Source organism: Frankia sp. Allo2 (genome assembly GCF_000733325.1).
GTDB classification, from domain to species: Bacteria; Actinomycetota; Actinomycetes; order Frankiales; family Frankiaceae; genus Frankia; species Frankia casuarinae.
Window position 1 is genome coordinate 28,843 of record NZ_JPHT01000016.1, and the last position, 57,671, is coordinate 86,513.

41 protein-coding genes and 7 pseudogenes (1 of these 48 running past the window's edge) are annotated in these 57,671 nt (G+C 69.3%); 17 read left to right on the forward strand and 31 right to left on the reverse strand.

The window, feature by feature from the left end:
- Nucleotides 1-275: transposase (locus ALLO2_RS12725; RefSeq protein WP_232235068.1), on the reverse strand; the 275-nt coding region annotated here is incomplete at its 3' end.
- A 245-nt stretch (nucleotides 276-520) separates the two neighbouring features.
- Here ALLO2_RS12725 and ALLO2_RS28245 point away from each other — a divergent pair.
- Nucleotides 521-685: pseudogene (locus ALLO2_RS28245) on the forward strand (IS5/IS1182 family transposase); the annotation flags it as partial.
- A gap of 118 nt (nucleotides 686-803) precedes the next feature.
- On the opposite strand, the gene ALLO2_RS12735 reads toward ALLO2_RS28245, so the two are convergent.
- Nucleotides 804-2,207: a DUF2786 domain-containing protein gene (locus tag ALLO2_RS12735; protein ID WP_035732327.1), complete on the reverse strand. Its 1,404-nt coding sequence runs from the start codon at nucleotides 2,205-2,207 to the stop codon at nucleotides 804-806.
- 463 nt (nucleotides 2,208-2,670) lie between these two features.
- Between ALLO2_RS12735 and ALLO2_RS28250 the strand changes: the two are divergent.
- Nucleotides 2,671-3,957: pseudogene (locus ALLO2_RS28250) on the forward strand (BTAD domain-containing putative transcriptional regulator); the annotation flags it as partial.
- A gap of 1,851 nt (nucleotides 3,958-5,808) precedes the next feature.
- Here ALLO2_RS28250 and ALLO2_RS24465 read toward each other — a convergent pair.
- From ALLO2_RS24465 to ALLO2_RS12760, 3 genes are all read right to left on the reverse strand, one after another.
- Entirely contained in the window at nucleotides 5,809-6,678 is an 870-nt protein-coding gene (locus ALLO2_RS24465) for an ABC transporter permease (RefSeq protein WP_011436452.1), read from the reverse strand.
- A complete protein-coding gene (locus ALLO2_RS12750; protein WP_011436451.1) occupies nucleotides 6,675-7,754 on the reverse strand; it encodes a daunorubicin resistance protein DrrA family ABC transporter ATP-binding protein in 1,080 nt (359 codons plus the stop codon). The genes ALLO2_RS24465 and ALLO2_RS12750 overlap by 4 nt, the downstream gene beginning before the upstream one ends.
- 510 nt (nucleotides 7,755-8,264) lie before the next feature.
- Nucleotides 8,265-8,654 (reverse strand): helix-turn-helix domain-containing protein, encoded by a 390-nt coding sequence (locus ALLO2_RS12760; RefSeq protein WP_011436450.1) that lies wholly within the window; start codon nucleotides 8,652-8,654, stop codon nucleotides 8,265-8,267.
- Between the two features lie 108 nt (nucleotides 8,655-8,762).
- On the opposite strand from ALLO2_RS12760, the gene ALLO2_RS12765 reads away from it, so the two are divergent.
- From ALLO2_RS12765 to ALLO2_RS12775, 4 genes and pseudogenes are all read left to right on the forward strand, one after another.
- Nucleotides 8,763-9,383: an NAD(P)-dependent oxidoreductase gene (locus ALLO2_RS12765; RefSeq protein ID WP_011436449.1), complete on the forward strand. Its 621-nt coding sequence runs from the start codon at nucleotides 8,763-8,765 to the stop codon at nucleotides 9,381-9,383.
- Between the two features lie 17 nt (nucleotides 9,384-9,400).
- Nucleotides 9,401-9,493, forward strand: a pseudogene (locus ALLO2_RS28255) (oxidoreductase); the annotation flags it as partial.
- Between the two features lie 702 nt (nucleotides 9,494-10,195).
- Entirely contained in the window at nucleotides 10,196-11,323 is a 1,128-nt protein-coding gene (locus ALLO2_RS12770) for a sulfotransferase (protein WP_011436448.1), read from the forward strand.
- 168 nt (nucleotides 11,324-11,491) lie between these two features.
- Nucleotides 11,492-12,724, forward strand: coding sequence for a pyridoxal phosphate-dependent aminotransferase family protein (locus ALLO2_RS12775; RefSeq protein ID WP_011436447.1), 1,233 nt, complete (start codon nucleotides 11,492-11,494; stop codon nucleotides 12,722-12,724).
- Between the two features lie 196 nt (nucleotides 12,725-12,920).
- Here the strand turns inward: ALLO2_RS12775 and ALLO2_RS12780 are convergent, their stop codons facing one another.
- Nucleotides 12,921-13,478 (reverse strand): MarR family winged helix-turn-helix transcriptional regulator, encoded by a 558-nt coding sequence (locus tag ALLO2_RS12780; protein ID WP_035732334.1) that lies wholly within the window; start codon nucleotides 13,476-13,478, stop codon nucleotides 12,921-12,923.
- Between the two features lie 175 nt (nucleotides 13,479-13,653).
- Here ALLO2_RS12780 and ALLO2_RS12785 point away from each other — a divergent pair, with 175 nt between their 5' ends.
- Nucleotides 13,654-15,225: a DHA2 family efflux MFS transporter permease subunit gene (locus ALLO2_RS12785; RefSeq protein ID WP_011436445.1), complete on the forward strand. Its 1,572-nt coding sequence runs from the start codon at nucleotides 13,654-13,656 to the stop codon at nucleotides 15,223-15,225.
- 279 nt (nucleotides 15,226-15,504) lie between these two features.
- On the opposite strand, the pseudogene ALLO2_RS28260 reads toward ALLO2_RS12785, so the two are convergent.
- The 3 genes and pseudogenes from ALLO2_RS28260 to ALLO2_RS12800 form a co-directional block, all read right to left on the reverse strand.
- Nucleotides 15,505-15,762, reverse strand: a pseudogene (locus ALLO2_RS28260) (PEP/pyruvate-binding domain-containing protein); the annotation flags it as partial.
- Between the two features lie 151 nt (nucleotides 15,763-15,913).
- Nucleotides 15,914-16,882, reverse strand: a complete 969-nt coding sequence (locus ALLO2_RS23375) for an IclR family transcriptional regulator (protein ID WP_198030996.1) — start codon at nucleotides 16,880-16,882, stop codon at nucleotides 15,914-15,916.
- A gap of 346 nt (nucleotides 16,883-17,228) precedes the next feature.
- Nucleotides 17,229-17,789 carry an LGFP repeat-containing protein gene (locus ALLO2_RS12800; RefSeq protein ID WP_035732335.1) on the reverse strand — a complete coding sequence of 187 codons (561 nt, stop codon included), beginning with the start codon at nucleotides 17,787-17,789 and terminating at the stop codon, nucleotides 17,229-17,231.
- A 710-nt stretch (nucleotides 17,790-18,499) separates the two neighbouring features.
- On the opposite strand from ALLO2_RS12800, the gene ctaD reads away from it, so the two are divergent.
- Together ctaD and ALLO2_RS12815 are read left to right on the forward strand one after the other, a co-directional pair.
- Nucleotides 18,500-20,215 (forward strand): cytochrome c oxidase subunit I, encoded by a 1,716-nt coding sequence (ctaD, locus tag ALLO2_RS12810; RefSeq protein ID WP_011436440.1) that lies wholly within the window; start codon nucleotides 18,500-18,502, stop codon nucleotides 20,213-20,215.
- A gap of 260 nt (nucleotides 20,216-20,475) precedes the next feature.
- Complete coding sequence (locus ALLO2_RS12815) at nucleotides 20,476-21,174, forward strand: GntR family transcriptional regulator (protein ID WP_011436439.1); 699 nt, start codon at nucleotides 20,476-20,478, stop codon at nucleotides 21,172-21,174.
- Nucleotides 21,175-21,248: 74 nt separating this feature from the next.
- Here ALLO2_RS12815 and ALLO2_RS12820 read toward each other — a convergent pair whose 3' ends face one another.
- A complete protein-coding gene (locus ALLO2_RS12820) occupies nucleotides 21,249-24,116 on the reverse strand; it encodes an FAD-binding and (Fe-S)-binding domain-containing protein (RefSeq protein WP_035732337.1) in 2,868 nt (955 codons plus the stop codon).
- A 322-nt stretch (nucleotides 24,117-24,438) separates the two neighbouring features.
- Between ALLO2_RS12820 and ALLO2_RS12825 the strand changes: the two genes are divergently transcribed.
- Nucleotides 24,439-24,765, forward strand: a complete 327-nt coding sequence (locus ALLO2_RS12825) for a putative quinol monooxygenase (protein ID WP_011436437.1) — start codon at nucleotides 24,439-24,441, stop codon at nucleotides 24,763-24,765.
- Between the two features lie 336 nt (nucleotides 24,766-25,101).
- On the opposite strand, the gene ALLO2_RS12830 is transcribed toward ALLO2_RS12825, so the two are convergent.
- Entirely contained in the window at nucleotides 25,102-25,506 is a 405-nt protein-coding gene (locus ALLO2_RS12830) for a helix-turn-helix domain-containing protein (RefSeq protein WP_011436436.1), read from the reverse strand.
- Between the two features lie 240 nt (nucleotides 25,507-25,746).
- Here ALLO2_RS12830 and ALLO2_RS12835 point away from each other — a divergent pair, with 240 nt between their 5' ends.
- Nucleotides 25,747-27,183 carry a DHA2 family efflux MFS transporter permease subunit gene (locus ALLO2_RS12835; protein WP_082456732.1) on the forward strand — a complete coding sequence of 479 codons (1,437 nt, stop codon included), beginning with the start codon at nucleotides 25,747-25,749 and terminating at the stop codon, nucleotides 27,181-27,183.
- Nucleotides 27,184-27,223: 40 nt separating this feature from the next.
- Here the strand turns inward: ALLO2_RS12835 and ALLO2_RS27235 are convergent.
- Nucleotides 27,224-27,463: pseudogene (locus ALLO2_RS27235) on the reverse strand (DDE-type integrase/transposase/recombinase); the annotation flags it as partial.
- Nucleotides 27,464-28,241: 778 nt separating this feature from the next.
- A complete protein-coding gene (locus ALLO2_RS27240) occupies nucleotides 28,242-28,541 on the reverse strand; it encodes a hypothetical protein (RefSeq protein ID WP_232235075.1) in 300 nt (99 codons plus the stop codon).
- Nucleotides 28,542-28,777: 236 nt separating this feature from the next.
- On the opposite strand from ALLO2_RS27240, the gene ALLO2_RS24490 reads away from it, so the two are divergent.
- The 3 genes from ALLO2_RS24490 (at nucleotide 28,778) to ALLO2_RS12855 (ending at nucleotide 32,289) form a co-directional block, all read left to right on the forward strand.
- Entirely contained in the window at nucleotides 28,778-29,818 is a 1,041-nt protein-coding gene (locus ALLO2_RS24490; RefSeq protein ID WP_023841228.1) for a homoserine O-succinyltransferase, read from the forward strand.
- 522 nt (nucleotides 29,819-30,340) lie between these two features.
- Nucleotides 30,341-31,063, forward strand: a complete 723-nt coding sequence (locus ALLO2_RS12850; protein WP_011436430.1) for a TenA family transcriptional regulator — start codon at nucleotides 30,341-30,343, stop codon at nucleotides 31,061-31,063.
- Nucleotides 31,060-32,289: an O-succinylhomoserine sulfhydrylase gene (locus ALLO2_RS12855; RefSeq protein ID WP_011436429.1), complete on the forward strand. Its 1,230-nt coding sequence runs from the start codon at nucleotides 31,060-31,062 to the stop codon at nucleotides 32,287-32,289. Before ALLO2_RS12850 ends, ALLO2_RS12855 begins: the two co-directional genes overlap by 4 nt.
- A 75-nt stretch (nucleotides 32,290-32,364) precedes the next feature.
- Here ALLO2_RS12855 and ALLO2_RS12860 read toward each other — a convergent pair whose 3' ends face one another.
- Complete coding sequence (locus ALLO2_RS12860) at nucleotides 32,365-33,666, reverse strand: MFS transporter (protein WP_157493369.1); 1,302 nt, start codon at nucleotides 33,664-33,666, stop codon at nucleotides 32,365-32,367.
- Nucleotides 33,667-33,767: 101 nt separating this feature from the next.
- On the opposite strand from ALLO2_RS12860, the gene ALLO2_RS12865 reads away from it, so the two are divergent.
- Nucleotides 33,768-34,781, forward strand: a complete 1,014-nt coding sequence (locus ALLO2_RS12865) for a GlxA family transcriptional regulator (RefSeq protein ID WP_023841230.1) — start codon at nucleotides 33,768-33,770, stop codon at nucleotides 34,779-34,781.
- A gap of 414 nt (nucleotides 34,782-35,195) precedes the next feature.
- On the opposite strand, the gene ALLO2_RS12870 is transcribed toward ALLO2_RS12865, so the two are convergent.
- From ALLO2_RS12870 to ALLO2_RS12890, 5 genes are all read right to left on the reverse strand, one after another.
- Complete coding sequence (locus ALLO2_RS12870; RefSeq protein WP_011436426.1) at nucleotides 35,196-35,798, reverse strand: phosphonate degradation HD-domain oxygenase; 603 nt, start codon at nucleotides 35,796-35,798, stop codon at nucleotides 35,196-35,198.
- Nucleotides 35,795-36,574 carry a phytanoyl-CoA dioxygenase family protein gene (locus tag ALLO2_RS12875; RefSeq protein WP_011436425.1) on the reverse strand — a complete coding sequence of 260 codons (780 nt, stop codon included), beginning with the start codon at nucleotides 36,572-36,574 and terminating at the stop codon, nucleotides 35,795-35,797. The genes ALLO2_RS12870 and ALLO2_RS12875 overlap by 4 nt, the downstream gene beginning before the upstream one ends.
- Before the next feature lie 93 nt (nucleotides 36,575-36,667).
- Nucleotides 36,668-37,333 carry a GPR1/FUN34/YaaH family transporter gene (locus ALLO2_RS12880; protein ID WP_035732340.1) on the reverse strand — a complete coding sequence of 222 codons (666 nt, stop codon included), beginning with the start codon at nucleotides 37,331-37,333 and terminating at the stop codon, nucleotides 36,668-36,670.
- A 108-nt stretch (nucleotides 37,334-37,441) separates the two neighbouring features.
- The gene (locus tag ALLO2_RS12885; protein ID WP_051875184.1) at nucleotides 37,442-38,281 is read right to left on the reverse strand and encodes an isopenicillin N synthase family oxygenase; all 840 of its coding nucleotides are present in this window, start codon (nucleotides 38,279-38,281) and stop codon (nucleotides 37,442-37,444) included.
- Nucleotides 38,278-39,450 carry a cobalamin-independent methionine synthase II family protein gene (locus ALLO2_RS12890; RefSeq protein WP_011436422.1) on the reverse strand — a complete coding sequence of 391 codons (1,173 nt, stop codon included), beginning with the start codon at nucleotides 39,448-39,450 and terminating at the stop codon, nucleotides 38,278-38,280. The genes ALLO2_RS12885 and ALLO2_RS12890 overlap by 4 nt, the downstream gene beginning before the upstream one ends.
- A gap of 247 nt (nucleotides 39,451-39,697) precedes the next feature.
- Between ALLO2_RS12890 and ALLO2_RS12895 the strand changes: the two genes are divergently transcribed.
- On the forward strand, nucleotides 39,698-41,911 hold the full coding sequence (locus ALLO2_RS12895) for a PQQ-binding-like beta-propeller repeat protein (protein ID WP_035732341.1): 2,214 nt from the start codon (nucleotides 39,698-39,700) through the stop codon (nucleotides 41,909-41,911).
- A gap of 159 nt (nucleotides 41,912-42,070) precedes the next feature.
- Complete coding sequence (locus ALLO2_RS12900) at nucleotides 42,071-44,215, forward strand: SpoIIE family protein phosphatase (RefSeq protein WP_023841232.1); 2,145 nt, start codon at nucleotides 42,071-42,073, stop codon at nucleotides 44,213-44,215.
- 108 nt (nucleotides 44,216-44,323) lie between these two features.
- On the opposite strand, the gene ALLO2_RS12905 is transcribed toward ALLO2_RS12900, so the two are convergent.
- The 12 genes and pseudogenes from ALLO2_RS12905 to ALLO2_RS27940 form a co-directional block, all read right to left on the reverse strand.
- Nucleotides 44,324-45,367 carry a S1C family serine protease gene (locus ALLO2_RS12905; RefSeq protein ID WP_011436419.1) on the reverse strand — a complete coding sequence of 348 codons (1,044 nt, stop codon included), beginning with the start codon at nucleotides 45,365-45,367 and terminating at the stop codon, nucleotides 44,324-44,326.
- Between the two features lie 139 nt (nucleotides 45,368-45,506).
- Nucleotides 45,507-46,598, reverse strand: a complete 1,092-nt coding sequence (locus ALLO2_RS12910) for an enolase C-terminal domain-like protein (RefSeq protein WP_011436418.1) — start codon at nucleotides 46,596-46,598, stop codon at nucleotides 45,507-45,509.
- A 352-nt stretch (nucleotides 46,599-46,950) separates the two neighbouring features.
- Nucleotides 46,951-47,352 (reverse strand): hypothetical protein, encoded by a 402-nt coding sequence (locus tag ALLO2_RS26425; protein WP_051623852.1) that lies wholly within the window; start codon nucleotides 47,350-47,352, stop codon nucleotides 46,951-46,953.
- A 123-nt stretch (nucleotides 47,353-47,475) separates the two neighbouring features.
- Nucleotides 47,476-47,682, reverse strand: coding sequence for a hypothetical protein (locus ALLO2_RS25625; RefSeq protein WP_023841235.1), 207 nt, complete (start codon nucleotides 47,680-47,682; stop codon nucleotides 47,476-47,478).
- A 179-nt stretch (nucleotides 47,683-47,861) separates the two neighbouring features.
- Nucleotides 47,862-48,902 carry an SDR family oxidoreductase gene (locus ALLO2_RS12925; protein WP_023841236.1) on the reverse strand — a complete coding sequence of 347 codons (1,041 nt, stop codon included), beginning with the start codon at nucleotides 48,900-48,902 and terminating at the stop codon, nucleotides 47,862-47,864.
- A 43-nt stretch (nucleotides 48,903-48,945) separates the two neighbouring features.
- A complete protein-coding gene (locus tag ALLO2_RS12930) occupies nucleotides 48,946-52,041 on the reverse strand; it encodes an FAD-binding and (Fe-S)-binding domain-containing protein (protein ID WP_035732343.1) in 3,096 nt (1,031 codons plus the stop codon).
- Nucleotides 52,042-52,299: 258 nt separating this feature from the next.
- Entirely contained in the window at nucleotides 52,300-52,557 is a 258-nt protein-coding gene (locus ALLO2_RS27250; protein ID WP_023841238.1) for a hypothetical protein, read from the reverse strand.
- A 67-nt stretch (nucleotides 52,558-52,624) separates the two neighbouring features.
- Nucleotides 52,625-52,819: pseudogene (locus ALLO2_RS28265) on the reverse strand (hypothetical protein); the annotation flags it as partial.
- A gap of 40 nt (nucleotides 52,820-52,859) precedes the next feature.
- Entirely contained in the window at nucleotides 52,860-53,471 is a 612-nt protein-coding gene (locus ALLO2_RS12940) for a wax ester/triacylglycerol synthase domain-containing protein (protein ID WP_035732345.1), read from the reverse strand.
- 332 nt (nucleotides 53,472-53,803) lie between these two features.
- Nucleotides 53,804-55,060, reverse strand: coding sequence for a DUF2254 domain-containing protein (locus tag ALLO2_RS12945; RefSeq protein ID WP_232235070.1), 1,257 nt, complete (start codon nucleotides 55,058-55,060; stop codon nucleotides 53,804-53,806).
- A gap of 109 nt (nucleotides 55,061-55,169) precedes the next feature.
- Nucleotides 55,170-55,307 (reverse strand): annotated as a pseudogene (locus tag ALLO2_RS24505) (response regulator); the annotation flags it as partial.
- Nucleotides 55,308-55,480: 173 nt separating this feature from the next.
- A protein-coding gene (locus tag ALLO2_RS27940) for a type I polyketide synthase (protein WP_023841241.1) crosses the window boundary here: on the reverse strand, nucleotides 55,481-57,671 show its 3' portion. Its footprint extends 590 nt past the window's final position; the window shows 2,191 of its 2,781 coding nt (coding positions 591-2,781); the start codon falls outside the window, past its right edge; the stop codon is at nucleotides 55,481-55,483.

Sequence of the window (57,671 nt, forward strand, 5' to 3'; positions counted from 1 at the left end):
TCCAAGATCTTGCGGTGCGGTCGAGGCCAGACACCCGCCCGGGTCCACGCCTGGAACCGACGGTGCGCCGTGGGTACCGACACCCCGAACTCGGACGGCAGATGCCGCCAAGCACACCCCGAGGTCAGCACGTAGACCACCGCGGTAAACACCGCCCGATCCTCGATCGGGGCAGTCCCACCGCCCTGCCNGCGGGCCTCGAACCGGGGCAGCAGCGGTTCCACCAGCTCCCNCAACTCGTCCGGGACCAGCCGCCCGGCNAGGCTGCTCCCCAACACATCCATGATCGATATGTACCCGGAGCGGCCACGCGAGACACGCTCTTACCGGCATCCGCGGCACCGGCGGCATGGAGATCGACTCCGACGACACCCACCACATTTGGTTCGATTACGAACTCGACGAGTGAGCTCCCCCCGGGTATGTCGATGATCCAGCGCGCGGCGAACAGCCCTGACGCGCGTCCAGCCAGGTGGGTGCGTCTCCGGCGGGCAGTGTGAACACGACGGTGGACAGCACCGAACGTCTCGGCCGGCATCGGTGGAAAGGCGAGAGAACGATCTCCTGGCTGGATGGCTACCGCCGGTTGACCATCCGCTACGAACGCGATGGCCGGAACTTCCTCGGGTTCCTCACTCTGGCCGCCACGATCACCTGCCGGAAGAAACTCCCNCCCCCCACATGAGACGGCGAAGCCCTTCACTCCCAGCGGATGCGCGAGGTGCGCCCGCACGCGGGCCTGTCCCGCCCCGAACAGGATGATCGCGTGACCGGTGAGGCGAGGGCCGGCTCCGGCGCCATGGCTATCGGGACCGGGCGGTGGTCACCTCGCCGTAGGTGTGCAGGGAGGCGAGGTCAGCGGCGGCCCGGCCGGACGCCCACCCCTCGCCGTCGGTCGCGTTCACCGCCCGGGCGACGACCTGCGGGAACATCGTCTCGGCTGCCTCCTTCACGGCGTCGCCACGGGCGGCGAGCACAGGCAGCAGCCGGCTCTCGCCCGCCTCGACCGCGGCCTGTTCACTGGCCTGCTCGGTAGCGGCCGTCAGGCGTTGGCCGATCCGGACCGCGAACGAGGCGAGGAACGACTGGCGGAACGACCGGGTGCGGGACCGCCCGTGGCGGGACCCGGCCTGCATCATCGCCGCGGTCGCCTGGACCAGGAGCGANNNGTACAGCAGTTCGACGGCGTCGAGGTCAGGCTGGAAACCGATCACCGTGGCGAACCCGAGGTTCTTTGTCCACACCGAACGGCATCGGTTTGCACCGGCGACCACGTCGAGCAGGCTGGCCTTGGCCGCCTCGTAAGGGCTGTCGACGCCGACCCGGCGGCCGGCCGGCTCGTCGCGGGTTCCCTCCCGCGCCGCGAGCAGCGCCTCGTCGATGCTGTGCCGGGCCATGAGCTGCTGTGCCTTGGCGGTCAGCGCCTCAGCCTCGTCCGCGAACCCGGTTGATTCGGCCTTCGCCAGCAGCGCCCGGACCTTGTCGAGGATGCGTGGGTCGGCGCTCCGGCCGGCCCCGGCCCGGTGGCCCGGGTCCGCCTGGCCGTGGCCGCGTCCCGCGGGGCGACCTGGTGGGTCGCGTCGTGTGGTGCCTGGCGGGGGGCACAGGGATTCGATCGCGGGAAGGGTGTGCAGAAGGGTGAGCAGACCAAGGGTGTCGGCAAGCGCCTCCGCCCGGTCCCGGCCCTCCCGGTCACCCCAGGCGTCCAGCCAGGTGCCGTCATCCTCCCACCACAGAACGGCGTTAAGATCATACAGCTGGTTCTTCCACCGCTCGTCGACGGTGGCGGCCGCGTATTGCCGCATCTGGCCGGCGATGGCGTCGACGGCGAGTCGCGCCTGGCGCTGGCCTGCCTGACGGTTCACGATCCGGTGCACGTCAGCCGGCTGCCAGCCGCGCTGCCAGGCGGCCTCGACGGTGCGGTCGAACCACCCGGCCAGGGACCGATTGACAACTCGGCGTCCGGCCGGCCCGCCCGGCGCGGCGACGAGCAACTCCACGTACTCGGCCAGTGCCGCCTCATCCCGGGCGAGCTGGGCGTTCAGCGCCGCCGCGACCAGCTGATCGGCGATCCGGCGAAACATCTCCCGCTGGCCGCGCTCCTCCTGGTAGAAGGCCCCTGCCCCGGACTCCGGCGCCTGGGCGCGGACACGGTTCGCGCGGGCCTTCTGTTTTGCCTTGCGTCGTTCCCGGTTCCGGCTGCCCACCCATCACCTCGCTCAGCGGGAGTCCTGATCTCTCGTCCCCAAGGATCGCATGTCGACCGGAGCGAGAAGGACCGACCCCAGGTTCGGTGATCAACTCCGCGGCCATACGGCAGAATGATCCACTTATTCACCTCGTTGAGGTTCGTCATGGCGATGTGCTCGGCGGGCGGCCCGAACGAACCAGCCCCGGACCATGCCGTCGCCCGGACCATGCCGTCGCCCGGACCATGCCGTCGCCCGGACCATGTCGCTCGACCGCGGAACCGGCCCTGGCAACGCTCCTGGGGACGTACGGATCGTTCCTGGCTGCCGTTCTAGACTGATCAGAGTGGTCGTGAGCCTCATGCTCCTGGACGGGGTGCGCTGGGAGGGCACCCCGGTGATGGGCGACCGCCCCCGGGCGTTGCTGGCGGCGCTGGCATCCGAGCCCGGCCGGCCGGTGCGGGCGCAGCGGCTGGCCGAGATGATCTGGGGCGAGGGGTCGTTGGCCAACCCGGCCAAGGGCCTTCAGGTGGTCGTCTCGCGGACCAGGGCGGCGTGCGGTGCCGGTGCGGTGGTGCGCGACGGTGACGGCTACCGGCTCGGTCTCCTGCCGACGCAGGTCGACAGCTGTCTGCTGGGCCGGCTGGTGGCCGAGGCCGCCGAGCTCGTCGCTGTCGATCCGCGGGCCGCCGTCGAGCGGGCCCGCGCTGCGCTGGACCTCGGCGCGGCGCTGCCGCCGGTGCCGGTGAACGGCTCCGGGCCGCTCGCCGGCGTGCGCCGGGCGGCCGGCCGCGACCTGGCGGCGGCCCGACTGCTGTTGGCCCGGGCCACGAGTCGTACAGGTGAGCATGCCAAGGCGCTCGGGCTCCTGGAGGCGGCGCACGCGCAGCAGCCCGACGACGAGGACCTGCTGGTCGACCTGCTACGCAGCGAGGCCGCGGTGCGCGGGCCCGCGGCGGCGTTGGGACGATTCGAGCGCTACCGCCGGGACCTGCGGGAACGGCTGGGGACCAGCCCCGGGGAGACACTCACCCGGGTCCAGCGCGATCTGCTCGCCCTCGACCGGCCCGTCCGGGGCGGGATCCGATACGACGCCACTCCCCTGCTGGGCCGCCAGCACGACGTCGAGCGGCTGCGGGCGTTACTGGACCGGTCGCGGGTGGTGTCGATCGTCGGGCCGGGTGGCCTCGGGAAGACCCGCCTGGCCCATCTGCTCGCCCGGGACAGCACGCTGCCGGTGGTGCACGTCGTCCACCTGGTCGGGGTGGCGGCGCCCGAGGACCTGATCGGCGAGGTCGGCTCCGCGCTCGGCGTCCGCGACTCGATCGGCGACCGCCGGGTGCTGACCCCCGCGCAGCGCGCCGACCTGCGCGCGCGGATCGCCGCGCGACTGGCGCGGGGGCCGGGCCTGCTGCTGTTGGACAACTGCGAGCATCTTGTCGCCGAGGTCGCCGAGCTGGTCGCCTTCCTCGTCACGGCCACCGCCGACCTGCGGGTGCTCACGACGAGCCGGGCGCCGCTCGCGATCGGTGCCGAGCGGGTCTACCTGCTCGGCGAGCTGGTCCGCGCCGACGCGGTCGAGCTGTTCAGCCAGCGTGCCACCGCGGCCCGCCCCACCGTCCGGCTCGACCGTGAGGTGGTCGGCCGGATCGTCGACCGGCTCGACGGGCTTCCGCTGGCGATCGAGCTGGCGGCGGCTCGGGTCCGGGCGATGTCGGTGGAGGACGTCGACCGGCGGCTGGCGGACCGGTTCGCCTTGCTGCGCGGCGGAGACCGCGCCGCCCCGGACCGCCACCGCACGCTGCTCGCCGTGATCGACTGGTCGTGGAACCTGCTGGCGGAGCCGGAACGGCGCTCGCTGCGCCGGCTGGCGCTGTTCCCGGACGGTTTTACCCTGGAGGCGGCGGAGGAGATCCTCGCCGCCCCCGGCCCCGCCGACGAGGCAGCGGGTTCCGATCCCGTCAACGCGGTCGACGCGGTGCAGAACCTCGTCGAACAGTCGTTGCTGAGCGTGCGCGAGCCGGCCGGCGGAGTGCGTTATCGGATGTTGGAGACGGTCCGGGAGTTCGGCCGGCTGCGGCTGGCCGAATCCGGCGAGCAGGTCGCGGCGCGACGGGCCCAGCGGGACTGGGCGGTCGGCTACGCCACCCGGCACGGCGTGGGTCTGGTCACGGAGCGGCAGTTCGCGGCGATCGACGCGATCGCGGCCGAGGAGACGAACCTCGCCGACGAGTTGCGTGACGCGGTGGCCGACGGCGACACCGAGACGGTCGTGCGGCTGCTGGCGGTGCTCGGTATGTTCTGGGCGATCCGCGGCGAGCACCTCCGGATGTCGGTGCTGATCGACGCGGTCACCGCGATGCTGTCCGGCTGGACACCGCAGCCCGCCGCGGCTCAGGCGGCCGTGGCTGCCGGGACCGCGATGGCGACGGTCGCGATCTTCGTGGGGGACGGGCTTCTCCCGGCGCCGATCCGCGAGCTGCTGGAGCGGCTCGGCCCCGAGGCTGCGGGCGACCCGTGGCTGGCCAACACGGCGCGGGTGCTGCTCGCCCTCGACCCGGCGCAGCCCACGGACACCGAGACACAGCTCGTGCGGCTGGCGGACGGCGCCGACCGGCACCTGCGCCTGGTCTGTCTGGTGTGGCTGGCCCATCTGCACGAGAACGCCGGTGAGGCACTGGCCTCGGCGGCAGCCGCCGAGCAGACGCTGGCCCTGGCCACACCGCGGGAAGGGCCGTGGCTGACGGCCATGGTGCACACCCGGCTGGCCGAGCTGACGATGCGGCGCGGAGATTTCGCCGTCGCCCGTTCCCACGCCCAGGCGGCCCTGCCGGTCCTGGAACGGCTCGGTGCCCGCGACGACGTCGCACAGCTGCGGGTGCTGCTGGCGTTCGACGCCGTCAACGGCGGCCGGCTCGACGCGGCCGAGGAGTATCTCGCCCAGATCGACCCGTCGGACGGGGCCGTGTACGGCGGCCCGATGATGGCGGCGATCGGCCGGGCCGAGCTCGCGATCGTGCGCGGCGACACGGCTGTGGGCCTGCGCCAGCATCTGGACGCGGCAGCGGGGATGCGGGCGTTGCGATGGCCCGGCGTCGCAACGACCGGCGTCGAGCCCTGGGTGCTGGCCGGCGACGCGGTGGCGCTCGCCGCCTTCGCCTGGCACGCGGCCAGCGCCGACGACCTCGCCACCGGCCACGACCTGTTTCGCGCCAGTCTCGTCCGGTATGCCGACGCGTTGCGACGCAGCCGGGCCACGATCGACTATCCGGCGTGCGGGACGCTGCTGTTCGCGTTCGGCGTCTGGGGCCTTCGCGACGGCCGGCCGGCCGGGATGCCGGCCGGGATGCCGGCCGGGATGACAGTGCGGGAGGCGGTCCAGCTGCTCGCGCTGGCGAAGCGTTTCTCCTACATCGCGACGATCCCGTCGCTGGGGTGGGCCCGGGTCGAGGCGCTCGCCGAGCGCCGGGCACCCGGCGCACTCCCGGCAGCCCGGTCGGACGCCGAGGCCCGGCGCCCGGCACAGCTGTTCGACGAGGCGTGCATCCTCGTCGAACGGCTGGCCGAGCGGCTGGCCGATCTACCACCGGGCCGCGACGGGGCATCGCCGGGGCACGGGCTACAGGTGCCGCTTGTAGCTGACGACCGACATCGGCAGGAAGATCACGATCACGGCGAGACCGGTGAGCAGCGTCCAGCCGACCTGCCCGGTGAGCACGCCGTTGTTGGCCAGGTCCCGCGTGGCGGAGACCAGGTGTGACACCGGATTGACCCTGGTGAAGGTCTCCAGCCAGCCCGGCAGCGTCTTCGCCGGCACGAACGCGTTGGACAGGAAGGTCAGCGGAAACAGGATCATCATCGAGATTCCCTGCACGCTGCGGGCGCTGCGGGCGACCGTGCCGATCCAGGTGAACGCCCACGCGATCGCCCAGCCGGTCAGGACCGCGAGCACGATCGCGCCGAGCACGCCGGGCACGCCGCCGCCGGGCCGGTAGCCGAGGATCAGGCCCATCAGGTAGGTCAGGCTCGCCGCGATCAGGTAGCGGACCAGGTCGGCGATCATCGGCCCGGCCAGCGGCGCGATCCGGGACATCGGCAGGGACCGGAACCGGTCGAAGACCCCCTTGTCCATGTCCTCCCGCAGCTGCGTACCGGTGGCCATGCAGGTGGTGAGCACGGTCTGGGCGACGATGCCGGGGATGAGCAGCGGCAGGTAGCTGTGGACGTCGCCGGAGATCGCGCCGCCGAACACGTAGGCGAACATCGCGGTGAACAGCAGCGGCTGGAGCGCCACGTCGAAGAACTGTTCCGGGTTGCGGCGCATCTTCTTCAGCGCTCGCCAGGCCATCGCGAAGCTCTGGGTAAGGGTGTCCCCCACCCCGGCGCGGGCCCGGGTACGGGCAACGGCGGCTGCCGGGTCGACGGCCGAGGCCGGCCGCGGCGCGCCTGCGGCCGGCCCGGCCGACGGCCCGGCGAGAACGGTGTTCATCGAGTTACCTCCGTGGCGTGGTCGTCGGGGCCGGTCGCGTCCTGGTCGGGTACCGCTCCGGTCGGGCCGCCGGCGGTCTGCGGGTCGCCGGCGTCGCCCGGGTCGCCGGCGTCGCCCGGGCCGCCGTGGCCGGGACCGGCGCCGTGGCCGGTGAGGGCGAAGAAGACCTCGTCGAGGGTCGGTTTGGCGACACTGACCGAGGCGATCGCGACGGCGGCCCCGCGCAGCGCGATCAGCACGTCGGCGGCCCGGTCGGCGACGTCGAGCGGGACGTTGAGCCGGCCGGACTCGGGCGTGGTGACCGGCTCCTCGCCGAGCACCCGCAGCACCACCTCGCGGGCGCGCTCCTGGTCAGCGCCGGGGGCGAGCTGAAGCTGCAGCGTCGAGTCGCCGACCTGGGTCTTGAGCTCGTCCGGCGTGCCCTCGGCGACCTTGCGCCCGTGGTCGATCACGCAGACCCGGTCGGCGAGCTGGTCGGCCTCGTCCAGGTACTGCGTGGTGAGCAGGACGGTGCAGCCGTCGTTGACGAGCTCGCGGATGGTGTCCCACATCTGGCCGCGGGTACGCGGGTCGAGGCCGGTCGTCGGCTCGTCCAGGAAGATCAACGGTGGCCGGGTGATGAGGGACGCGGCAAGATCGAGGCGGCGGCGCATCCCGCCGGAGAACGCCGAGATCTGTCGTTCGGCGGCCTCCTCGAGACCGAACTGCTCCAGCAGCCGGCGCGCGGTGGCGCGCGCGTCAGCCGAGCGCAGGCCCTGGAGCCGGCCGAACAGCCACAGGTTCTCGGTGGCGGTGAGGTCCTCGTCCACGGAGGCGTACTGGCCGGTCACGCCGATGAGCTGACGGACCCGGTGCGGCTGGGCGGCGACGTCGACGCCGAAGATCTCGGCCCGGCCGTCGTCGATCGCCAACAGCGTGGCCAGCATCTTCAGCATCGTCGTCTTGCCGGCGCCGTTGGGCCCGAGCACGCCGAAGATCTCGCCGTGGTGCACCTCGAGATCGATGTGGTCGACGGCGTGAAAATCGCCGAATCTCTTGACCAGACCACCGGCCTGGACCGCGGGCATGGCTGTCATCCGTCTTCCTTCCGTGGGGTGTCGCGACAACGGGGGATCGACAACGGGGGATCGACAACGGGGGCGTCGGGTCGAGGGAGGCGTCGGATGAGCTGGCCAGAACGCTAGACAACGGCGGTATCACCGCCCCTGCACGCCGGTTTCACCGGCCTTCGACCGGCCGCGCGGGCGGGACACAGGCGCCGCCACCGGCCGGAGCCGCCTCCGGTACCGACGGCCTGCCCGGTCCGCCCCGTGCCCGCCCGTATGCACGATGCGGGCAGGCACGTCACCCGCGAAGCAGAGTGATCGCGCGGCCGGCGGGACCGGCGGTCGTGGTGACGCCGGTGCGTTCGCCGATGGCGGGGGACGTCGGGGCGCTGGTCGAAGATGGCGAGGGTCCCGGTGTCGAACTGGAAACGGCCGAGGTAGCGGTCACGCTGTGGGTCTCGCTCGGCTGGATCGGCGTCGCTCCGCACGTTTCGGTATGTGTCCAGAACTGTGCGGCGCGTCGGCGATAGCCACGCCGCCTCATCCGGCGCGGTCGAGGCGGAGGGCGCGGTCATACGCCTCGCGGGCGTCGAGGAGCTGGTCCCAGTGCTCGGCGACCCAGGCGCAGGCGACCGCCATCGGCTCCAGCATGCTGCGGCCCAGCGCGGTCAGCTCGTACTCGACATGGGCGGTGGCCCTGGCATCCAGGACGGTGCGGGTGATCAGGCCGTCCCGTTCAAGGGAACGCAGCGACTGGGTGAGCACCTTGGGAGTGACCCGGCTCAGCGGCACGCGCAGCTCGGAGAACCGGCGCGGCCCGTCCTCAAGGCAGCGGATGATGAGCGCTGCCCACTTGTCGCCGAAGCGGATCGGGTTGAGCGAGGACGGGCACAGCTCGTCGAACATGTCGGCGGGCAGGGGCTTCCTCACCGCTTCACGATAGCCAGCCAGCCGGTATCCCCGCGGTAACCGCCATCCCCGATAGCGTCCGCGCACCGGCAGGCGCAAGGGCACCGGCATACGGGGAGAGGGGTTGCCGTGAACATTGTGGTGTTCGGCGCGGGCGGGCGTGCGGGGCGGCAGGTTCTCGCCGAAGCAGGTCGCCGCGGCCACCGGGTCACCGCCGTGATGCGCGACCCCGCACGTCATGGCGACCTGCCGTCCGACGCCCGGGTGGTTGCGGGTGATGTCACTGATGCGGTAAGTGTCGAGCGTGCGGCGGCCGGACAGGACGCGGCGATCAGCGCCGCGGTCGACCTGTCCACGCCGGCGCACGACTTCTTCACCGCGTCGTCCCGCGCCTTGGCCACCGGGCTGGCCAGGGCGGGCGTGCGCCGCCTGGTGGTCGTCGGCCTCTCCTCGATCCTGCCGGGGGCATCTGGCGCCGCGTTGATGGACGAGCCCGGCTACCCGAACGAGTACCGTTCCTTCTTCCTCGGCCACGCGGCGGGCCTCGACGTGCTGCGCGCCTGCGAACTCGACTGGGTGTACGTCGCTCCCGCTGGGGACTTCGACCACGACGGGGCGCGCACCGGCCGGTACCGGGTCGCCGAGCACGGCGACCCGGCCAGCCGGATCGGGTACGCGGACTTCGCGATCGCGCTGCTCGACGAGATCGAGGAACCGCGCCACCACCGCGCCACCGTCAGCGTCCAGTAGGTGCCGATCCATGACCAGCGGGCGGTCGGATCATCACCATCGGCAGTAACGCCGCCGACCGGATCCCCGAGCCGGGTGGCAGCGTTTACGCGGCCAGCAAGTCCGCGCTGACCTATAGCCGTAACCCGTTCGCGATAAAATGTTACCCGCCGTTCTATGCCCGGACATCCACGCGCCTGGCCGGGCCCGCCGTTGTCACTTCAGGCGCGGCCATCAGGTTGTCAACGGCGGGGGNTGGGNGGCGTGATGCGACCGTGGCGACCTCGGTTGCCGCGAGGCAGGAAGTATGGGCCCGAAGCAGCGGGGNATCAACCCACGGCCGTGCTGGCTCTGATGTTCGTATCAGCCGATCTCAATTGTCGATGGCTGGCCCCGGGCGCAGAACGTCGATCACCCACTCGTATCGGCTATGATTGGCTCGAAGTCAGTGGAGACCAGTATTTCGCCGGCATGTTCAGCTGCCCAGACTGCCGCACCCGGCGAACGGGTGCCGCCGATGGCCTACCAGGACGTTCGCGACAGTTGCGGAAGGGACGCGGTCATGACGTTCGCATTGTCATCCGGATCGACGGCCATATCTTGCACCGGGACCCGCCGGCGCGGATAAATCAGGAGCGGCATCGGGCACGGCGTCCAGAGCCGGCCTGGGAAACTGGATGTTTTCCGGCTGGCCAGCCGCGGAGACCCCTATACACCCTCCGTACGCTCCGCGAAAAGGCCGGTTCCACCTGCTGCCCCTCAGGGAGGAACCGGTCGTTGTATCTCGAGAATTTGTTGAAGCCGTCTGCTGACGGACCAGAGGAGCGTACTCAGTGGACAAGATCCAAACAATCGAGGAGCTACACACCACGGCATCCGATCTCACCGGACTCACCGACTTCGGCCCGGCGGACTATCTGGAAGGGCTCGAGGTGCTCCTGGCCTCCTATCAGGAAGAGGCGAGCCTGACGCCGCACGGCGTCCAGCTGGTCCAGGACGAGTTGTGCGGCATCCTGATGGCCCGCCTGTTCAGTGAGGCCGGGTGGCAGAGACATCCCGAGCACGCCCAGGTCCCGATCGAGAGGCCGGTGTTCATCGTCGGTATGCCGCGGACCGGCACCACCACCCTGCACCGGCTACTCACCGCCGACTCGGCCAACCAAGGGCTCGAACTGTGGCTGGGCTACGCTCCCCAGCCCCGGCCCGCACGCTCGACCTGGCCTACCAACCCGATCTTCCAGATGGTCCAGGGGGGCGTCGACAAGTTTGTCGAGCAACATCCCGGCTACCTGGGCATCCACAATCGCAAAGCCGGCGAGGTCGAGGAGTGCTGGCTGTTGACCCGCCAGTCGATGGTCTCGCCGTATTTCGAGTTCACCGGGTACGTGCCGACGTACTCCGCGTGGCTGGCAGGCCGGGACTCGACCGAAGCGTACCGGCGGCATCGCCGCAACCTCCAACTGATCGGGCTGCATGACCCCGGGCGACGCTGGGTACTCAAGTCCTCCAGTCACATGCCCTGTCTGGATGCCCTGCTGGCGACCTACCCCGACGCAATGGTGATCCAGACCCACCGCAGACCCGCTAGTACGGTACTGGGATCGGCGTGCAGCATGGCGAGCAAGCTTGCCGCGGGCATGTCCTCAGTTTTCCAGGGCGAGGTGATCGGCCCTACCCTGCTCGCACTCGCCACTCGCACTCTTGCGCGATTCGCCACGGAGCGGGCCAAACACGACCAGGCCAGATTCTACGACGTCGAATTCGACGAGTTCACCGCCGACCCGCTGGCGGTCGTCGCCGACATCTACCGCCACCTCGGATGGGACCTGGCCAACGAGGTCCGCCCGGCCATGTCGGCCGTGCTGGCCGAAGACGCACGCCTCCGTTCGCACCGCTACGACCTGGCCCAATTCGGCATCAGCGCCGAGGAAGTCGACTCCCGACTCGGCACCCTGCTCTGAACCGACCGGAACTCGGTGGCTCCGAACTCGGTGGCCCCGTCGTGGGCTGACCTGGTCTCGGCCTGCTCTGTTTGCGCCGTCCAGCGGTCTCGCATTTGCCCTTCCACCACCGAGCAACGAGAAGACGCCAACACTCCTGGGCCTAACTCGCCGAAATGAGGGACGATCATGACTGCCTTGTCCGCGGAGCCGGCGCTGGCCCGCTGGGGTTTCTCCGAATGGGTCGAAAGCGCGAGGCGAAGCGGTGAACTGATCGCGACTCCCGAGCTTGACGACCGCAACGACGCGGTCATAAGCATCAACGGCAGAAAAGTGGTCAACTTCGCCGGCATCGGCATCCTCGGATGGCAACACGACCCGGACGTGCGCAACGTCTTCGTCGAGACGGCGATGAACTATGGCCTGGTCGTCGGCGGCTCCCGAGTGGTTCAGGGCGTCGCCCGGCCACACCTGGAACTGGAGGCGCTGGTCGCCGAGATCACCGGCCGGCAGAAGGCGCTCACCTACGCCACCGGGCTGCTGGCCAACGTCGGGTTCGTGCACGCGATGAGCGCCAGGTTCTCGTTCAACGACCAGCCCGGCGTGGACAACGCCGACACGGTGTTCGTGCTCGACCGGGACAGCCACTGGAGCATGTGGAAGGCCGTTGAACGATTCAAGTTCGGACGTAACCTGATCAACTTCCGCCACAATGACATTGCCGATCTCAGGCAGGTGCTGGAAAACCTCCGCGGCCGGCGGGTCGTTGTCGGATTCTTGACCGTGTACTCCGACGGCTCGATGGCTCCGGTCGGCGAGATCCTCGACCTGTGCGACGAGTTCGGCGCGGTCAGCTTCGTCGACGACGCGAACGGCTTCATGGTCTACGGCAACGGCGGCCACCGGTTCGCCGCTGAATACGAGGAGCTGCGCCGGGCGACTTTCCTGATGGTGTCGTTCGGCAAGTCCATCGGCTTGGGCGGTGGCGCCCTCGCGGGACCGGCCGACGCTCTTGATGCGTTCCGCTTCCTGTCGGGCACGTCGGTGTTCACCACCAACATTCAGCCGCCGACCGCCGGCGCCATCGTCCATGTGCTGCGCCGGATGAGACAAGACCCGTCCGTGATGGAACGCTACCTCGACCGAGTCGACCGGCTGCGGGAGCGACTGCTCGGGATCGGCTGCACCATCAACGCCACGCCGACCTACGTCACATCGATCTCGGTGGGCTCGAACCACACCGCCGTACGCGTCCGGCAGGACTTCCTCGATCGCGGGTATCTGGTACCGATGTTCGGCTACCCGGCGGTGAACAAGAACCAGACCGTGATCCGGCTGATGGTGAACAACCGGCTGTCCGACGAACACCTGGACGGCTTCCTCGACACGCTCGCCGAGCTCAAGCAGAAGTACGAGTTCTGAACCAGCGCTGCTCGGTCGTCCGCGGGCCGGCCACGGCGGCGGCACGATGATCTCTCAGATCATGCCCAGCCATCTCACCAGCCCGGTCACCCAGGCCGCTGCCGACGAGGCGACCGCCGCCGCCAGTGGAACGATCCCGCTTTTGTGGACAGCGAAGACGGGGTCACTCGGTCAGTAGGAGCAGAAGCGTAACCGATCAGTCAGATGGGGACGTGACGGGACGCGGGCGCAGCGCCGTGGGAATAGTGGGCTCCGCGTCGACGACGCGGATGAGCAGGCGCAGCAGCTGCTGCTGCTCATCCGGCGAGAGCACCTGCAGCGACGCCGGGGGAACGGACAGCATCTCCTGGGCCTGGGCCAGAACGCGTCGGCCCTCCTCGGTCATCGCGACCGTCTTGGCCCGCCGGTCGGTCGGGTGCGGCTCGCGCCGGGCGACGCCGCGGCGCTCGAGCAGGTCGACGACGCTGGTCAGGTAGCTCGGGTCGTGGCGGAACATCTCGACGAGCTCGCGCATCGGGCGCGGGCCCCCCGACAGCACCAGAAGGATCTTCAAAGCGGCCGGCGTGAGATCAAACGCCTGGCAGACGGTGTGCATCCGGCTGGGCGCCTCGCCGCTGAAGGTCAGCGCCAGCATGGCGCGCCACGCCTCGCGAGCTGTCGCCTCGCGAGTGCCCGCCTCGCGAGTGCCCGCGTCCCGGGCGGTCGCATCTCGGGCAGTCGCCTCCCCGGCGGCCTCCCGAGCGGCTTCGATCATGCGTCGATCGTATCGGCAAGCCGCCGCGAACGTCTCGTTGTCACGACGATATATTTGACACAACTCAACGAGCGTCGGATGCTGGGCGGCGACCAGCTTTGTCCCGTCCGGTCGCCGCAGGTCCGAACGCGACCGACCGCCCCCGGCGTCTGCCGCCTTTGCCACGGAGATCAACGTGCCTGACCAACCCAACGCGGCCTCGCCGCCCGCCACCGCCGCGCCCGGGCCCGCCTCGGCCGCCAAGCTGGACCCGGCGCTGATCCGACTGTCCGCCACAGTGATGCTCGGCGCGATCATGGTGATCCTCGACACGACGATCGTCTCGGTCGCCATCCACGCGCTCGGTAACGAGTTCCACACGTCGCTGTCCACGATCTCCTGGGTCACCACCGGTTATCTGCTGGCGCTGGCCGTCGTGATCCCGCTGGCCGGCTGGTCGGTCGAGCGGTTCGGCGCGACGCGGATGTGGAACATCTCGCTGGCGCTGTTCGTCGCCGGCAGTGCCCTGTGCGGCCTCGCCTGGTCGGCAGGGACGCTGATCGCCTTCCGGGTCCTGCAGGGCCTCGGCGGCGGCATGATCATGCCGATCTGCATGACCCTGCTCGCCCAGGCCGCGGGCCCGCAGCGGATCGGCCGGGTCATGAGCATCATCGGCGTCCCGATGCTCATCGCGCCGGTGCTCGGCCCGGTCATCGGCGGACTGATCGTCGACCACCTCAGCTGGCGCTGGATCTTCTACGTGAACGTGCCGATCGGCGTGCTCGCCCTGTTCCTGTCCTGGCGGGTGCTGCCACGCGATGACCGCGGCTCGGCGCACCACCGGCTCGACCTGCCCGGCCTGGCGCTGATCTCGCCGGGGCTGGCGGCGCTCGTCTACGGCCTGTCCGAGGCGGGCAACGGCGGCGGCTTCGGGGCTGCGAAGGTGCAGGTCAGCATCGCCGTCGGCGTAGTGCTGCTGGCCGGCTTCGTCGTGCACGCCCTGCGCCGCGACGGCGCCCTGCTCGACATGCGGCTGTTCGGCGACCGGGTGTTCAGCATCGCGAGCGTCACGACCTTCGTGATCGGCGCCATGCTGTTCGGTGCGATGTTCCTGCTTCCGCTCTACTACCAGGTCGCGCGCGGGCAGAGCGCCAGTGACGCCGGCCTGCTCATGGCGCCACAGGGACTGGGCGCAATGATCTCCATGGCGATCGCGGGACGGGTCTCCGACCGCCGCGGCGCCCGGTCGGTCGTCCCGCTCGGCATGGTCCTCGCCCTGCTCGGCACGCTGCTGTTCACCCAGGTCGACGCGCACACCAATGAGGTGCTGCTGGCGTTCTCGCTGTTCGTGCGCGGTCTGGGCTTCGGGGCGACGATGATGCCCGCGATGGGCGCCGCCTATGCGACGCTCGGGCAGGCGGCGGTGCCGCGCGCGACCACGACGCTGAACATCCTGCAGCGGGTCGGCGGGTCGCTGGCCACCGCGCTGGTCGCCGTCGAACTGCAGCACGCCATCGCCAGCCGGCTGCCGGGCGTCGGTGGCGAGGGTGCGCTCGCCGAGTCGGCGGGGGTGAAGCTTCCCGGCCCTGTCGCCGACAAGGTCGCCGAGGCGTTCGGCGTGACGTTCTGGTGGGTCGTCGCCCTGACCGCCGTCGGCTTCGTCGCCAGCCTCTTCCTCCCCGGCCGCCCCGCTGCCACCGTGGCGCACGGCCCCGCGAACGCCCAGCCGGCGGCCCCGCAGCGCGAACCGGTAGCGGTGGTGGAGTAGCCCGCCGGAAACGCCGGTCGTCGACCACGTGAATCTACAAGGATTCCGGCCGGGTCCCACACGACGGATGTCGTGCACGCCCCGGCCGAGTCAGCGCGCGAGCCACTCTCGATAGGTGGTCCTGGCGATGGCGGCGCCGTCCTTGGCGATGAGGGCGTCGCCCGAGGCGGCGGCGAACATGCCGGCGCTGTTGTCGGTGACGGCGGTGCGATGGTCACCGTGGGCGGCAAGGGTGATCTTGCCCAGTTCGTCGAGCGCGAAGACCTCGGGGCCGGCAACGTTGCGCTGGCGGTAGGTCACGGCCCGCTCGGTGAACAGCGAGGCCCAGCACCGGCTGACGTGCTGGAGGATCGCCGCCGGCCCCACGACGTTCAGGTACGTGTCCTGTTGGCCGGCGAAGGAGGCCGACGGCAGGTCCTCTGCCGTCGCACTGGACCGGACGGCATACGCGGCTTGCCCGCCGAGCTGGGCGAGCGCGCGGATGATCGCCGCCGCGAGATCGCCCGGGATGGCGATCCCTTCGATGGCTGGTTGCACGCCGGACAGCGGGGGGCTGGCCGGTGACGGTCCCGCCCCCAGGCGCTCCGCCACCACGCCAGCCGCCCCGAACGACCCCTACAGACAATCATGAACTTCAGTTGCTAACCAGCAACTTTGCCGGAGCCCTGGTTACCGAACCTGTCCGAGTCTAGGCTNCGCCCGGTCCCTGCCCGCCGGGGACGTCCGACCGGTCCTCGACCAGGACCAGCCGGCCTCGTGCCCGCTTGTCGTCAGTCGCGCCACACGGAAGCGGACGCCCCTCCAACGGACCGGTGAGGCGTCCGCCAAGCCGCCCCGCGGCGTGCCGGATCCGCCCGACCAGGCCGGCGGGGNTGCGCTGGGCCACTACCAAGGCGGTGAGCGCGGCCACCACAACCCCGTCACGGCTACGCACCGGCACCGACACGCAGCAGATCCCATCCACAAGATCCTGCTGGTCGAACGCCGCCTCCTCGCGCCGGATGACAGCACGGGCCCGCTTCCACTCCCGCTCGGACATCGAGGGCGGCGGCACCAGCTCCGGCTGGCAGGCAAGCAGCATCTGGCCGGCGGCGGTGTCGAGCCGTAGCGAACTCGTGCTGCCCCGCAGGTCGATCCCACGGNCCCCAGCGGCGCTGGTGGCCAGCGCCAGCCGCCTCTCCCGCAGGACGACCAAGGCGATCGCCGTACGGGTGGCCGCGCTGAGCGAGGCGACCGGGTCTCGGGCGATCCGTGCCAGCCGGTGCAGGGAACGGTCCGGGGCTGCCAGCCGGCGCAGGCCGGAGCCGATCCGGTAGCCGCCGCTGTCCCGATCGACTACCCCGAGCGCGCACATCTGCTCGACCAGCCGATGTACCGTCGTCTTGGGCAGCCCGGCGGTCCTGGCGAGTTCCGACAGGCCGACGGAGTCGAACCAGGACAGAGCGTCGAGAATGTCGAAGGCGCCTTCGAGTACCCCGCGTCCCCGGGGCGCCGCCGGCCCGCGAGCGGCAGCGGCGCGCGGTGCCGCACTATGCTCGGCGGGCTCGGCGGAACCTGCCGCCTGTGGTGAACCAGCCGAGTTGGTCCGGTCCTGGGCCCGGTCATGGGCCCCCTCGGCCGTGCACTCGTCAGGTCCACGCGAGCGCGTTCGCGCCACCAGTCCGCCGGATCCGGACATCCGGTCACCCCCGATGACGTAGCTGCCTGAGTGAGGAAAACCTCGCCTTCCGTCGGATTTTATCCAGACTTGATCGGCTGGTCTCACGACTTCATGCGGCTCCCNGATGTCGTGAAGCCGACGTCCGGCGGGAGTGCCCGAGCAGTTTCGCGTTCGATCATCAAGCAAAGTCGACGGATACCCGGAGGACATCAATCGAAGCACAGGTGTTTGTATGGGCGCGGACACGGCAATGGGCGCGGACACGGCAATGGGCGCGGACACGGCAATGGGCGCGGACACGGCAATGGGCGCGGACACGCGGCCCGGCAGCGGCCTGCGGTGGCTAACGGCGGGTGGCTGTGGGCAGGGTCCAGCCCTGGCGGCACTTCGACCCGCCGATGCCGCCGTTGTCACAGCCCTCGATGAGGAACTGGTAGCCGCCGTTGGTCTCACTCACGACGCGGAACTGCCCGGATGTCCCTCCGGTCACGTCCCGCTGCCAGGTGTTGCCGTACGCGGTCCAGCGGACGATGAACTTGTCGTAGTGGTACGGGTCGGTGGGCCCCCAACTCACGTGGGCGTAACCGTTCGCCTCCCACGCAGTGATCACCATCCGCTTCCCCTGTCGGGGAGACCAGGTGATTTCCCCACCCTGAAACCTCTGCCGCCGGCCAGCCCATTCACCGTTGGTGAAGTAGACGTCGCGCTCGCCGCTGGTCGGACAGGCCAGGTAACTGCGGGGGCCGCCGAGCTGGTTCCAGCGTGCGCCGATGAGTCCGTAGGGTGCCAGCTTCGGGTTGCAGGCGGGGGCCGCGGACGCGGCGGTGGNTCCGAGCCCGGCCACGGTGATCGCCGCTGCCGCCGTCGCGAGCAGCATGACGAGGATCCGTCTGACGAGGGACATGTCTTCCTCCTGTGATAGCGGGAATGTTGGACTGTGGTGATGGGAATGTTCGGGGCCCGGCCATTGGGGAATGCGACGTTGCGGTGTTCGCGGTGTTCGCGGTGTTCGCGGTGTTCGCGGTGTTCGCGCGAGAGCCCGTCGCCCAAAAGTACGCTCGCGATCTGCGTCGCGTAAGACGTCGGTCCACTGGGTGGACCGCCTTCCTGCGCGACGCGGACCGCAGGTACCAGGCGGGGATTCACCTCCGCCGGCTTCGGGCTGAGGCTTTCCCGGAGGCCTGCGCTACCTCGACGAGTGGCGCACGGAGCTCGGGGAGATCCACCGGGATGCCGAACGCGATGCCCCGGCCGCTCATACTGGTGGCCAGGGCGGCCTTCGCTGTGGCGGCGGCCTCGGCCGAGAAGGTGATTCCACCAATGGTGGACCCGCCTGGGCAGGACGTTCTGCGCCCGCTCCGGGTGCCGGAGTGCCTCTGGATGTAGGACGTCAGACCGGGCCGCGGCGGCCGATGCGCGGATAACGTGACTAGTGCCGGCAGGTTCCTCGGCCGGTGCGCCGAGCCGCGCGGCGTGGGGCCGTCTATTCGGCGGACCCGTCCGCGCCGACGGTAATGACACATTCACTGTTGGCTGCCCGGCGGCGGTCGTGACACCCGACGCCGGGGCCGCGCGCACCACCGCTGGCAGCGGCAACACCATCGGGAGCGGAATGTGACACTTGTGCACGATAGGCCGGCCGGGCACACGGACCCGCCGGCGGGCGAGCTCCCGCCCAGGGTTGTGAAAACCCTGGCGCAGTACCTGCGGACGACGTCGCACAAGGACATCGCGCTGCTGTACTTCATGACCTCGCTGGTATTCTTCGCGTTCGCTGGAATCCTGGCGATGCTCATCCGGGCCGAGCTCGCCCGACCGGGCCTGCAGTACCTGTCGAACGAGCAGTACAATCAGGTGTTCACGATGCACGGCACGCTGATGCTGCTGATGTTCGCGACGCCGATCGCGTTCGCGTTCGCGAACTACCTGATCCCGCTGCAGATCGGCTCGCCTGACGTGGCCTTTCCACGGCTGAACGCGTTGTCGTTCTGGCTGTTCCTGTTCGGCAGCCTGACGGTCACCGCGGGCTTCCTTACGCCGAACGGCGCCGCCTCCTTCGGCTGGTTCGCCTATACGCCGCTGTCGAACGCTGCCTACTCGCCGGGCATCGGCAGTGACCTGTGGGTGCTGGGTCTGACCGTCTCCGGTCTGGGTACCATCCTGGGCGCGGTCAACTTCATCACGACGATCCTTTGCCTGCGGGCGCCCGGCATGACGATGTTCCGGCTGCCGATCTTCTGCTGGAACCTGCTGGTGACCTCGATCCTGGTTCTGGTCGCCTTCCCGGTGCTCGCGGCCGCGCTGCTCGCCCTGGAGTTCGACCGCCGGTTCGGCGCGCACATCTTCGACCCGGGTAACGGCGGCGCAGTCCTCTGGCAACACCTGTTCTGGTTCTTCGGGCATCCCGAGGTGTACATCATCGCCCTGCCCTTCTTCGGGATGATAACGGAGATCATCCCGGTGTTCTCCCGCAAGCCGTTGTTCGGCTACAAGGGACTGGTCTACGCGACCATCGGCATCGGGGCGTTGGCGATCGCCGTGTGGGCGCATCACATGTACGTCACCGGCGCGGCGCTGCTGCCGTTCTTCGCTTTCCTGACGTTCCTGATCGCGGTGCCAACCGGGGTCAAGTTCTTCAACTGGATTGGCACGATGTGGCGCGGACAGCTCACCTTCGAGGCGCCGATGTTGTTCGCCGTCGGCTTCCTGGTGACGTTCCTGTTCGGTGGTCTGACCGGTGTCCTGCTGGCCAGCCCGCCGATCGACTTCCACGTCTCGGACAGCTACTTCGTCGTCGGCCACTTCCACTACGTCGTCGCCGGCCTGTTGTTCGCCGGCTTCGGCGGGGTGTACTTCTGGTTCCCGAAGGTCACCGGCCGGATGTTGAACGAGCGGCTCGCGAAGGTGCACTTCTGGACGATGTTCTTCGGCTTCCACCTGACCTTCCTGGTGGATCACTGGCTCGGCGTCAAGGGCATGCCGCGCCGATACGCCGACTACGGCCCGGACGACGGCTTCACCACGCTGAACACCATCGCCACCGCTGGCAGCTCCCTGCTTGCGCTGTCGACCCTGCCGCTGCTGTACAACCTGTGGTGGTCGTACCGGAAGGGTCGGATCGTGACGGTGGACGACCCGTGGGGCTTCGGCAACTCGCTGGAATGGGCGACGTCCTGCCCACCGCCGCGGCACAACTTCACCTCGCTACCGCGGATCTGCTCCGAGCGGCCCGCCTTCGACCTGCACTACCCGCAGGCGGCCGGCGCGGTCGACTACCACGCCACCCCCGAGCTCACCCCGACCCACGACACCCCGGAGCTGAATACCTGAGAACGCGGCTCACGTGGGCGGGTGAACCGCCCCGGGCTCTCAAGAGCCCGGGGCGGTTCAGCCCTGACAGGCCCCGGCCCTCATGGGTTGGTCCGGTTCACGGCGCTGCTGGCCGATGCGGCCCGCCGTGAGGTGCGCCCACCGAGGTCGAGACCGCGCGGGGCTACGACGACCGACGGTTGTAATCTCGGCTAGCTCGTGTTGATTCCATGAGGGTCACCAACCCGCCTGACTCGCATGTACTGGAAGGTGACTGGGTGATGCGCCGCCCTGTACAGCCGGTATCGCTCATAGACGCGGTGGTCGAAAATCTTCGCACCGAGCTGTTCAGCGGCACTATCGGCAGCAACCAGGCGCTGACCGAAGTAGGCGTCGCCACCCAGTACGATGTCGCTCGCCCGACCGCGAAGGCGGCAATCGAGAAGCTGGTCGCGGCCGGTCTCCTTGTCCGCGGCAGTCACAAGGTCGCCCGGGTCCCCGAGCTCGGCCCGGACGACGTTCGCGACATCTACAACACGCGCTACTGCCTCGAGCGCGAGCCACTCCGGCTGCTCGCCGCGGCCCGCCGCGTTCCCGCGCAGGCCCAGATGGCCAATGACGAGATCAAGTCGGTGATCAATGGCCCTCAGATCGCGATCGTCGAGCCCGACATGCGGTTTCACATCAGCCTCGTCGACTCGATGTCCAGCCCCCGCATCAGCGGCATGTACCACAAACTCGCCGGTGAAGTCCGGCTGTGCATGTCGCAGGTGCAGGGTCGGGCGCTGCTGAGCGCGGAATCAATCTACGGCGAGCACGCTCGCCTGCTTGAGCTGATCGTGACCGGCGATCAGGACGCGGCAACGATCTTACTCCACAAACACCTCTCCCGCGCGCGAGAGAGACTCGCGGGCGCTTTCGGCGCCGAACCGGGCCCGGAGGCGGACTTCGCGTACGAAGCCGCGACGGCGCGCGGGTGACACGTTCGCTCGGGTCGCGCATCCATCAAGGTCACGGGAAGTCGTCGATCGGCGTTCTCCGACACGTCACGTTCTCAGCCGGCACCGCCTGGATGGGCAGAATCACGGATCGGGCGAGTCGCGTACTCCAGCGCCTCGACAATGTGGACGTATTCGCGCCCCGTTGCGCGTGACATTCCGATCTCGCAGGTCCGGTTGGCCGACGCATGCACCTCGAAGGCGCGGGAGTTGACCTCACGTGCCTCGTTCAGCGTCGCCGCCGCAGTCAGCTCGGGATGCAGAAGTCCGCGATCACCGGCGAACGCGCAGCAATTCCAGTCCAGCGGCACGACCNCCTCGTCGCTGACCAGCTCGGCGAGTTCCCTGAGTAAAGTCGTGGTGCCCCGCCGCTCGGTCGAGCACGTAGGGTGCAGTACCAGGGACGCCACCCGGCGGGTCACCGAGAGGCGGCCCACGACTTCGGCGCGCACGAATTCGAGCGCGTCCACGAAACGAAGTGCCTCGTAGGCGCCGCCAAGCCGCTTTGCCTCGGCGCGAAGCTCCTCCAGACCTTCTGTACATGACGCCGCGTCGCACACGACCGGCAGGCGGCCGCCGTCAGTCGCCGCGAGCAGCGCCGGCAGGACCTTGGCCCCGATGACCTCGTGGCCACCCCTGAGACCCTTCGACTTCCACGGCATACCGCAACACATCGACGCGATNCCCCTGGGTNCCCGTNCCGCTNCCCCGGCACGCGCGCACAGCGTCAGCATCGCGGGCATGACCCCGCCGCTGGATGACGACGAGCCGAACATGGCCCCGACGCACGCCGGGAAGTACACGGCGCACGCCTCTGCGGCAGCCGCGACCGCCCGGCGCCGGTACCCACCGCGGGGCAGCGAGGCGTCATACTGAGGCATCCTGTCGGTGCCCAACGTTCTGCGGGCCAGGGAGGCCGCGGCTGTCGGCAACGTCGGCGGCAGTGCGGCGGCGGCAGAAAGCGCCTTCCCAGCCAGTGTGGTGGTCGCCCCCCAGTGGCGGGCCGCCGAGCGCCACAGCGCGTCCTCGGCCTTGTTCACCCTCTCGGCGCGCAGCTCTCGCACGAGTGATCCGGTGTTGATCTGCACAGGGCAAGCGGTCTGGCACATACCGTCGACCGCGCAGGTGTCGACCACGTCATAGCGGTAGGCCGCGGACAGCTCATCGGCGAGCCCCTCGTCTCCCTCCCGCCGCGCGGCCTCACGCTCCCGCAGCAGGGCGATCCGCTGCCGAGGAGTCAGGGTCAGCGTCCGGCTCGGGCAGACCGGTTCGCAGTACCCGCACTCCACGCACATGTCCGCGCCGTAGCCGACCGTCGGCACATCCTTGAGATTGCGCAGATAGGAGCGAGGATCGTCGGACAGCACGACCCCCGGGTTGAGGATTCCCAGCGGGTCGAACAGCCGCTTCACCTCCGTCATGACGTCATACAGTTCATCGCCGTACTGGCGACGGACATNCCCCGCCATGATCCGGCCGGTGCCATGCTCCGCCTTGAGCGTCCCCTTGTGCTCGAGCACCAGCTCAACCATTTTCTCGGTGAATGCGTGGTAGCGTTCCAACCGCGCGGGATCCCGGAAGGTCTCGGTGAGCATAAAATGGATATTGCCGTCCTTGGCATGGCCGAAGATGACACTGTTCTGATAGCCGTGCGCGTCGAACAGCTTCGTGAGTTCCTGGCACGCTGCCCGCAGGTGCGGCACCGGAACCGCCACATCCTCCAGCAACGCCGTGGTCCCCGCCTGGCGCGCTCCCGCGACGGCCGTATAGAGACCCTTGCGCACATGCCACAGGTCCTTTCGGCGCCACGGGTCCGAGGTCAACTCCAGGGGCGACTCGATCTCGAGCCCATCGCACACGCCGCCGGCCCCGGACACCTTGTCGGCAAGCTCCTCGGTGGTCGCTGCCTGCAGCTCCACCAGGAGCGCAACATGGTCACGCACCTCCAGCGAGCCGATCTCAGCCGGTGTCGCGCCGAGGGTCTGCGCAACGGCAAGGGACCGAGCGTCCATCAGTTCGATCGTCGCGAACCCCACGTCGACCAGCTCGGGCAACGCGGCGGTCGCGGTGGCGAGGTCACGAAACACCGCCAAGCCGGTCGAGGCGTGGGGAAAGAGCTCCACCGTCCGGAACGTGGCCGAGGCGACGAACCCGAGCGTGCCTTCGCTACCGACCATCAGATGGGCCAGGATCTCGACGGGACGCTCGTAGTCGAGAAACGAGTTGAGACTGTAGCCCATCGTGTTCTTCATTGAGAACTGCCGACGCAGCGTCGCCACGGACGCCGGGTTGCGGCAGATCCGCTCGCGGAGCCGCAGCAAGCCCGCATACAGATCGGGTTCCAGTGCGCGCAGCCGTTCATCCGCGTCCGGCGCACCGGTGTCAATCACGGATCCGCTGGGTAGCACCACGGTCATCGCCTCAAGCGTCTGGTAGGCGTTCTGCCCGGTGCCGCAGGCCATTCCGCTGGAATTATTGGCAATGACTCCACCCAGGGTGCAGGCGACCTCACTCGCTGGGTCGGGGCCGAGCTTCCGCCCGTACGGACGCAGCCGCGCGTTGGCCGCACGGACGGTCACGCCAGGCTCGGCGCGCAAACGGTGACCACCGTCGAGCACCTCGGCCGACTGAAAACCGTGTCGCACGTCGACCAGGATCCCGTCGGTGACGCCCTGGCCGCTGAGGCTCGTTCCGCCCGAGCGGAACGTCAGGTACGAACCACTCCGCCGGCATCTCGCAAACAGCCCCGCCACATCGCCCACGCCGGCAACACGTTCCACCGCGGAGGGCACCAGGTGATAGTGCGACGCATCCCGCGCCATCGCGTAGCGCAGGACCGGGCTGCCTGCCACGGCCGGCCCCTGGCCAGGTCCGCCGCGGCTCCCCGCTACCTCCGCGCCGGTGGGACGCCCCTCAAGACTCATTGCCTGCCCTCCCCGGACAAGGAAAGTCTGACAAGTATACATTCGCCCACACTGCGTCGTGACACCTCGGCTGCCCTACGGCGTCCCTGCCACCCAGCGTCCCTGCCACCCAGCGCATCGAGCCCTGATCACGAACCCGCGGCAGGCCCCGAAATTTCTCAAATCGAGACTGCCCGTGGCGGCTGTGACTGCTACGACCATGGGCGAGGTGCCGAGCGTGGGGGCCACCCGTCGTCGATGGTGTGGAGACAGTCATTGGAGCTCGGTACCCCAGGCGGTCCGTCGCCCACAGCAAGAGCCATGAGCTCGGAAAGGGTCTATAATGATCTTTATCACCGCCAAGTTCCGGATCAAGCCGGAGTATGCCGACCAGTGGCCGGAGATCTCACGGGCGTTCACCGAGGCGACCCGCGCTGAGCCGGGCTGCAAATGGTTCGACTGGTCCCGCAACATTGAGAGCCCGACCGAGTACGTACTGGTCGAGGCATTCCAGGATGGCGACGCCGGAGCCGCGCACGTCCAGTCCGACCACTTCAGGGCCGCCCGGCAGACACTGCCGAAGTACCTCGCCGAGACGCCGCGCATCGTGAACACGGTTCTGGAGCAGGACGACTGGTCGGAGCTCGGCGAACTCGCTGTGTCCGACTGATCGGTCGGGCCGCCGGCGACGACAGGCGGAGCCCCGGTCGGAAACCTCCGTGACATCCAACCAGACGCCGCTATTCCCGTGGTCCGGCGTATCGGCATGAGGAAGAGACCGGGTCAGCCGCCGACGTGGACACGCCGGCAGTTGATCGACGGAATTCGGTGGCGGACGCGGACCGGGGCACCGTAGCGGGACGTTCCCGCCCAGTACGGGCACTGGCGCATGGTGTACGGGCTGCCCTGTTCCAGGACTGGCATCCGGACGGGATCGCTCCAGCCCAGCGACAGTCACCCAGCGTCATACTCGGATGCATCTTCGCATCATGGCCTCCAGGGTGCTCTACTCGACCCCACCCTGGGGGCCGTGGTTGCGGTCGTAGGCCGCGCGGGCCACGGCGATGTCGTCGCGGTGCCGTTCGGCCCACGATGTGAGCGTCCGCAGCGTGGCATACAGCTCCCGGGCCATATCGGTGGCCTGGTACTCGACCTTCGGCGGCACCGTGGGGTAGACGACCCGCGTCAGCAGCCCATCACGTTCCAGGTTACGCAGTGTGAGGGTGAGCATCCGCCGGCTGATGCCGCTGATCGACCGCTGCAGCTCGGTGAACCGGACCGGTCCGTCGCTGATCCGCAGCAGGATGCCGATGGCCCACTTGCCACTGATCCGGTTCAGCACCTCCAAGACGGTGCAGGCCTCGGCCTCGTGGCCGGGGGAGTCGATCACATCGCTGTTCCCCTGAAACATGAAAGTGCCTCCTTCCGGCCACTCCCACAGTCACACATGATGGCTTCCGTAACAAGGCATGCCCCANGCGGCGGCTGNAACCGCCGCACCTGGCTGGCGGCCGCGACCGGCCCGCCGCCGCGGCCCGTCCGGCCTCCTCGACGTCAAGGAAGACTGTTGACCGACTCGACTCCCCCGGCCCCGCCCCCGGCGCTCCCGTCCCGCTGGCTCGCCCTCGGGGTGCTCTGCACCAGCAACCTGATGGCCATCCTGGACAGCTCGATCGTTACGGTCGCGCTGCCGACCATCCAGCAGGACCTCGGCTTCTCCCAGGCGAACCTGGCCTGGGTTGTGAACGGATACCTGATCGCCTTTGCTGGCCTGCTGCTGCTGTCCGGGCGGCTGGGTGACCTGCTGGGCGGCCGGCCCGTCTTCATCGGGGGGCTCGGCCTGTTCACGGCAGCCTCGCTGGCCTGCGGCCTGGCCAACACCGGCGGCCTCCTGATCACGTTCCGCTTCCTGCAGGGCGCCGGGGGGGCGCTGGCCTCCGCGGTGGCACTCGGCATGATAGTCACGATCTTCCCTGACAGCCGGGAGCGGGCCAAGGCACTGGCCTGCTACGCCTTCGTCGCCGCGGCCGGCTCATCGATCGGGCTCATCCTCGGCGGCGTGCTGACCAAGAGTCTCAGCTGGCCGTGGGTCTTCTACGTCAACGTGCCGCTGGGTGTCCTCGCGGTGGTGCTCGCCCTGTGGGTGCTGCCCCCGATCGCCGGGCTCGGGCTGCGCGAGAGCGCGGACGTTCTCGGCGCCGGGCTGGTGACCGCCGGGCTGATGCTCGGCGTCTACACCGTCGTCCGGGGCGGGGCGGACGGCTGGAGCGACGGCGGGACGCTGGGGTCGCTCGCCGCCTCGCTGCTCCTGCTCGCCGCCTTCGTGGGCCGCCAGGCCAGAGCGGCCAAGCCACTGCTGCCGCTGCGCATCTTCCGCTCCCGCGCGGTCGGGGGAGCGAACATCATCCTGACCCTGATGGTGGCCGGCCTGTTCGGCTACCAGTTCTGCACCGCCCTGTACCTGCAGGACGTGCTCGGCTACAACGCGCTGCGCACCGGGCTGGCGTTCCTGCCGGCCCCGCTAACCATCGCGGCCGTCTCGCTGGGCCTCGCGTCGCCGCTGAACACCCGGTTCGGCCCCAGGCCGGTGATCGTCGTCGGGCTGCTGCTGGTCGCCGCGGCGCTCCTACTGTTGGCCCGGCTACCGGCTGACGGCAGCTACGCGAGCGACATCGCCCCGGTGTTCGTCCTGCTGGGTATCGGTTTCGGCGCGGCGATGCCCGCACTGATCGGCCAGGCGATGGCGGTCTCCGACCCCGCCGAGGCCGGCGTCGCATCCGGGGTGGCCAACACCACCCAGCAGATCGGCGCCGCGCTCGGCACCGCGATCCTGGCCACCCTTGCCGCCTCCCGCACCGACTCGCTGCTCGACCACGGCAGGAGCACCACCACCGCCCTCACCGGCGGGTTCCACCTCGCCTACGCGGTGAGCGCGGCCCTGGTCGCCGCGGCCGTCCTCGTCGCCCTGTTCGTCCTGCGCCCGCCCGGCCAGTCGCGGGCCGCCGACAGCGCACGGACCGCCGACGCCCACCCAGCCGAGACCGACGACCCGACGCAGCCGGCGGGGGTGCCGGCCGCGGGACAGTAACCGCCGGGGCCAGCCGTCGGGGACGGGGTAGAAGGAAATCCTTCGCGACCACCGCGTCCTCGGCGGCAGCGACAAGCCAGCCGGTCACATACCGGGAGTAGATATCGATGATGACGTACAGCCGGTACCAGACGCCTTTCTCGGGTCCTTTCAACGCGGTGATATCCCGCGACCAGACCTGTGACGGTCCGGTCGCGGACAGCTCGGGGCGGACCCGCGGCGGGTGGGTCGCCTGCGCACGGCGTTCCCTGGTCTGCCCCGCCGCCCGGACGATCCGGTACTCGGAGTCCGCTCTCTCGGAGACCTGCCGCAAGAGAGAGCGCGTGCTTTTCCCATAAAAGCCAGCGCGGTTTCTGCCGTCGCAAGTTTCGCTTTCAACCGTTCGTTCTCGCGGCGCAGACGCTCCAACTCGATCTGTTCCGCCGACTTCCCCGGATTCTTCCCCGGAGCGCGGGCCGGGACGCCTGCTCTTCCCAGCGCCCCCGCGTCACGTGCCCGGGTCCGCTCCACCACATGCGAGGAGAACAAACCCTCCCGGCGCAGGATCGCACCCTTCTCGCCGTGCGGGGCGTTCTCGTACTCCGCGACGATCCGCAGCTTGTACGCCGTGCTGAACNCCCGCCGCGACGGACGCGGCGCCGGGTCCCGCGCCTGCGGTGACCCGGCCGGAGCCTCCTGCGACTCAGGCTCCATGAACATCATGGATCTCCGATCACGCCCTCCGTAGCCAGCTCACACCCACGAGGGTGTCTCACTCAACCCCGACAGAGAGGGCAAGGACGGTCCCTACCGCGACCGCCCGGACTGCTTGCCAACAAATTTCCGCACCTTCAGCCAAAGGGCTTGAGAGTTCATGAAGGCTGGGTGTAGGCTCCCCATTGTGGAGCAAGAGGGAAATTTGGACCGCAGACCTCCACTAGTGCCACTTAATTAACAGATCTTGATTTTGCCTATCGTTCACTTCATCCACCTTCGTCGATCCTGGTCTTGGCGTCGATCGAGTCGCAGATGATCGAAAACTGGTCGACCATAGCGAGACGCGTGCCGGTCATTTCTGTTTACGGAAGGTTGATCCTGAAATCGATATCAACTACGCGCGCACGCGGAACTGGGGCGATCGGTGTCGCGGCGGCCGACTGGGGTCGCGGGNGCCAACAAGTGATCAAGAGAAGACGAGGCCGACGATGACCCAGTTGTCGCCAAAGCCGACCTGCCGGTTGCCCCTTCGCGGAGCCGTCGTGGAACCAGCCGGCGGCCCACACCTTCTTCCCCGCCCGGTGGAACAGGGTGTCATCGACCACGACAGTCAGCGGCCCGGCCGGGAGCAGCCGGTCGACGACGACGCGGGCGAGTGCCAGGCCGACCCGGTCGGGCGACCAGACCGCCCGCGCGAAGAACCGGTGCGCCTATCCACATCGTGAGTGGGGTGACATGTTCGACGGAAACGATCATGTCATCTCTCATCATGCGTGCGTCATGATGTGCGGCGAGGACCGCGCGGCACGCAATGTTTATATCAACTAACTGACACGTCGACAGCTGGCCGCGAGCAGCGGCGCGGGGCTATTCTTGCGGTCGAACAGGGGAAGGAAAGATGCCGGAGAAGCCACCTCATGGATCCCTCCGTGTCGGAGTCGTTGACCTCATGGCGGCCACCGGCCGAGGAACAGGAGGGCAGCAGTTCGACCGGCTGATAAGAAACGCGGCGAACAGCGCCAGAGTGGCAGTCCACGTCGATGTGGTGGACCTCGACCCGACGACCAGCCATCCCCATCTTCCGGGGTCACGAAGCGATTGGCAGCGAATAGCATCATTCGATGCTCTGGTGGTGACCGGCGCACAGCCACAGAATTCCCGCCCAGAGAAGGACCCGGGCTATCCGGTGATCGAGCGGATTCTCGACCTCAGCCGGAGACGGAATTTCTTCACTGTGTTCTCCTGTCTGTCTGCGCATTTAGCCCTCCACCAGATGTGCGGCGTGCAGCGCCGCCGACTGGCACACAAGAGGGTCGGCGTGCTCGACCATCAGACCGTCGCACGACGCGGCCCGCTCACCGTCGGGCTGCCCGACGTCGTCACCATGCCGCATTCCCGATGGAACACTGTGGACCGTGACGAACTCGTCGCCTGCGGCGTGCGCCTGGAGCTGCTTACCGGTGGCTCTGACTGGGCGGTAGCGACCAGTCAGGACGGGGTCCGTCAGGTCTTCGTCCAAGGTCACCCGGAGTACCTGCCCGACATGCTGCTGCGGGAGTACCGCCGCGACGTCCGGGTCTTCCTCACGGACCCTGACGCGCCGTACCCGCCGATCCCGGAGGGCTACCTGGCCGATACCGCAAGCCGGCGGCTCGCCGCGTTCGCCCGGCGCGCCCGCAGCCAGCGCTCTCCCACGCTGGCCACACAGCTGCCCACTGTCGGGCCGCTGCCTGACGTCGCCCGGCGGTGGACCGCGGAGGCGACCGCCATGACCGCGAACTGGATCCGCAGGGTCGCCGACGGATCCACCGGGAGGATCAATGACCCACCTACCCGACCAGCCGCCGGACGGCACCAGGATGACCTGGTCCTGGCCAACGGATGTTCGTCCGTACAGTACGGACCTCGCCTCGATGCTGGCCGCGAGCGTGATCGATGACGGCATCCTCGGCTTCACCGAGCCGGTTACGCCGGCCCAGGGCGTGGGCTTCGCGGAGGACCTCGCCCGTCGGGTCGGCACAGGCGAAGCGCTCGTCCTGCTCGGCCAGGACGACGAGGGCGTCTGCGCGATGTGCGTCGTCGCCCTGAACTCGATGCCGAACTGCCGGCATCTCAGCGAGGTCAGCAAGGCATACCTGCGTCCCCGGATCCGTCGCACCGGTGCGGTGATCGAGCTCGTGTTCGCCGTCTGCGAGCGACTCGCCGACGTCGGGGTGGAGCGCGTTCTCATCGACGTCCGCGAAGGCTCCCCAGCCCACCGGGTCTGGAGCGGCTTCGGGTTCACCACCTACGGCGTGCTGGACGACTACAGCCGAGTGCGGGGCATCAGCCACCGCGGCCTTTACATGACTCACGCCGTGTCCGAGCTACAGGCCGTCACGGCCGACCGGCTGGCCCGTCGTGCCGATCCCNCNCGCCGCCACNCCNCCCCACAAGCCGCCATCGCAGAGAGGACGAGCCGATGACGCTCCCGCGGGACAGGTTCAGGGCGTCCCTGGAGGAGACCCTGCACCAGCACCTCACCATCGCCCACCCGGTGTTCGGGCTTCTACTGGACGCGGACAACCCTCAGCCGCGTTTCCTCCAGCAGGTAGCGCTACAGGGCTACCAGCTCACCAAGCACTTCCTTACCTACGTCGAGCACCTGTTCTTCTACTGCCCGCTCCCCCGGCACAAGCGGCGCCTGCTGCACAACCTCTACGAGGAGGAGACCGGGCGGATCTCGAAGACGCGGAACCACGTCAAGCTGATGCAGGACTTCCTGCTAGCGATCGGGATCGACGACGAGACCCGGGATGCCGCCGTCGCGCTGCCGACGACCCAGGAGCTGATCGACTACCGGCTCGCGGCGGTGAAGGATCCGGATCGCTATCACGTCGGTGCCGCCGCGGTCACCATCGCGAGCGAGGGGCAGAACCTGGAGAAGCTAGGCAGCGAGAGCCGCGACATCCTGTTCGGTCGGGTGTACGGGCTCGAGCCGAGGGACCTGCTGTTCTTCTCGGTGCACCAGGTCGAGGACATCACCCACACTCAGCAGGGCCTCGACCTCGTCGCAGACCTGTGCACGACGGAGCAGATGCAGCAGGAGGCGCTCTACGCCGTAGCGCATACCTGCGAGCTGTTCTACGGCATGTACGAGGGCATCTACCAGGAATACCTGGCCGGACGGCTGCTGCCCGCATGACGCCTCCGTCCTCCAACCGTACGGCCTCCGGCACCCGCCGCGGACTGGCGACGGAGGCGGTGCGTGCCGGCCATCGCCAGTCCGTTGACGACCAGCACAGCGAGGCGCTGGTACTCACGTCGAGCTACCTGTTCGACGACTCGCACGACGCGGCGGAGAAGTTCGCGCAGCGGCGCCCCGGCAACGTCTACGTCCGGTTCACGAACCCGACGGTGCGCGCGTTCGAGGAGCGCGTCGCGCGGCTGGAGGGTGCCGAGTCCGCCGTAGCGACCGCGTCCGGGATGGCCGCGTTCTTGGCGGTGTCGCTCGGGCTGCTGCGCGGCGGGGACCATGTCCTGCTTGCGGAGGGTGTCTTCGGCACCACGACCCGGCTCTATGCTCACTATCTGGACCGGTTCGGCGTCATGACGACCGTCGTTCCGGTGACCGACCCGGCCGCCTGGGCGCGCGCAATGCGTGCGCAGACCAGGATGCTCGTCGTTGAGAGCCCCACGAACCCGGTAATGGCCGTGGCCGACATCAGGTACCTCGCAGAGCTCGCACATGCCGCCGGCGCGCTGCTGCTGGTCGACAACACCCTGTGCACCCCGGTGTTCCAGCAACCGATCGTGTTTGGCGCAGACCTCGTTCTGCACTCCGCCGGCAAGTACATCGACGGTCAGGGCCGCTGCGGCGGCGGCGTTGTCGCCGGCCGCGCGGGCCTGATCTCCGAGCTGCACGGTGTGCTGCGCACCGCGGGCCCGAGCCTCAGCCCGTTCAACGCGTGGATCTTCCTGAAGAGCCTGGAGACGCTGCCGGTGCGGATGCGGGCGCACGACGCCAACACGGCGGTGGTGGCTGCCTGGCTAGCCGACCAACCGGACGTACGGGCGGTGCACTACACCGGCAGCGCGGATCACCCGCAGCGGGAGCTGGTAGCCGCCCAACAGTCCGGGCACGGCGGAGTGATCAGCTTCGAGCTGTACGGCGGCCAGCAGGCCAGCTGGTCGTTTGTCGACCGGCTTGAGCTCGTGTCGAACACGACAAACATCGGGGACACCAAGTCGATGATCACCCATCCGGCAAGCACCACCCACGGCCGGCTCACGCCGGCACAGCGCGACTCCGCCGGCGTCACCGACGGCCTGCTGCGCCTATCGGTCGGCCTGGAGGACGTCGAGGACATCGTCGCCGATCTGGCCCGGGCGTTCGCAGCGACCAGGCCTGCCGGGGCCCGCGCCCGATGAACCCGCAGCCGACAGCCCCGCAGGCGCCAGGCCAGCCGGTTTTTCCAGGGCTCGACAGGGTGCCACGCAGACCGCTCATTGCCGGGAAGCGCCGGCGGGGACGGCCGCCGGGCGTGGCGCGGGCAGCCGGGCGATCAGCAGGAACGACACCCCGACCAGCAGCGCCTCGCCCATCGCGACCTGCGTATAGGAGTTGTACGAGTCGGCGACCAGCGCGCCCAGCTGGCTGGAGAGAGCGGCGCCGATGCTGTGCAGCGTCCACAGCAGACCGAGGCCGGTGGCCCGGGCGCCCTCGGGCAGCACCCGGCCAATCCACAGCGTGGTCGCGACCACCGTCGCCAGATAGCTCGCCCCGAAGATGNCCCCGAAGGCCAGCGAGGCGGTTACGGTCGCGTCGAAGGCGACGAGCACCATCGCCCCGCCGCGCAGCGCGTAACCGACAAGCAGGGTCTGCCGGACCCGGCCCCGGTCACACCTTCGGCCGGCGGCCAGTGAGCCAAGGATCTCGAAGACGCCCAGCATGGCGAGGGTGCCACTGACGACACCCGGGCTCATGCCATGTTCGTGCAGATCGGTGACCAGGTGAACGTCGACAAACGCCATCGTGATCCCACAGCCGGTGAACGCGACGGTCAGCGCCAGGAACACAGGGTTGGCGGCTGCCAGCCGCAACCGGTCCCCGAAGCCGAGCCGCGCGTNGTCCGCGGTCCCGGGTGTGCCCGGCGTCGCCGTAGGCGCCGGCTCGTCCTGGCCGGACAGCCGATACAGCAGCAGCGCAAGTGGGGTCAGCACGAGGAGCATCGACAGACCGGCGACGACGAAGACGGCCCGCCAGGACGCGAACGCGCCGAGCCACACCCACAGCGGCACCAGCACGATGAACCCGACAGCCGGGCCGTTCGTCATGACCGCGTACGCCAGGCCCTCCCCGCGGGCGGTGAACAGCTCGCTGGCAAGCTTTCCCAATGGAACGTACGAGAGCATCGTGAAGGCGAAGGCGCCGAGCACGCCGTAGACGGACGCGAACAGCGACACCCCCGGCGCCGCCGCGCAGATCAGGAAGGCGGCACCGGCGAGCACCGTTCCGCTGACCAGCACGGCCGCGCCGCCGAACCGATCGGCCAGCACCCCGACGACCGGGCTCGCCACCGCGATGACCACAGCGAAGACCGTCGTCGACCAGGCGAACGTCCCGCGGCTGACACCAAGGTCCACTGCGATCGGCGAGAAGTCCACTTGAATCGTGTTCTTCAACGCCGACCCGGCCAGCGACAGCGTGAACGCGAGCGTCGCGGCGAAAATCAGCGCCGTGTTCCGCCGGCTACGACCAGCAGGGGACGCGACTTCAGGTGCGTCGGCGGCGTCTCGAGTCGTCATCGGGTCCGCATCCTTCGGGTCGGCCCGGCGGGGCAGCGGCTTGCTGGACACGAGGCCAGAGTGCCGGGCGCCGAGTGCGCAGCGGAATAGGCTGTTCTGCCGTGCTGCATAAGGAAACGGCCACTCGCCACGCCGTGGTGGCCCTCGCGGTCCCGGCCACCGTCGCGATGGACCTCGCGATCCCGGCCCAGGTGTTCGGCCACCTGGACCTGGCCGAGCATTACACGTTCACGCTGTGCACGGAGCAGCCTGGCTCGCTGCCCACCACCACCGGCTTCGCCTTGGAGGTGGCGCACGGGCTCGCCGCGCTGGATGCCGCTGACACCGTCGTCGTCCCCGGGTACGCCCCACTGGTCACACCCGCACCAGGGGTGCTCGACGCGCTGCGCGCGGCTGCCGACCGCGGCGTCAGACTGATGTCGGTGTGCACCGGAGCGTTCGCCCTCGCTGCCGCCGGGCTACTCGACGGTCAGCGGGCCACCACCCACTGGGAGGACGCGGGCGACCTCGCCGCCCGCCATCCGACGGTGCAGGTGGACCCGAACGTTCTCTACGTCGACGGGGAGCGGATCCTCACCAGCGCCGGAGTGTGCGCGGGGATCGACCTGTGTCTGCACATACTGCGGCGCGACCTCGGCAGTGCCGTCGCCACCCGCGTCGCCCGCCGGCTGGTGGTGGCGCCCCATCGCGCAGGCGGCCAAGCCCAGCTGTTACGCCGCCCGGTGCCCGGTCCAAAGCCCGGCTCTGGCGGTCCTGGCAGGCTGGCCGCGACCTGCGACTGGGCGCTGGAACGGCTCGCCGAGCCACTGTCCGTCGCTGATCTCGCCGGCCACGCTGGCTACGCGACGCGCACGTTCGCCCGGCGCTTCATCGCCGAGTACGGCGTCACGCCCAGGCAGTGGCTGCTCGCCCACCGGATCGCCGAGGCGCGGCTGCTGCTCGAGGTGACCGACCTGCCGGTGGATCGGATCGCCGCCCGTTGCGGACTGGGGACCGCCGCCAACCTGCGGATCCACCTCGCCCGCGACGCCGCCAACACGCCGTCCGCCTACCGCGCCTCCTACCAGGGCCGCCCGCGCCGAGCGAGTGGGCGTGCCGACGAACTCGCCCCGTAACAGCCGGGTCCAGACGANGTACCGGCGTGGCGTGTTCGATGAGGCGATGCTCGACGCCTGCGAACGGACGATGCGCGGCGTGTGCGCCGACTTTGGCGCGACCCTTGCCGAGTTCACCGGCGAAGCGGACAGCGACACCGTATCAACGGCGGCAGGCTCACCCCTCATTCACGGGTTGTTCACCCTGGCCCGCACCTGGCGGCAGCGCCAAGTCATATCTTGGCCGATTTCGCTGACTTCGCAATACGAAAGCGCTGGTTCCATCTACCCAACGAGCCGGGGACAGCCCATCACGAGCTGGACTTCCGCGTCGGCGGGCACGAGTATCGCCCGCGGCACGGGCCTGACCCGCACAGAACAGTACGCGTTCCTCGCCTTCACGGATGACGGGCGGTCNGGGGCCATNCCCGCCTGTCAAACCACCGCGGAAGCCTCATTGACCAGCCGGCAGACAGCCGGACGCCAATGGTCAAGTTCCGGTACCGCGACGCCGGCTCGCTTGGCGTTGTCGTCCCATCGACGCAACGCGATGGCGAGGTCGGCATGTGGCAGGCAAAGGAAGGCATCGACTTCTCTGCCAGTCATCGGGCCGCCTTGGACGCGTAGGCTTCGGGTGGAGGCTACGGACAGGCTGTTGGCGTAGGCGGGGTCGGTGGCCACGAGATAGCGCTTGGCTTTGACGTGCAGCGCGACCGGAGTGCCGATATCGGGGCCGAACCATCGGGTCAGGTAGCGTGCTCCGACGATTTCGTGATGGAGGTCTTCGGCGAGGAAATTGTGGTGCGCGTCGTGTTCGTCGAGGAGGAGATGGCCGATATCGTGCAGCAGCGCGGCGACCTGCGCGGCCTGGTCATAGCCGTCGGCTTCGGCGAGGGCGGCGGTTTGCCGGGCGTGTTCGAGTTGGGTGACGGTTTCGTCGTATTGACTTTGGCCAACGGCGGTGAGGTAGGCGAACAGTTCATCGCAGAACTCGTCCGCGCCAGTGAAGGTGCCGTGGAGGAGCCGGTCGGTATTCATGCAGATTCCTCGGCGCCCCGGGCGCTGACGTGGCTGTCGCCGGTGAAGTGGCCGATGAGGCTGATTCGGTCGGTGCCGGCGGCTAGGCGGTGCTGCTTTTCCTGGTAGTAGTGGTGGCGGTGGTCACCGTCGGAGGCTGCGTTGTAGGTGAGGTAGATGGCCCGGCGACGATGTGGTGAGGTGTTGACTCCGGAGCGGTGCGGGACGTACCAGTTGAACCAGAGCAACGACCCAGCGCGGACGGGGACGGGTTTCCAGAGGAGGGTCTCGGCGAGACTGGCGGGGATGCAGCCGACATCGTCGGTGGGGAGCGGCTCGTGGTGCATGCCTTCGACGACGTCCAGGCAGCCATTGTCGGTGGTGGAATCGTCGATAGCGATCATGCAGGTGATGGTGGACCGGACAAAGGGGTAGGCGGGCGCGTCCTGGTGTGGGGCGAACCCGGCGCCGCCGGGTTCCTTATAGTTGATCTTTTCTTTGTAGAGGACGGCGGGCTCGCCGAGCAACATGCTGGCAATGTCGAGCAGCGTGCCCCGGGTGAGCAAGGCACGCATGCCGTCATGGAAGGGCACGATGTTCTCGGTGCGGCACCGCACCGAGAATCCGTCCCCGGTGGTCTCGTCGTACTGCAGCAGACCGTCCTCGCGGCCCGGCAGGGCCTCGATCTCATCGACCCAGCGTCGCACCTCCCGCAGGCGCTCCGGGCCAAGGAAGCCGTCCATGAGAAGAACGCCACTGGCCTGCCAGGTCGTGAGGTCAAGGGAATCGGTCAGCAACGTGAGCCTCCGAGGAGCCGGTCAACCAGAACGTCTGTGTAACTCTTGTATCAAGAAGAGACGCTGTGATGCAACTTTGTTACAGCGACCGAGTCAAGATACGAGAGGCTTACCGAGAGGAAGTCCACGGCCACCGGTCTCGCTCCACATAAGATCGACATACAGGTAGACGGCGACGGCAACGAAGGCGAAGACCACGTNCCCGCCGAGATGGATGAAGGTGGTGTTGGCCTCCAGGGTGCCGACGAGCAGCAGGACGAGGGCGACGTCGACCAGGCCGAGGAGCAGGGTGAAGCTCCAAGGTAGCCGTATGGTGACCAGAGTGAGCATGGCAATGGTGACCAGCCAGCAGATCAGCCAGATGGCTTGCGTGTGCACGATCTGGGCATCGGGGATGCCGTACCAGTTGTGCCCGAGTCCGAGGGCGAGTGCGGCGTAGCTGGCGTAGAAGCCGAAAAAAACGGCGAACAGGCTAGCCGAGGCATTTTGCCCGAGCGCGGCGGCCCAGACGGTAGCCAGCAGCAGCCCGATCGAGGTTGCGGCGAGGATGGTCGGGATGCCGGCGGCGGCGGCCTCGGCGGGCACGTAGCCGGCGTCGACCAAGCCGAGTCCGAGCGCGCCAGCGATGGTAATCGGGATGCCGACGATGCCGGGGTTGCCTCGCAGCGGGTTCGTGACCGGTGGGTCGGGCGGGGTTTCGGCCTCGGTCAGTAGCGGTACATGCGTTGCCACCGATGCGGGCGGGGCATCAACGGTCATGGCGGATCGCCTTTCTGTTCAGGGGATGACTGGGCGCGCGTGGGAGCCGTGGGGCGCGGGGCGCGCGGGCCAGCACGAAGGCGGGTTGCGGTGTGCCGGTGGATCAGGTCAGCTCTCGGCGGCGAGCAAATCTGCGTGGTGGAGTTGCGCGACGTCGGCGTGGGCACGCAGCCGCACCTTGAGGATGTTCTCGCCGTAGGTAGCGAGGATGGGGTTGTCCGGGTCAGCGCTGTGTCCGCCCGTTGCCTGGGCGGCAAGTTCGGCGGGCAGGTCGATGGGAGTGAGGGTGGCGTCCAGGCGCGGGTTGAAGAAGTAGATAACCGAGAATCGCCGCACGCCAGCGGGTGGGCTGATGACGCGGTGGACGGTGGCCTTGAGGTAGCCGTGGGTGGCGAGCTGCAGCATTTCGCCGAGATTGACGACCAGGGCGCCGGGCAGATGCGGGACGTCGAAGAAGCATCCGTCGCGCTCCNCCTGCAGTCCACCGACGGCGTCTTGCAGGACGAAGGTGAGCAGCCCGAAGTCCCGGTGGGTGCCAACGCCTTGATGATCGCAGCCAGGTCCGGACGGAGGGTAGTGGATGGCTTTGATGGTGGCCTCGCCNAGGTCGATCTCCTCGCGCCGGTCGGCCCGACCGTTCGTGAGTTCACCACCCAGTGGGGTGTAGCCACGGAAGTGTGGCGACCGGGTCATCGCGATCGCCATTCGATCGGCTTCGGGCAGAGCGAAGAACGCTCGGGTGACCTCCTCGACCTCCCGGAACAGGGTGTCACCGATGCCGTGCCCCACCAGGTAGAAGAAACNCACGTCATGGCAGGTCTCGCGCAGTCGCTCAAGGAACCGGCTGCGCACCGCGGGATCAGTGCCAGGGTCGAACTCGCGCAGGTCGAGCACCGGCAGCGCCGCGTCGTGCTCGGTCGTGCTGTGGGTCGGGGTGGTGCTGGTCATGACCACAGTCGATCGCTGGCCAGTCGAGCGCCGGCGGTGAGGGATTCGAGTTTCGCCCAGGCCAGGCTCTCGTCGACGGCGAGGAAGGTGGCGAAGGACGCGAAGCCGCAGTCGGTTCCGGGGATGACGCGCTCGCGGCCGACGATGTCGGCGAAGCGGGTGATGCGCTGGGCGATGAGTTCGGGGTGTTCGACGTAGACGCTGGAGGTGTCGATGACACCCGGGATGAGGACCTTCTGCTCGGGAATCTTCGCGTCGGCCAGCACCTGCCATTCATGTGCGTGGCGGTGATTGGCGGCCTCGAATACCAGCCCATCGGCCTTGAGCTGAATGATCGTGTCCAGGATGACGTCCAGGCCGACGTCCTTGTGGTGCGGGCCCTGGTAGTTGCCCCAGCACAGGTGCACCCGCACCCTCGCCGGGTCGATATTGCGTAGCGCGTGGTTGATCGCCTCAACGTGCACGCGCAGCCGGTCCAGGAATCCCTGCTCGGACAGGTGCGCGTACTGGATGTGCCGACCCATCGCCAGATCCGGGGCGTCGATCTGCAGGACCAGCCCGGCTGCGGTGATCGCCTCGTACTCGGCCCTCATTCCTTCGGCCAACGCGAACAGGTACTCATCCAAACTGGCATAGAACTGGTTCGGAAGATAGAGCGCGATAACTCCAGGTGACGCGGCATTCATGAACCGCTCGGTCGGCTGACCCGATCCTGCCGAGATTGAGCTGACGCCGGCTGCGAAGTTGGCCAGATCGGTATCGAGCAAGGCGGTGCCGGTGTAGCTGATCGGACCGGTACAGGTCGGTGTCGCGGTCTCCAAGCCGGCCAGGGAACGTTCGGCCATGCCAGGGTAGTCGTCCAGATCAGCGATCGACAGGCCGCCGCCCTCGGGAACGGCAACGTCCACGTCGAAACCGGTGAGGCGTTCTTTGACGTAGGTGGCGTACCCGATCTTGCTCATTTCGCCATCGCTGATCACGTCCAGCCCGACCTGCGCCTGATGGCCGACGACCACGCCAACCGCGTCCGCGATCCGCTCGGGCAGGTACTCGGCGTCCGCGACCGAGAGGGTCTCCTGTTCCCGGGCCCGGATCAGCTCGGCCAGCCCGGCCGGTCGGGGCAGGCTGCCGGTGTGCGTGGTCAGGATGCGGTCGCTGCTGAGTTTCATGACAGTTCCTCCATCAAGTGGACTAAGCGGTACAGACGGTTCCGGACAGCACCGGCCACCCGGACAGCCTCGTCGAGGCCGCCCCCTGTGACTGCGGTGGCAGCGCGAGGCCGGGTGGGGTCATGGCGGTGACACTGACAGGCCAAGGGAAACTTTATCTAAACAACATCTTACTTCCGTAAGGAAATTACATACATAATGATGCGAAGGGTTGTAAATGATCTATTGTCGGAGACTAGACTCAGGCATGCAGATCATCGGCGCCGTGCTCACCATCCACGGCAACGCGCTCGCAGGGATCGCGGTAAGCGACGGGCGGACCTGGACATTCACTCGCGACGACGGCTCGTTCAGCCTCCGCACCGTGCCGGGGCGCCCGGTCTGGGCCCGGCGCCCCAACGGCTGGACGGGCCGCTGGTGGCAGCACCCGGCAGCGGGGGAGCCGGTGCTGTTTCAGCTGCACCCAAGCCGCACCGGCAGCGATCCACAACCACCCTCGGCTCCCTCAGGGGAGCTGCGATTCGCGCACATCACGGACACGCATGTCAGCGCGATCGACGGCGACCCGTCCCAGGCGGTCGAGCTCGCCGCCCGCTACGGCGACCAGACGGACACCACCAGCGGCCTGCACCACGCGCTGCGGACCGCAGCCGACCACGGCGCGGCATTCGCCGTGATCACCGGTGACCTCACCGACCACGGCACACCCGAAGAGTTCAGGCGCGTACTCGACTCCCTCGCCGCAGCGCCGCTGCCGGTAGAGATCGTGCCGGGTAACCACGACCATTACGGCCACCGCCACCAACCCCACCCCAGCGACACCCCCCACGGTGGCGGGTTTCTCGGCGCGGCTACCCTCACCCGCTACGAGCAGGCCATGGGCCCGCGCTGGTGGTCAGCTGACCTGGCCGGCGTGCACCTCCTCGCCCTGGACTGGTTCAGCGCCTGGTGCGCGATCGATGACACCGATCAGCAACGCTTCATAATCACCGATCTCGCCACCCGAACCCCCGGGCTGCCAGTCGTCGTGCTCACCCACGACCAGCCCGACCACGACACACTCGAACTGATCCGCTACAGTGCCGCACCCGACAGCCTCCTCGCCGTCCTGTCGGGACATTGGCATGCCGACGCGCAGCGCAACGTCGGCGGCTGTCACCTGCTCAGCACGCCCGCAGCCAGCTTCGGCGGACTGGACTGGTCACCACCGCAGCTCCGCCTCATCNCCCTCNCCCCCGGCTTGAGAACTATGGATCTACGGCACGACACGATCCCGGCGCTACCGAAACCGCCACGGTCACCGACCACGTCTCGCGCCGATGCCCCGGCCTCGCCCCGCACCACCAGCCACTCGATCGGCGCCCATCAACATCTGGGCACCCTCGCGACCATCGCCGGCACCGTCATCGCACCGAGCACCGACACCCACGGCGCAGGACNCCTGACCCGCCTACACCCCTCCAACACCGGCAGTAACGACAGCCGAGTCGACGTGCTGTGGACGGTGCGCGCCGCAGACGACCCCATCACCGGCGTTCTCGCCGGCCATGACCAGATCCTGGCGTGCAGCCATGCGGGCACCCTCACCGCGCTCGCCCCAGCCACCGGCGCACCCCATTGGACCCGACACCTCCCACACCGGCAGCGACGCCGGCTGCTAGCCACCCCCATCCTCACCGCGGCGGGCCGGCTGATCGTCGGTGACGTCGGCGGCGTCACCTGCCTGGACCTCGACACCGGGGATATCGCCTGGCACCGCGACCAGCTCGGCCAGGTCGACACCCTGCTCACCTACGGAACCGGTCTGGCCACCGACCGCTTGGCCGTGCTGCCCCTCGGCGGCCCCACCCCGGGCCTGACCGCCCTGGACCTGCGCGACGGCACCATCACCTGGACCGATCCGCCCGGCACACCACCGCCCTCCAGCTCGCTGGTCGCCATTGACGGGACCGATGCGCTGCTGCTCCGTACCGCCGGACCCACCCTCGAGCGGCTGAACCTCTCCACCGGCCAGACTCGGTGGCGCACCACCCTGACCGGCCGCTTCTCCACAGCCGCTCCCCTGGTCACCGACGAGGCAATCGTGCTCGTCACCGGCGACGGCATCGCGCACCGGCTCGACCCGGATCACGGCGGCATCCTCGACCGCCAGCACCTGCACGGGCTGCGCCCCGCCTACGGTCCCTACCGGTCCACTGGTACCGGCGCGCCCACCACTGCCGTCCATACCCCACTCGGACCGATGATCGTGCTGCTCGATGGCAGTATCTGGCAACTGGACAGCCCCGCTGGTCCGCTNCTGGTCGGCGACGTCGCGGCGCCCGTCACCACCCAGCCTGTCCTGCTCGGATCGAACACCCTCGTCGTGCTCAGCACCGACGCGGTCGTTCACCTGCTCGACATCAACGCCACCGCAACCCGCCCCATGCTTGCCGGTCCGGCATCGCGGTCTGCCTCATGACCAGCGCCATCCGCAACCGAATTCTGGCACCTACCCGCGGGACCGCCACCCACCGTAGTCCCAGGCCTGATTTGATCCTAAGTTCCTGGGTATTAGACCAGGAGATGATCATTCCACACAGGGGGATGTGATTTAATGACGTCTGAGCCGAGGAGAACCTTGTCGGACGTTTCGTCGGACTACGCACTGGATGCCGGTTTCGATTCGCTACTGGGCACGCAACTGATCGATTTCAGTCCGACGGCGATGGTAATTATCGATCCGGATCTGCGGGTGCGACGGAGCAACCGGTCCTTTCGGGAAATATACGGCCTGTCTCCCGAGCAACTGGCGGGAACATCCATCCCCGAGCTGCTGCCGGATATGGACCCGCGGGTGTGGAAGCTTGCCCGGTGGGTCCTGGCCAGCGGTGAATCAGTTGAAGACACGGAGATCATCGGCAGGAGCGTGGCTTTCCCGCAGGAGGAACGCACCTGGCGCTTTTCGCACTTTCCGCTCCGGGACCGTGAGGGGGTGCCCGCGGCGGTTGGCGTGACGCTGGTCGATGTGACGGATCAGCGCCGTGCCGAGCGGAAGCATGCGGAAGCAGAGCGGCGACTGCGGCTGCTCACCCGGGCGAGCACACTCGTCGGGCGATCCCTGGAACTGGACGCCACACTGGCGAGTATAGCCGATTTTATGGTACCGGAATTCGCCGACACCTGCAGCGTGTACCTGCTCGACGAACCCCTTGACACAGACGCCCGACCGGAGCTGTTGGAATTGCGGCGCGCCATAAAAACACGCGTTTCCGGTCCGCCCCTGCAAAGTTGCGACATCCCGTTCTCAGCCGCCGGAGAGATCCTTTACTGCCACCGAAACTCTCCGATCTACCAAGCCTTTGCGTCGGGTCGCCCGTTTCACCACGCGGCCGACGATGAATCGTTGATCAGCGGATATCAGACTCCTGGATTCCTCGACTACTTCCGGCGGCTGCTGCTGCGTTGGGGGATCGCGGTGCCCCTGCTGGTGGGGCGCTACTTTCATGGGGTCATGGTTGTACATGTCGGCGTTTCCGGGCGTACCTACACCGACGACGACGTCGAGATGGCCGCCAACCTTGGTGGACGTATCTCAGCCGCCATCGCCAATGCCCGCGCGTACGCTCGCGAGCGGGAGGTTTCTGTCACGCTGCAGCGCAGCCTGCTTGCACCCGACATCCCGGCCGTGGCCGGAATGGACATCGCCTGGCGGTACGAGCCGGGCTCCCTTCCCGGCCGGTCGCCCTGCGCCGAGCCGGGTCCGCCGATCGACGCCGAGGTGGGCGGGGACTGGTTCGACCTCATCCCGCTCTCGGCGGGTCGGGTAGCTCTCGTCATCGGAGACGTGGCCGGCCGCGGNGTGACCGCCGCCGCCGTCATGGGTCAACTCCGCACCGCCAGCCGGGCGTTCGCCTCACTCGATCTGCCCGCCGACGACGTACTCACCCACCTGGACAACCTTGCCCAGACCATCGGGGCAGGGCCTGACGGTGCCTTGGCGAGCTGCGTCTACGCGATCTTTGAGCCCACCACCGCGACGATAGTCCTCGCCAACGCCGGCCACCCCCCTCCCGCCCTGCGTGATCCCGATGGCCGGGTCCGCCTCCTGACCGGCGGGGGCGGCGCGTTTCTCGGTATCGGCGGGCAAGTTTTCGTCCAGACCTGCTACCCGTTCCCCGTCGGGGCGACGCTCGCGCTCTACACCGACGGCCTCGTCGAGTCACGCGATATCGATATCTTCCAGGGAATCGGCCGGCTACAGCACGCTCTCGCGGACGCCGGCACCGCGGACGCCACCGCCGACCGGCTGATGCGCCTGGTCGATCAGGCCAATCGAGACGACGACGTGGCGCTCCTGCTCGTCCGGGCCGCCGCGGCCATCAACACTCGCACCCTTACCATCCCTCTCACCCTCGACCTCAGGGCCGTCGGACAGGCTCGCCACGCCGTCAACGCCGCGCTGCGTCGCTGGCAGCAGCCCGAAACCATCGAGACCGCGGAACTACTGGTGAGCGAGATCGTCACCAATGCGATCCGCTATTCCCGAGTCCCCGGCGAACTCGTGCTCCGCAGCGTCCCGACGGCCCTCTACATCGAGGTCTCCGACAGCGACAGTCACCTCCCCCGTGTCCTCCACCCCAACGAGCAGGAAGAACACGGTCGTGGCCTGATCCTCGTCGATGCACTCGCTGCCCGGTGGGGCACCCGCCCTACCCACTCCGGCAAGACGGTCTGGTGCCAACTCGACACCGGCACTGACACCGGCCCGGAAATCTTCACCTAGATCTCGTCCACGAACCCGCTGTCCCCAGGCGCGTGACGGCGCGTCGATGCATCCTCGGAAGCCCCGGGCCGAGCCCCGAGGTGGGACGCCGCATCGGCGGCGAAGCTCTCAGCCGGGCCGGTCGGACACCCTGACCTGCACTGTGTGGTCCCTGCCGTCTCGGTGGACGCCTAGCGTCACCATGTCACCCGGGGATACCTCGCGCAGCCTGGCGGAGAACTCCCCGGCGGAGGCGACCGACTTGCCGTTAAAGCTACGGATGACATCACCGGGTAGAACACCTGCCTTGCCCGCGGGCCCGCCGCGCACGACGGCCAGCACGAGCGCCCCGGCACGCACGTCCAGTCCGAGCCGCTCAGCGATCGCCGAGGTGAGGGTGGCGAGCTGGACGCCAACGAAGGCGTGCTTCACGGTCCCGGTGCGCAGCAACTGCTCAACGGCGTCAACCGCGGTCGCGGACGGTATCGCGAAGCCCAGCGACGAGGCTCCGGTCGACGGTGGGATGTAGGCCTCGTTGATGCCCACGACCCGGCCCTGGCTGTCCAGCAGCGCCCCGCCGGAGTTACCGGGCGAGATCGCCGCATCGGTCTGGATAAGGTCCACCAGCGGCCGCCCCTGCCCACCCTGCTGACCGGATACGGGCAGGTTCCGGTTCACGCCGGAGATGATCCCGGCGGTGACGCTGTTCTCGAATCCCAGCGGGCTGCCGATCGCCACCGCCAACTCGCCCACCTGGGGCAGATCCTTACGGAACGTCGCGGCGGGTAGGCCGGTCCGGTTCACCTTCACCACGGCGATGTCGCTGATCTCATCGGCGGCCTGTACCCGACCGGCCACCCGGCGGCCGTCGGCGAAGGCCACCTCGGCCTTTCCACCGGATGCCTGGGCAATCACATGCTGGTTGGTGACGATGACACCGTCGGCGCGGTAGACGATGCCGCTGCCCAGCTCGTTCCCGACCAGGATGGTGACAACGGACGGCTCGACGTCGGAGACGATGCCCGCAACGGCGCCGAGCCCGGCTCTGTCCGCGGCGGCGGCCCGGTCCGCCGTCGGNGAGCCGGGCCCGCCGCCAGTACCGCAGCCGGTGGCGCCCACCAGCATCGCGGCAGCGGCGACGATCCCACTGATCCAGCCGGTCAACCGGCTCACGCTCCTGCCATACCCGCCAGAAGCTCCTGCCATACCCATCAGAACAGCCCGAACGCACAGCGGGCGGGGCCGGCGCACACAGCCCAGCGCATCGACCCGTCCGGCCCGGTGCTGTGGTCCGCCTCGCCGTACGCCGCGGTCATCGGACCCGGAACCGTTCGGCGTCCCGCTGCCGCACCGACAGGCCCAGGCCGCACCGCGACCGATCCGGGACCAGCGTCCCGTCCGGCCGCGCATCGAGGACCCCGTCGAACAGCAGATGTTCGACCCGGACGTGGTCGTGGAAGTACTCGAGGTGCCGCAGATGCCACACCGCGGTGCAGGCGTGCACGCTGACCTGCGGCGCACAGTGGGCGGACAGGTCGATCCCCCGCGCGTCGCACAGCGCCGCCGCCCGCAGGAACCCGCTGATGCCGCCGCAGCGGGTGACGTCCACCTGCAGGCAGTCGACAGCACCCGCGGCCAGCATCCGTTCCAGACCGGACAACGTGTAGCCGTACTCGCCGGCCGCGATGTCCATCCCCGCCGGGCCGCGGTCCCGCAGCAGCCGCAACCCCTCCAGGTCGTCGGAGCTGACCGGCTCCTCGAACCAGCGCACATCCTGCTCCGCGAAGATCTCCGCCAGCATCAACGCCTGCTTGCGGCTGTACGCCCCGTTCGCGTCCACATAGAGCTCGACGTCGGATCCGACTGCCCGCCGGGCCACAGCCACCCGCTTCCGGTCCTCCGCCGGGTCCCGGCCGACCTTCATCTTCACCCGCGGGATACCCGCCGCCGCCCAACCCGACAACTGATCGCAGAGCTGGCTGTCCGGATAGGACGTGAAGCCGCCACTGCCGTAGATCGGGACCCGGTCGTGCACCGCGTCCAGCGCCACCACCAGCGGGACACCGAGCAGCCGCGCCTTGAGATCCCACAGCGCTATGTCCACCGCCGAGATCGCCTCTGCGGCCATGCCGGGACGGCCGATGTTCCGCACCGCCGCCTGCATCGCCGACCAGCAGGCACCGACCCGCAACGCGTCCCGGCCAGTCACCACCGCCGCCAACTTTCCCGCGACGACATCCGCGGCAGCGAGATGGCAGTAGGTGTAGCCCAGACCGGCCTGGCCGCCGGTCCGGACCGTCACCACCACCAGGGTGACGGAACCCCACTCCAGCGTCCCGTCCGACTCGGGCTGCTCGGTCGGCACCAGGTAGGCGGCGACCTCCACGCTCTCAACCGCTGGCATGCCTGCTGTCTCCCCGAAACCGCGGCCCGCCACGCCTACCCGGTCGCCCAGGCTGCTGCCCCGGGACGGGGTGGGCGAGGTTGGCTTCCGTGGCCACGGAAGATCCGCCAGGCTCGCGGGGCTGGGCGGCCCTCCGGCACGAAATCCTCCTCCGAACGTTCACCTTGGCTGGCGAAGCCAGGAGACAACCTCGGCCCCCGCGACCCGCCGGTCACCTCAAGGCACCGGCGGCAGCCGCACCAGCCTTCGGCGGGACCGAGTCACCAGGGCGGTGCCGGCTCTGCCGGCGAGCGCCCAGGCGGTACTGCGAGACTTGCAGGCCAGTCTGATCAGCCAGATCCGGACAGGCTGGCTATGGCTGGCGGCAGCGCCGATGCTGGGCGGCTGCGCCCTCGGTCTGGCCGGGGCCGTCGCCCGCACCCCGCGCGGCCCGTCCCCTCGCCGCGGAGACCTCCTGCAGGGTTGGCTGCTCGGCCGCGAACGCTGACGCCGCGAACGCCGACGCCACCACGGAGTCGGCCAAGGCCAGCCGGCGGTGCCCGGGAACGGCCGCGGCGAAAGCGAGCATGCTCGCGGCATGCAGGCAGTCCGCAGCGACGCCAAGCCGGCCCGGCGGTAGCAGGCTCTGGACGAGATGGCGGGCTCCCAGCACCCGCACGGCTGCCGGCCGGGCGCGGCTGGAGGAGTGGCCGCCCGCGGCCCGCAGAACCAGCCCGGGCTGCGCCACCAGCAGGATCCCCCACCCGGTCCGCATGGCCCTGAGCGCCGCCCACCCGGTCCGACCGATCCGCCACATTGTTGGTCCCGCACATTGTTGGTCCCGCGGCTGGTTCCNGGCCGNGGGACACCGCCTCGGTTGCCACGATCCGTACCGTGGTCAGGTCCCCTGTTCGGACCGCTCCCGCTGCTCGTGGCCTTCGGCTTCCCTCTCGTGGGCCTGAGCCTGAGCCCGGGCCTCTTCCGCCTCGCGCTGCTCCCGGCCCTTCTCCTCCTGCTGCTGCCCCTCCTGCCGCAGCCCTTCGCTGCCGGTCACATCGGCTGCCGCTTTCTTGATCTTGCCTTTCGCCTCTTCGAATGCGCCCATGAGTGAGTGTTCCCTCCTGACTGACTTTTTTGGCAATCTTGGTGCCACCTACGGCGGCCGATCTGCACGGGCCGCCAAGGTAAGCGTTCCCACCTGGGCGGACGTTCTCCCCTACCGCTGGGATTCGTCAGGCAACCGAAAGATCAACAGGCTGGCCCGGCGCGCCCGTCGCCGGCCCCCTACCGGTGCCGGGGCATCCGGTCGGCCCCGACTCCCATGCCGGCCCCGACTCCCATGCCGGCCGCGGTGACCACGGCGGCGAGCACCCCGCGGCGGTGCTGGCTGAGCCAGAGTTCCGGGCTGTGGGCGTGGGCGCGGTCGTCGAAATCGCCGTGCGCGCCGTGGTCGCCGGGCACCGGGTAGAAGATGTTCTCGCCGAGCATCGGGTTGTGGTCGTCGGGTGCCTGCTGGCTGGCGTAGCCGGTGCGGGCGAGGTAGCGGTCCAGCAGGGCGGGCGCGATCCGGTTGCCAAGGATGGTGGCGACGGTGGAGACGCCGACCCACATGCTGCGCCGTGGGTGCTCGGCCGCGTGGACCACCGCACGCGCGCCCACCTCGGGCTGGTAGATCGGCGGGACGGGCCGCGGGNGGNGACGCAGCCGGGAGCACACCCAGTTGAACTGGACGGTGTTGAGCGCGGGCATGTGTACCATCACAACCCGCACGTTGCTGCCGTCGTGCAGCAGTTCGGTCAGCACCGACTCGGTGAAGCCGACGATGGCGTGCTTGGCGCCGCAGTAGGCCGACTGCAACGGGATACCGCGGAAGGCGAGGGCGGAACCCACCTGGATGATCACCCCGTGGTCACGTGCCATCATGTGCCGCAGCGCCGCACGGGTTCCGTTGACATGGCCCAGGTAGGTGGTGACTGTGGCGCGTTCGAACTCCTCCGGGGTGATCTGGGGAAAGGGAGCGAAGACGCTGGCCATCGCGTTGTTGACCCAGACGTCGACCGGCCCCAGCTCCGCGCGCGCCCGCTCGGCGGCCTCCTGCACGCCCGCGGCGTCGGCGACGTCCGCGGGCAGCGCGAGGCCGCGCCGGCCCGCCGCCGCCACGTCCGCTACCGCACCGGCCAGACCATCCTCGCCACGGGCCAGGACACCCACGTCGTAGCCGCGGCGCGCGAACTGCCGGACGATCGCCCGACCGAGCCCCGCCGAACCCCCGGTGACCACCACCACTCCGCGCCGGCCGCCCGGCTGGTCAGCTGATCTCCGCATCATCCCTCCGTCCAGTGCCGCGATACGTCCAGTGCCGGGATATTCAGTGGTCACGGATCCGCTGTCCCGCGGCGCGGGCGGCCAGGCCGCCTGCGGCCGCCGCGGCAACGCCGAGACCGGGCAATACCGCCAGCGACGCGGCCCGTGGCGACGAGGGCCGCTCGACAGCCTGCTCCGGCCGGGCTGCCGGCACGTCGCCGAACCGGGCCATGGCCACCACTTCGGCGAGATGGACGGCCTGCCGCCCACCGGCCTCGCCCTGCTCGATCTGTGTGCGGCAGCTGAAGCCGTCCGCCAAGACCAAGGCGCCGTCGGGCGCGTCGCGCAGGGCGGGAAACAGCACCCGCTCCCCGCAGGCCTGTGACACGTCGTAGTGGCCCCGCTCGAAGCCGAAGTTGCCCGCGAGTCCGCAGCAGCCCGAGTCCAGCACCCGCGGGNCCATCCCCATCTCGCGCATCAGCGCGGTGTCCGCGTTGAAACCCAGCACCGCGTGCTGGTGGCAGTGGGTCTGGACCATCGCGGGCCGGCCCAGCGACGGAGGTTGCCAGCCGGGCGTTCGGTCGTACAGCAGCTCGGCGAAGGTCAGGGTCTGCTGGCGCAGCCGGGAGACGTCGGGGTCGCGCGGGAACAGTTCCTCGGCGTCTGAGCGGAAGACCGCCGTACAGCTCGGTTCGAGCCCGACGATCGGCGTCCCGGCCCGCAGGTACGGATGCAGCAGCCGGGTCGTGCGCCGCAGCACCCGCTGCGCGGTGGCCAGCTGGCCCGTGGAGATCCAGGTCAGGCCGCAGCACACCGTCCCGCCGGGCGTCACGACCCGCCAGCCGGCGTCCTCCAACACCTCGATCGCCGCCTGCCCGATGTGCGGGTGGAAGCGGTTGGTAAAGGTGTCCGGCCAGAGCACCACCTCGCCCCGCCGGCCGGATCCTCGCGGCCCGCGCCGGGCGTACCAGGCCTGCAGGGACTCGGACGCGAACGGCGGGATGGCCCNTGCCCNGGCCACCCCGCCGGCGAGCTTCACCAGGTCGGTGAGCCCGGGCGCGGTCGCGAGCGCGTTCACCGTCCGGGGCGCCAGGGAAGCGAGCCTGGCGGCCAGCGGCAGCCATCCCATCGAGTAATGAGCCAGCGGCCGGATGCGCCCCGCATAGTGGTGGGCCAGAAACTCGGCCTTGTAGGTGGCCATGTCCACGTTCACCGGGCAGTCGCTCTTGCAGCCCTTGCAGGCCAGGCACAGGTCGAGCGCGTCGCGCACCGCTGTCGAGCGCCAGCCGTCGCGGATCGGCGAGTCCGGGTGGCCCGCCAGCATCTCGAACAGCAGCCGGGCTCGGCCCCGAGTCGAATGCTCCTCCTCCCGGGTGACCATGTAGGACGGGCACATCACACCGCCGCCCTCGCGGCGGCAGCGGCCGACCCCGACGCAGCGCAGCACCGCCCGGCTGAAACTGCCCCCGTCATGTGGGTAGCGGAAGAAGGTCTCCGTCTCGGCGGGTTCCCAGTCCGCGCCCAGCCGCAGTTTGTCGTCAATCGGATAGGGAGCCACGACCTTGCCGGGGTTCATCCGGTTCCCCGGATCGAAAATCGCCTTGAACTGACCGAACGCGCGGACGATGTCCGCGCCGAACATCTTCGGCAGCAGCTCGCCGCGCTGCTGGCCGTCGCCGTGCTCCCCGGACAGCGACCCACCATAGGAGGCGACCAGGTCCGCGGCCCGTTCCAAGAACTCCCGATAGCTGCCCACCCCAGAGGCGGTGACCAGGTCGAACGGGATCCGGCTGTGCACGCAGCCCTGCCCGAAATGGCCGTAGAGCGACGCCTCGGAGAACCCGAACTCGCCGTACAGCTTGCGTAGGTCGCGCAGGTAGTCGCCGAGCCGGTCCGGGCTGACCGCGCTGTCCTCGAACCCGGGCCAGGTATCCGGCAGGCCCGGCACCCGGGNAGTCGCGCCCAGTCCCGCCTCCCGCACCTCCCACAGCTCGGCCTCCCGGGCCGGGTCGTCGAAGAACGACGCCACCGGCGGATGCGGCGAGGAGCACAGGTCGTCCAGCATCGCCCGGGCCTTGCGGTCGGCCTCCTCGGTTGTCTGGCCGCCGAACTGCACGAGCAGCCAGCCGGCCGATCCCTCGGGCAGCAGCGCCAACGCCTCCGGGTACAGGTGCTTCTCCCGCTCGAAGTGGATCAGCCTGTCGTCCAGGCCCTCCAACGCGATCGGGTCGTGCGGCAGCACCCGCCGTACCGCGTCCCCGGCCGCGGCGATGTCCGGGTAGCCGAGCACGACCAGCGACTGTGCCGGCACCACCGGCACCAGTTCCAGCTCGGCCCGCAGCACCGTGACCAACGTCGACTCGCTGCCGACCAAGGCCCGCGCGACATGGAAGTGCTTTTCTGGCAGCAGGCTGTCCAGGTTGTAGCCGGACACCCGCCGCGGCACCTCCGGATAGCACCGCCGGATCTCGGCCAGATAGTGGTCCCGCAGCTCCCGCACCTGCCGGTACACCTGCGCCCGACGGCCTCCCGCACGCACGGTCTCGACATACTCATCGTCGGATGTCTCCCCCACCCACATCCGGGTCCCGTCATACAGCAGCACCTCCAGGCGGGCGATGTTGTCCACCACCTTGCCGGCCCGCTGTGCCGTCGACCCGCACGAGTTGTTCCCGATCATCCCGCCGAGGGTGCAGTGGTTGTGCGTGGCCGGCTCCGGCCCGAACCGCAGCCCATGCGGCGACAGCAGGTCGTTGAGATGGTCCAGTACAACGCCCGGCTCCACCACGCACCGCCGGCCATCCGGATCCACCGACAACAGCCCGGTGCAGTACTTCGACCAGTCAATCATCACCGCCGCGTTCGTCGACTCCCCCGCCAGGCTCGTCCCCCCACCCCGCGACAGCACCGGCGCGTCATGCTCCCGGCACACCGCGACCGCCTCGGCACCCGCCTCCACCGACCTCGGTACCACCACCCCGATCGGCACCTGCCGGAAATTGGACGCGTCCGTCGAATACGCCCCCCGGGTGCCGGCGTCGAACCGCACCTCACCATCCACCCGCGCCGCCAGATCCCGCTCCAACGCCGCCGCGCTCACACCACCAGAACGCATCGCCCGGACCCGCCGTACCGGGTCAGGAAGCCGGACCGCGGTCATATCGGCCGCCCCGCGCCCATTCCCGCGCCAGGCCTGATCCCCAGGTCGATCGGGAAGTCGCGCATACCCACCCCTCTCCTGCGAGCGTCCCGCACCGACTCTCCGTCAGGCACTCTCCGTCAGGCACTCTCCGTCAGGCACTCTCCGTCAGGCACTCTCCGTCAGGCACTCGACAGGCCACCGCCTCGGCCATTCCCGCACCGGCGACCGGCCAACCATCCGCCCCCACCCACGGCCGCTCCCGGCTACACGCCGTCCTTACGGGTCACCGGCATCGCCCGGGCGACGCCAGCCGCGGCCAGCCCACTCGATCGAGATTGGGCGCCCCTGGTAGCCGGCCGAGGCGGACCCCGTCCCAGGGGCGCGCGCCGGGGCGCTCACCTCGCGACGCAGCTGGTCCAGCCCGGCGGACAGCCGCCCGGCCAGGTCCGCCGTCGGCGGCACAAGGCTGGGATCCGTCGTCACCGAGAGGCAGAGTTCGTCCTGCCAGCCGAGTGCCCCCACCGCAAGCGGCACGCCTTCGGCGAGGGGGGACCAGCGGGTAGGTGTCGAGCAGTGGCAGGCCGACGAACTCCCGCGGGCCCGCCGCGCCTGGAAGGTTCGATACGATCATTCCAATATGCCGACCCTGATAGACGCTGCGAGCCGCGGGTCCGCGCAGCGGCGCCGGCAGGGCACCTATCNCCCGCAGGGCCGCGCCGGCCGCGAGGATCCGCCCCGGGCGCCGCGCCCGCCGGCCACCGGCGGTAATCGCCCGCAACCGCCAGGACACTGGCATCGGGTCGAGCGGCAGGTCAANCTGCACCNCCGTGGTCGCGTTACCCAGGTCGTCGCCGATGGCGGTGCCTGTCGTGCGCAGAGAGATCGGCGTGATGGCACGGACCGCCGCACCGCACGGCTGGCCCTGCTCGGCCAGCAGCTGGGCCAGCCTGTGCCACCATGGCGAGCAGGACGTCGGTCACGCGGGCGTTCGCGGCCCGCGCGACTGCCCGAACCTCGGGCAGTCGCAGCCGCACCATCCGCACCCGGCGAGCCGGTCCCGATCGCCCAGACCAGGGGAAGGGGGGCGCGGCTCCGTCCAGCCCGAGCCGCACCATGCCGGTGGTCACGGCCGCCCATCGCGCGGGCGCGGGCGAGGCGGACAGCGAATCCGGCCGCACGGCTCCGGGCTGCCGGGTCACCTCGCGGACATGCCAGGACAGGTCGATACTCCGGGCCAGTTCCCATCTGTAGCCGGACAACGGCCCCGGCGACACGACTCGTCGCAACATCGGGGGAATATCCGCCAGGCGCCGAGCGACATGGGCGCGGATGTCGGCGAGCGTGGGCGAGGAGCTGCCGGGGAGGAGTCTCAGAACCGCGACGCCCCCGACCTGCTGCGGGCTGCGGGGGCCTTCCACCTCGAGGAAGAAGGCATCGGTCGCGGGCATTCGGCGCCGTTCCCGCGGCTGGCTGTATCCCGGCCCCTCCGGACGAGCTCGCGCCCCCGCCCCGCCGGGGCCTGCAACTCACCTTCCTGATCATGATGGCTCCCATGGTGGCCGCCGGCCTCGTCGGTCTCCGGGCGCTACGCACCTATCCCCGAGACGTCACCACAGCCGCGCAGTACGAGGACCGCCACCACTGACCGCGGCAACCGCCAAGCATCCCCGATCGCACACCTCATCCATCAGCACACCCATCGGCGACGTTCACCGGCGGTGAGAAGGTGACGTCTGGGCAGTCACGGGAGGGGATGCAACGGGACATCTAGCCGTCCCGGTCAGCCTTTCCTGGCGGCGAGGCGGCGCTCCAAGCGGGTGACGCGGCAAGCGATGCGCGCCCGGTGCTCAGGCCGAGCCTGCTCGTACACGTCGCGCAGCATGAGGCGCAGCCGGGAGAGCACCCGTGGGGAGTCCTGCGCCCACCGGCTAATGTCGTCCACGCCGATCCGCAGGTAGTCCTCGAGATCGGGTTCCGGCACCACGAGCCGCGGCTGGCCGTCCCGGTCAGTATGGGCCCGGGGCGTCAGGTGCCGCGTGACAAGCCGGCGTAGCAGATCATGCACCTGATCGACCGCCGCCACCGCGGTCGTATGGTCGTTCATGGCTGGTGACAGGGCGCGTTCCGCGATATCGGCCAGCTGCCGGAAGCCGAACGCAATGTCCTGCTCCATGCTCCGCTCGATCTCGATATCCACCGCGTCAATCACGGCCTGCCGGTCGAGGTCTCCGCGGAGGCCGTCGGCGGGGCCATCGTGCACGGTGAACAGCGGCATCCCGGCAGCAACGAAATCACCGATCTTTGGCACGAGCACAACCAGACAATTAGCCTGCGAGGCAGCCCGAACCACCGGTCGGTCTCGCACCACGGCGATAATACCGTTCCGCGGGGCGCTTATGATCTTATATCTTGGGCTGCGCGCGGCCGTCGGCAGAGGTACCGAGGATACGGAGCCGACGCCATCGAAGCGGCGAGCGATGCATCGGCGGGTCTGCGTGCCGATCGAGGCCAAGATCTGCGACACCCGGACCGCATTGGTCACGTGGTGGATATAAGCGATGAAGAGCACAACGCTGATGAGTACCAGCAGAACCGACAGAGTGACAGCCGTCCGCGGCACAAACGACCGGGCCGTGTCCGCGCCGCGGACCGAGCGCAGGACCGCCAGCGCATAGACGAAAGTCGCAACGAAGACACCCAGTGCCAGTTGGGTGAGGCGATCCTGAAGGAAGGTCCGCAGCACCCGAGGCGAGAACTNGCCACTGGTCAGCTGCAGCGTCACGATCGTGATCGAGAACACCAGCGCGGTAAACGAGATCATGGAGGAGGCGACCGCGGACAACACGGANCGTGCACCGTCCGGCCCGCCGCTGAACAGGAACGGCAGCGCGGCGGACAGCCCCCGCTCATCCAGCCAGGGAACCGAAACGGCAAGACCAACCGCCAAGGCGGTACACAGGGCCGGAATCGTCCAGAAGCTGGTCCACAGCCGGCGCGCGCGGGACCGCCACATGCCTTGTTGCCGCGCGGACAGCATGGCCAGGAGATGCCCGTCAGCTGCCCGGCTGACCCGCAGGTGAGGCGCGCGTCGCGGCCGTCCCGAAGGACCACCCCCTCCGCGCAACGGATCTCCAGGGGGCCGACGGTCAGCGCCCGCGGCTCACCAGGCCCGGCAGGTCCCCTGAGGTACGCAGGCGACGGCACACCTCCAAACCATCCATGCCCGGCAACATCAGGTCGAGCAGAACGGCGTCCACCGGATGCGCGGCAACCTCCACCAGGGCCGCCTCGCCCGTAGCCGGCTATCGTCGCCCCGCCCAAGCCGTTACCATCGACCTTCCCACCCAGCAGATGAGCCACCCTTGCGGGTGCGGGTTGGCTCTCGGGATGCCGAGACACGACACGTCGAACGACACCGGCGGCCTGTCCCGGAGGCATCCGCGCCACGGACCGCCGGCTACCCCGTCAGGGTGCCTGGGCCGGTGCCGGGCAGGTCCTGCGATGCCGCCAGCTTTTCCACGTAGGCGCGGATAGTCGGATGATCGGTGAAGACCGAGGCCCGGACGTCCTGCTCCAGCTCGGCACCCAGCCGTGCCGCGATCTCGATCAGATTCAGCGAGTCCAGCCCCAGCGTGAAGAGGTTCTGATCCGGGTCCACCTGTGCCGCATCGTCCAGTCCGAGCATTTCCGCGACCTGATGTTGGATGAAATCGATGACAAGTGCGGGTCTCTCGGCGTCCCGTGCCGTCTCCACTCGGTCGCGCAGCGTCCCCTCCGCCGGCGCGGGGCCGGCATCGGTTCCTCCGGCAGTCGCCGGAAACGCGTGCTCGTCCGCCTCGACCCAGTAGCGCCTGCGCTGGAACGGGTAGGTCGGCAGGGGCACGCGCCGATGTCCCTGGCCAGCATGCAACGCCGACCAGTCGAGGCTGACGCCGCTTGTCCACAGGCGCCCCGCGGTCGCCAGCCACACGTGTCGGGCGTCGTCGTCGGGACGGGTGCCAGCGTCGGGACGGGTGCCGCGCGGGTCCATCTCCAATGGCACAACCTTCCGCCCGGATGATGTCTCGCGCCGACCGTCGAGCAGGAGGGCGAGACGTTCCTCGGCGTCGGGAGTCTCGTCACGCGGCCCGACCCAGCCCGCCGACGGCACCGGCGCACCCACGTCCAGCCAACCGTTGACTGCCGCGGACCACACGGGGTACCGGGGGGCCGCTGGCGTGAGGTTGCCGGCCGGCTCGCCGTGCGCCTGCGCCCAGGCCAGCCCGAGCGCGGACTCGAGGGGGAAGATCCCGGCGAGGCAGGCGGCGACCAGATCGCCCGAGCCGAACCCCACCAGCGCGCTCGGACGCACACCACATGCCGTCCAGAGCTCGGCGAGAGCGTACTGCCCGACGAAGGCGGCGACGGCGTCGCCATGCCGCGCACGCAACAACGACGCCGGGTCGGGTGTCCGCGGCCTCACCCCGAGAGTCTTGAGGGCCACCGCGCACCGGTCGACCGCGTCGCGGAACACAGCGACGTCGCGGTATACGGCGGCGTCGCGGTACAGGCCGGCGAGAGGGGTGTCGTCGCCGTTCTCCATAAGACGGTGCGCGAAAACGAAGACTACGTCGGCCTCGCCGTCGGCAACCTGCCCGGTGGACACGCGGTCGGGCTCCCCGAGCGCGAGCGTCAGTGCGGCGTCGTGGACGTCCCGGCACACCAGCGCCCGTCGGTACGCACGTGCCCGGCGTCCCACCGCGAGCGTGTACGCCACGTCGGCGAGGTCGAGCGTCTCGCGGTGCACGCGCAGATGACGCGCCAGATTCTCCGTTGCCTCCTCGAGCGCCGCGACCGAGCCGGCAGAGATCATCAGCAACTGCCAGCCGTCCGAAGGCGGCACCCCGGGCTCGCGTTCGCGGGGCGGCGGCTCCTCAAGAATCACATGGGCGTTCGTCCCGCCAATGCCGAACGAGCTCACGCCGGCACGTCGCGGGGCTGTGCCCGATGCCGGCCACTCCTGGGACTCCGTGGCGACGCGGAAGGGATTGGCGTCGAAGTCGATGTCGGGATTGGGTTTTTCGAAGTGCAGGCTCGGCACGATCCGCCGGTGTCGCAGCATCAGCGAGGTTTTGATCAGTCCGGCGATCCCGGAGGCCGCGTCCAGGTGGCCGATGTTGGTCTTGACCGAACCGATGGCGCACCGGGCGCCTGCCCCTGTCTGCCGCAGGAACACGTCCTGCCGCAGGAACACGTCGGTCAGGGCGGCGAGCTCGACCGGGTCCCCGAGCGGGGTGCCGGTACCGTGGGCCTCGACATAGGTGATCGTCTCGGCGGCGCAACCGGCAAGAGCCTGAGCCTCGGCGATCACGGCGGCCTGGCCCTGCACGCTGGGAGCCGTGTAGCCGGTCTTCGCGCCGCCGTCGTTGTTGACCGCGCTTCCCTTGATGACCGCGTGAATCCAGTCGCCGTCGGCGAGCGCGTCGGCCAACCGCTTCAGGACCACGATGCCGACACCGCTGCCGAGGATCGTGCCCTGCGCTCGGGCGTCGAAAGCCCGGCACCGGCCGTCCGGCGACAGGATCATTCCCTCCTGGAAAAGGTAGCCCTCGGCCTGTGGCACCTTGATATGGGCCGCTCCGGCCAACGCAAGATCGCACTCTCCGCCC

What these genes read in the sequence shown, in the direction of transcription:
- ALLO2_RS12825 (WP_011436437.1), top strand. Translation starts at nt 24,439, where the DNA reads ATGATCTTTATCACCGCCAAGTTCCGGATCAAGCCGGAGTATGCCGAC.
- ALLO2_RS12910 (WP_011436418.1), bottom strand. Translation starts at nt 46,598, where the DNA reads ATGCCAGCGGTTGAGAGCGTGGAGGTCGCCGCCTACCTGGTGCCGACC.
- ALLO2_RS24465 (WP_011436452.1), bottom strand. Translation starts at nt 6,678, where the DNA reads ATGAACACCGTTCTCGCCGGGCCGTCGGCCGGGCCGGCCGCAGGCGCG.
- ALLO2_RS24490 (WP_023841228.1), top strand. Translation starts at nt 28,778, where the DNA reads ATGCCGGAGAAGCCACCTCATGGATCCCTCCGTGTCGGAGTCGTTGAC.
- ALLO2_RS26425 (WP_051623852.1), bottom strand. Translation starts at nt 47,352, where the DNA reads ATGCGGACCGGGTGGGGGATCCTGCTGGTGGCGCAGCCCGGGCTGGTT.
- ALLO2_RS12870 (WP_011436426.1), bottom strand. Translation starts at nt 35,798, where the DNA reads ATGAATACCGACCGGCTCCTCCACGGCACCTTCACTGGCGCGGACGAG.
- ALLO2_RS25625 (WP_023841235.1), bottom strand. Translation starts at nt 47,682, where the DNA reads ATGGGCGCATTCGAAGAGGCGAAAGGCAAGATCAAGAAAGCGGCAGCC.
- ALLO2_RS12775 (WP_011436447.1), top strand. Translation starts at nt 11,492, where the DNA reads ATGACTGCCTTGTCCGCGGAGCCGGCGCTGGCCCGCTGGGGTTTCTCC.
- ALLO2_RS12830 (WP_011436436.1), bottom strand. Translation starts at nt 25,506, where the DNA reads ATGTTTCAGGGGAACAGCGATGTGATCGACTCCCCCGGCCACGAGGCC.
- ALLO2_RS12850 (WP_011436430.1), top strand. Translation starts at nt 30,341, where the DNA reads ATGACGCTCCCGCGGGACAGGTTCAGGGCGTCCCTGGAGGAGACCCTG.
- ALLO2_RS12780 (WP_035732334.1), bottom strand. Translation starts at nt 13,478, where the DNA reads ATGATCGAAGCCGCTCGGGAGGCCGCCGGGGAGGCGACTGCCCGAGAT.
- ALLO2_RS12815 (WP_011436439.1), top strand. Translation starts at nt 20,476, where the DNA reads ATGCGCCGCCCTGTACAGCCGGTATCGCTCATAGACGCGGTGGTCGAA.
- ALLO2_RS12940 (WP_035732345.1), bottom strand. Translation starts at nt 53,471, where the DNA reads ATGCCCGCGACCGATGCCTTCTTCCTCGAGGTGGAAGGCCCCCGCAGC.
- ALLO2_RS12835 (WP_082456732.1), top strand. Translation starts at nt 25,747, where the DNA reads ATGGCCATCCTGGACAGCTCGATCGTTACGGTCGCGCTGCCGACCATC.
- ALLO2_RS12855 (WP_011436429.1), top strand. Translation starts at nt 31,060, where the DNA reads ATGACGCCTCCGTCCTCCAACCGTACGGCCTCCGGCACCCGCCGCGGA.
- ALLO2_RS12890 (WP_011436422.1), bottom strand. Translation starts at nt 39,450, where the DNA reads ATGAAACTCAGCAGCGACCGCATCCTGACCACGCACACCGGCAGCCTG.
- ALLO2_RS12750 (WP_011436451.1), bottom strand. Translation starts at nt 7,754, where the DNA reads ATGACAGCCATGCCCGCGGTCCAGGCCGGTGGTCTGGTCAAGAGATTC.